Source organism: Rhodobacter maritimus (genome assembly GCF_058747975.1).
Map to the genome: position 1 here is coordinate 3,452,317 of NZ_CM179095.1, position 52,861 is coordinate 3,505,177.

Annotated in this window: 62 protein-coding genes (2 of these 62 running past the window's edge); 27 read left to right on the forward strand and 35 right to left on the reverse strand. The window is 65.8% G+C overall.

The features are described 5' to 3' along the window. On the reverse strand, positions 1-642 hold the 5' portion of the coding sequence (gene cobT / locus AC4PTO_RS17165) for a nicotinate-nucleotide--dimethylbenzimidazole phosphoribosyltransferase (protein ID WP_492730590.1). The gene continues 366 nt to the left of window position 1, outside the view; 642 of the gene's 1,008 nt are visible here — the first part of the coding sequence; it begins with the start codon at positions 640-642; its stop codon lies beyond the left edge, outside the window. Next, positions 639-1,142, reverse strand: a complete 504-nt coding sequence (gene cobU / locus AC4PTO_RS17170; protein WP_492730591.1) for a bifunctional adenosylcobinamide kinase/adenosylcobinamide-phosphate guanylyltransferase — start codon at positions 1,140-1,142, stop codon at positions 639-641. The genes cobT and cobU overlap by 4 nt, the downstream gene beginning before the upstream one ends. 67 nt (positions 1,143-1,209) lie before the next feature. Here cobU and AC4PTO_RS17175 point away from each other — a divergent pair, with 67 nt between their 5' ends. Next, positions 1,210-1,788 carry a histidine phosphatase family protein gene (locus tag AC4PTO_RS17175; RefSeq protein ID WP_492730592.1) on the forward strand — a complete coding sequence of 193 codons (579 nt, stop codon included), beginning with the start codon at positions 1,210-1,212 and terminating at the stop codon, positions 1,786-1,788. Next, on the forward strand, positions 1,785-2,717 hold the full coding sequence (gene cbiB, locus AC4PTO_RS17180; RefSeq protein WP_492730593.1) for an adenosylcobinamide-phosphate synthase CbiB: 933 nt from the start codon (positions 1,785-1,787) through the stop codon (positions 2,715-2,717). Before AC4PTO_RS17175 ends, cbiB begins: the two co-directional genes overlap by 4 nt. Positions 2,718-2,795: 78 nt before the next feature. Here the strand turns inward: cbiB and AC4PTO_RS17185 are convergent, their stop codons facing one another. Continuing rightward, complete coding sequence (locus tag AC4PTO_RS17185) at positions 2,796-3,479, reverse strand: GntR family transcriptional regulator (protein ID WP_492730594.1); 684 nt, start codon at positions 3,477-3,479, stop codon at positions 2,796-2,798. Positions 3,480-3,624: 145 nt separating this feature from the next. Between AC4PTO_RS17185 and AC4PTO_RS17190 the strand changes: the two genes are divergently transcribed. Next, the gene (locus tag AC4PTO_RS17190; RefSeq protein ID WP_492730595.1) at positions 3,625-4,305 is read left to right on the forward strand and encodes a GntR family transcriptional regulator; all 681 of its coding nucleotides are present in this window, start codon (positions 3,625-3,627) and stop codon (positions 4,303-4,305) included. Between the two features lie 8 nt (positions 4,306-4,313). On the opposite strand, the gene AC4PTO_RS17195 is transcribed toward AC4PTO_RS17190, so the two are convergent. Genes AC4PTO_RS17195 through dctP form a run of 4 tightly spaced genes read right to left on the reverse strand, consistent with a single transcriptional unit; the run spans position 4,314 to position 8,021 of the window. Next, the gene (locus tag AC4PTO_RS17195) at positions 4,314-5,183 is read right to left on the reverse strand and encodes a shikimate dehydrogenase family protein (protein WP_492730596.1); all 870 of its coding nucleotides are present in this window, start codon (positions 5,181-5,183) and stop codon (positions 4,314-4,316) included. Beyond that, the gene (locus AC4PTO_RS17200; RefSeq protein WP_492730597.1) at positions 5,180-6,475 is read right to left on the reverse strand and encodes a TRAP transporter large permease; all 1,296 of its coding nucleotides are present in this window, start codon (positions 6,473-6,475) and stop codon (positions 5,180-5,182) included. Before AC4PTO_RS17200 ends, AC4PTO_RS17195 begins: the two co-directional genes overlap by 4 nt. Before the next feature lie 24 nt (positions 6,476-6,499). Next, positions 6,500-7,015 carry a TRAP transporter small permease gene (locus AC4PTO_RS17205; protein ID WP_492730599.1) on the reverse strand — a complete coding sequence of 172 codons (516 nt, stop codon included), beginning with the start codon at positions 7,013-7,015 and terminating at the stop codon, positions 6,500-6,502. Between the two features lie 4 nt (positions 7,016-7,019). Continuing rightward, complete coding sequence (dctP, locus tag AC4PTO_RS17210; RefSeq protein ID WP_492730601.1) at positions 7,020-8,021, reverse strand: TRAP transporter substrate-binding protein DctP; 1,002 nt, start codon at positions 8,019-8,021, stop codon at positions 7,020-7,022. 287 nt (positions 8,022-8,308) lie between these two features. On the opposite strand from dctP, the gene aroQ reads away from it, so the two are divergent. From aroQ to AC4PTO_RS17230, 4 genes are all read left to right on the forward strand, one after another. Next, a complete protein-coding gene (aroQ, locus tag AC4PTO_RS17215; protein WP_492730602.1) occupies positions 8,309-8,761 on the forward strand; it encodes a type II 3-dehydroquinate dehydratase in 453 nt (150 codons plus the stop codon). Then, a complete protein-coding gene (locus AC4PTO_RS17220) occupies positions 8,758-9,789 on the forward strand; it encodes a Gfo/Idh/MocA family protein (RefSeq protein WP_492730604.1) in 1,032 nt (343 codons plus the stop codon). Before aroQ ends, AC4PTO_RS17220 begins: the two co-directional genes overlap by 4 nt. Before the next feature lie 88 nt (positions 9,790-9,877). Beyond that, complete coding sequence (locus AC4PTO_RS17225; protein WP_492730606.1) at positions 9,878-10,816, forward strand: AEC family transporter; 939 nt, start codon at positions 9,878-9,880, stop codon at positions 10,814-10,816. Positions 10,817-10,960: 144 nt separating this feature from the next. Next, positions 10,961-12,793 carry a bifunctional sugar phosphate isomerase/epimerase/4-hydroxyphenylpyruvate dioxygenase family protein gene (locus AC4PTO_RS17230; protein WP_492730609.1) on the forward strand — a complete coding sequence of 611 codons (1,833 nt, stop codon included), beginning with the start codon at positions 10,961-10,963 and terminating at the stop codon, positions 12,791-12,793. 7 nt (positions 12,794-12,800) lie between these two features. Here the strand turns inward: AC4PTO_RS17230 and AC4PTO_RS17235 are convergent, their stop codons facing one another. After that, positions 12,801-13,388 carry a TetR/AcrR family transcriptional regulator gene (locus tag AC4PTO_RS17235; RefSeq protein ID WP_492730611.1) on the reverse strand — a complete coding sequence of 196 codons (588 nt, stop codon included), beginning with the start codon at positions 13,386-13,388 and terminating at the stop codon, positions 12,801-12,803. A gap of 275 nt (positions 13,389-13,663) precedes the next feature. On the opposite strand from AC4PTO_RS17235, the gene AC4PTO_RS17240 reads away from it, so the two are divergent. The 4 genes from AC4PTO_RS17240 to AC4PTO_RS17255 all read left to right on the forward strand — a co-directional run bounded on the left by AC4PTO_RS17240 (position 13,664) and on the right by AC4PTO_RS17255 (position 18,560). Further along, entirely contained in the window at positions 13,664-14,722 is a 1,059-nt protein-coding gene (locus AC4PTO_RS17240) for an HlyD family secretion protein (protein WP_492730613.1), read from the forward strand. 66 nt (positions 14,723-14,788) lie between these two features. Beyond that, entirely contained in the window at positions 14,789-16,288 is a 1,500-nt protein-coding gene (locus AC4PTO_RS17245; protein ID WP_492730615.1) for a DHA2 family efflux MFS transporter permease subunit, read from the forward strand. A gap of 137 nt (positions 16,289-16,425) precedes the next feature. Further along, positions 16,426-18,027 carry an MFS transporter gene (locus tag AC4PTO_RS17250; RefSeq protein ID WP_492733679.1) on the forward strand — a complete coding sequence of 534 codons (1,602 nt, stop codon included), beginning with the start codon at positions 16,426-16,428 and terminating at the stop codon, positions 18,025-18,027. Positions 18,028-18,128: 101 nt separating this feature from the next. Further along, entirely contained in the window at positions 18,129-18,560 is a 432-nt protein-coding gene (locus AC4PTO_RS17255; RefSeq protein ID WP_492730617.1) for a PACE efflux transporter, read from the forward strand. Between the two features lie 24 nt (positions 18,561-18,584). Here AC4PTO_RS17255 and AC4PTO_RS17260 read toward each other — a convergent pair whose 3' ends face one another. Beyond that, on the reverse strand, positions 18,585-19,889 hold the full coding sequence (locus AC4PTO_RS17260; RefSeq protein ID WP_492733681.1) for a D-amino acid dehydrogenase: 1,305 nt from the start codon (positions 19,887-19,889) through the stop codon (positions 18,585-18,587). Between the two features lie 271 nt (positions 19,890-20,160). On the opposite strand from AC4PTO_RS17260, the gene AC4PTO_RS17265 reads away from it, so the two are divergent. Continuing rightward, entirely contained in the window at positions 20,161-20,991 is an 831-nt protein-coding gene (locus tag AC4PTO_RS17265) for an HTD2 family dehydratase (RefSeq protein WP_492730619.1), read from the forward strand. A 12-nt stretch (positions 20,992-21,003) separates the two neighbouring features. On the opposite strand, the gene AC4PTO_RS17270 is transcribed toward AC4PTO_RS17265, so the two are convergent. The 3 genes from AC4PTO_RS17270 to AC4PTO_RS17280 are packed head-to-tail and all read right to left on the reverse strand — an operon-like array spanning position 21,004 to position 23,413. Then, positions 21,004-21,654, reverse strand: a complete 651-nt coding sequence (locus AC4PTO_RS17270) for an HAD family hydrolase (RefSeq protein ID WP_492730621.1) — start codon at positions 21,652-21,654, stop codon at positions 21,004-21,006. After that, positions 21,651-22,214 (reverse strand): 16S rRNA (guanine(966)-N(2))-methyltransferase RsmD, encoded by a 564-nt coding sequence (gene rsmD, locus AC4PTO_RS17275; RefSeq protein WP_492730623.1) that lies wholly within the window; start codon positions 22,212-22,214, stop codon positions 21,651-21,653. Before rsmD ends, AC4PTO_RS17270 begins: the two co-directional genes overlap by 4 nt. Next, positions 22,211-23,413, reverse strand: coding sequence for an NAD(P)/FAD-dependent oxidoreductase (locus AC4PTO_RS17280; RefSeq protein ID WP_492730625.1), 1,203 nt, complete (start codon positions 23,411-23,413; stop codon positions 22,211-22,213). Before AC4PTO_RS17280 ends, rsmD begins: the two co-directional genes overlap by 4 nt. An 80-nt stretch (positions 23,414-23,493) precedes the next feature. Here AC4PTO_RS17280 and AC4PTO_RS17285 point away from each other — a divergent pair, with 80 nt between their 5' ends. Further along, positions 23,494-23,982: a peroxiredoxin gene (locus tag AC4PTO_RS17285; RefSeq protein ID WP_492730627.1), complete on the forward strand. Its 489-nt coding sequence runs from the start codon at positions 23,494-23,496 to the stop codon at positions 23,980-23,982. 1 nt (position 23,983) lies between these two features. On the opposite strand, the gene AC4PTO_RS17290 is transcribed toward AC4PTO_RS17285, so the two are convergent. From AC4PTO_RS17290 to fliF, 6 genes are all read right to left on the reverse strand, one after another. Next, positions 23,984-24,565, reverse strand: coding sequence for a glutathione S-transferase family protein (locus AC4PTO_RS17290; protein ID WP_492730629.1), 582 nt, complete (start codon positions 24,563-24,565; stop codon positions 23,984-23,986). A 34-nt stretch (positions 24,566-24,599) separates the two neighbouring features. After that, positions 24,600-24,959 carry a 4a-hydroxytetrahydrobiopterin dehydratase gene (locus AC4PTO_RS17295; protein ID WP_492730631.1) on the reverse strand — a complete coding sequence of 120 codons (360 nt, stop codon included), beginning with the start codon at positions 24,957-24,959 and terminating at the stop codon, positions 24,600-24,602. 87 nt (positions 24,960-25,046) lie between these two features. Beyond that, the gene (fliP, locus tag AC4PTO_RS17300) at positions 25,047-25,763 is read right to left on the reverse strand and encodes a flagellar type III secretion system pore protein FliP (protein ID WP_492730634.1); all 717 of its coding nucleotides are present in this window, start codon (positions 25,761-25,763) and stop codon (positions 25,047-25,049) included. Then, positions 25,763-26,041: a FliM/FliN family flagellar motor switch protein gene (locus tag AC4PTO_RS17305; RefSeq protein ID WP_492730635.1), complete on the reverse strand. Its 279-nt coding sequence runs from the start codon at positions 26,039-26,041 to the stop codon at positions 25,763-25,765. Before AC4PTO_RS17305 ends, fliP begins: the two co-directional genes overlap by 1 nt. Then, positions 26,031-26,630 carry a FliH/SctL family protein gene (locus AC4PTO_RS17310; protein WP_492730637.1) on the reverse strand — a complete coding sequence of 200 codons (600 nt, stop codon included), beginning with the start codon at positions 26,628-26,630 and terminating at the stop codon, positions 26,031-26,033. The genes AC4PTO_RS17305 and AC4PTO_RS17310 overlap by 11 nt, the downstream gene beginning before the upstream one ends. Further along, positions 26,627-28,240, reverse strand: coding sequence for a flagellar basal-body MS-ring/collar protein FliF (gene fliF / locus AC4PTO_RS17315; protein ID WP_492730639.1), 1,614 nt, complete (start codon positions 28,238-28,240; stop codon positions 26,627-26,629). The genes AC4PTO_RS17310 and fliF overlap by 4 nt, the downstream gene beginning before the upstream one ends. Before the next feature lie 119 nt (positions 28,241-28,359). Between fliF and AC4PTO_RS17320 the strand changes: the two genes are divergently transcribed. The 10 genes from AC4PTO_RS17320 to AC4PTO_RS17365 all read left to right on the forward strand — a co-directional run bounded on the left by AC4PTO_RS17320 (position 28,360) and on the right by AC4PTO_RS17365 (position 37,990). Then, positions 28,360-28,842 (forward strand): flagellar basal body-associated FliL family protein, encoded by a 483-nt coding sequence (locus AC4PTO_RS17320; protein WP_492730641.1) that lies wholly within the window; start codon positions 28,360-28,362, stop codon positions 28,840-28,842. 10 nt (positions 28,843-28,852) lie between these two features. Beyond that, a complete protein-coding gene (locus tag AC4PTO_RS17325) occupies positions 28,853-29,212 on the forward strand; it encodes a hypothetical protein (RefSeq protein ID WP_492730643.1) in 360 nt (119 codons plus the stop codon). Continuing rightward, a complete protein-coding gene (locus tag AC4PTO_RS17330) occupies positions 29,209-29,805 on the forward strand; it encodes a MotE family protein (protein WP_492730645.1) in 597 nt (198 codons plus the stop codon). The genes AC4PTO_RS17325 and AC4PTO_RS17330 overlap by 4 nt, the downstream gene beginning before the upstream one ends. Positions 29,806-29,859: 54 nt before the next feature. After that, positions 29,860-30,729 (forward strand): flagellar motor stator protein MotA, encoded by an 870-nt coding sequence (motA, locus tag AC4PTO_RS17335; RefSeq protein ID WP_492730647.1) that lies wholly within the window; start codon positions 29,860-29,862, stop codon positions 30,727-30,729. Then, a complete protein-coding gene (locus tag AC4PTO_RS17340; RefSeq protein WP_492730648.1) occupies positions 30,726-32,870 on the forward strand; it encodes a hypothetical protein in 2,145 nt (714 codons plus the stop codon). The genes motA and AC4PTO_RS17340 overlap by 4 nt, the downstream gene beginning before the upstream one ends. 71 nt (positions 32,871-32,941) lie before the next feature. Then, positions 32,942-33,706 carry a lytic transglycosylase domain-containing protein gene (locus AC4PTO_RS17345; protein WP_492730650.1) on the forward strand — a complete coding sequence of 255 codons (765 nt, stop codon included), beginning with the start codon at positions 32,942-32,944 and terminating at the stop codon, positions 33,704-33,706. Positions 33,707-33,721: 15 nt separating this feature from the next. Further along, positions 33,722-35,794 (forward strand): flagellar biosynthesis protein FlhA, encoded by a 2,073-nt coding sequence (gene flhA, locus AC4PTO_RS17350; RefSeq protein ID WP_492733683.1) that lies wholly within the window; start codon positions 33,722-33,724, stop codon positions 35,792-35,794. Then, positions 35,791-36,561 (forward strand): flagellar biosynthetic protein FliR, encoded by a 771-nt coding sequence (locus AC4PTO_RS17355; RefSeq protein ID WP_492730652.1) that lies wholly within the window; start codon positions 35,791-35,793, stop codon positions 36,559-36,561. The genes flhA and AC4PTO_RS17355 overlap by 4 nt, the downstream gene beginning before the upstream one ends. Then, entirely contained in the window at positions 36,558-37,646 is a 1,089-nt protein-coding gene (gene flhB / locus AC4PTO_RS17360) for a flagellar type III secretion system protein FlhB (protein ID WP_492730654.1), read from the forward strand. Before AC4PTO_RS17355 ends, flhB begins: the two co-directional genes overlap by 4 nt. Next, complete coding sequence (locus AC4PTO_RS17365) at positions 37,646-37,990, forward strand: hypothetical protein (protein WP_492730656.1); 345 nt, start codon at positions 37,646-37,648, stop codon at positions 37,988-37,990. Before flhB ends, AC4PTO_RS17365 begins: the two co-directional genes overlap by 1 nt. Positions 37,991-38,017: 27 nt before the next feature. On the opposite strand, the gene AC4PTO_RS17370 is transcribed toward AC4PTO_RS17365, so the two are convergent. The 9 genes from AC4PTO_RS17370 to AC4PTO_RS17410 are packed head-to-tail and all read right to left on the reverse strand — an operon-like array spanning position 38,018 to position 42,549. Next, complete coding sequence (locus AC4PTO_RS17370; protein ID WP_492730658.1) at positions 38,018-38,500, reverse strand: flagellar basal body-associated FliL family protein; 483 nt, start codon at positions 38,498-38,500, stop codon at positions 38,018-38,020. Between the two features lie 8 nt (positions 38,501-38,508). Next, complete coding sequence (gene flgH / locus AC4PTO_RS17375; RefSeq protein WP_492730660.1) at positions 38,509-39,234, reverse strand: flagellar basal body L-ring protein FlgH; 726 nt, start codon at positions 39,232-39,234, stop codon at positions 38,509-38,511. 16 nt (positions 39,235-39,250) lie between these two features. Continuing rightward, positions 39,251-39,679, reverse strand: a complete 429-nt coding sequence (gene flgA, locus AC4PTO_RS17380) for a flagellar basal body P-ring formation chaperone FlgA (RefSeq protein ID WP_492730662.1) — start codon at positions 39,677-39,679, stop codon at positions 39,251-39,253. Then, on the reverse strand, positions 39,679-40,464 hold the full coding sequence (gene flgG / locus AC4PTO_RS17385; protein ID WP_492730664.1) for a flagellar basal-body rod protein FlgG: 786 nt from the start codon (positions 40,462-40,464) through the stop codon (positions 39,679-39,681). The genes flgA and flgG overlap by 1 nt, the downstream gene beginning before the upstream one ends. Before the next feature lie 11 nt (positions 40,465-40,475). Next, complete coding sequence (locus AC4PTO_RS17390) at positions 40,476-41,192, reverse strand: flagellar hook-basal body complex protein (RefSeq protein ID WP_492730666.1); 717 nt, start codon at positions 41,190-41,192, stop codon at positions 40,476-40,478. A 1-nt stretch (position 41,193) separates the two neighbouring features. Then, entirely contained in the window at positions 41,194-41,460 is a 267-nt protein-coding gene (locus AC4PTO_RS17395; RefSeq protein ID WP_492730667.1) for a flagellar biosynthetic protein FliQ, read from the reverse strand. Between the two features lie 3 nt (positions 41,461-41,463). Then, positions 41,464-41,757 (reverse strand): flagellar hook-basal body complex protein FliE, encoded by a 294-nt coding sequence (gene fliE / locus AC4PTO_RS17400; protein WP_492730669.1) that lies wholly within the window; start codon positions 41,755-41,757, stop codon positions 41,464-41,466. A gap of 16 nt (positions 41,758-41,773) precedes the next feature. Next, positions 41,774-42,166 (reverse strand): flagellar basal body rod protein FlgC, encoded by a 393-nt coding sequence (flgC, locus tag AC4PTO_RS17405; RefSeq protein ID WP_492730671.1) that lies wholly within the window; start codon positions 42,164-42,166, stop codon positions 41,774-41,776. Between the two features lie 2 nt (positions 42,167-42,168). Continuing rightward, the gene (locus tag AC4PTO_RS17410; RefSeq protein ID WP_492730673.1) at positions 42,169-42,549 is read right to left on the reverse strand and encodes a FlgB family protein; all 381 of its coding nucleotides are present in this window, start codon (positions 42,547-42,549) and stop codon (positions 42,169-42,171) included. Between the two features lie 79 nt (positions 42,550-42,628). Between AC4PTO_RS17410 and AC4PTO_RS17415 the strand changes: the two genes are divergently transcribed. Beyond that, a complete protein-coding gene (locus AC4PTO_RS17415; protein ID WP_492730675.1) occupies positions 42,629-43,981 on the forward strand; it encodes a FliI/YscN family ATPase in 1,353 nt (450 codons plus the stop codon). Here the strand turns inward: AC4PTO_RS17415 and AC4PTO_RS17420 are convergent. From AC4PTO_RS17420 to AC4PTO_RS17445, 6 genes are all read right to left on the reverse strand, one after another. Next, a complete protein-coding gene (locus tag AC4PTO_RS17420) occupies positions 43,967-44,785 on the reverse strand; it encodes a DUF1217 domain-containing protein (protein WP_492730677.1) in 819 nt (272 codons plus the stop codon). The genes AC4PTO_RS17415 and AC4PTO_RS17420 overlap by 15 nt on opposite strands. Then, positions 44,782-45,186: a flagellar biosynthesis repressor FlbT gene (gene flbT, locus AC4PTO_RS17425; protein WP_492730679.1), complete on the reverse strand. Its 405-nt coding sequence runs from the start codon at positions 45,184-45,186 to the stop codon at positions 44,782-44,784. The genes AC4PTO_RS17420 and flbT overlap by 4 nt, the downstream gene beginning before the upstream one ends. Next, a complete protein-coding gene (gene flaF, locus AC4PTO_RS17430; RefSeq protein WP_492730681.1) occupies positions 45,183-45,560 on the reverse strand; it encodes a flagellar biosynthesis regulator FlaF in 378 nt (125 codons plus the stop codon). The genes flbT and flaF overlap by 4 nt, the downstream gene beginning before the upstream one ends. 83 nt (positions 45,561-45,643) lie before the next feature. Continuing rightward, positions 45,644-46,843 (reverse strand): flagellin N-terminal helical domain-containing protein, encoded by a 1,200-nt coding sequence (locus AC4PTO_RS17435; RefSeq protein ID WP_492730683.1) that lies wholly within the window; start codon positions 46,841-46,843, stop codon positions 45,644-45,646. A 208-nt stretch (positions 46,844-47,051) separates the two neighbouring features. Beyond that, complete coding sequence (locus AC4PTO_RS17440) at positions 47,052-47,384, reverse strand: hypothetical protein (RefSeq protein ID WP_492730684.1); 333 nt, start codon at positions 47,382-47,384, stop codon at positions 47,052-47,054. After that, positions 47,377-47,658, reverse strand: a complete 282-nt coding sequence (locus AC4PTO_RS17445) for a rod-binding protein (RefSeq protein WP_492730686.1) — start codon at positions 47,656-47,658, stop codon at positions 47,377-47,379. The genes AC4PTO_RS17440 and AC4PTO_RS17445 overlap by 8 nt, the downstream gene beginning before the upstream one ends. Before the next feature lie 107 nt (positions 47,659-47,765). Between AC4PTO_RS17445 and AC4PTO_RS17450 the strand changes: the two genes are divergently transcribed. Both AC4PTO_RS17450 and AC4PTO_RS17455 read left to right on the forward strand, forming a co-directional pair. Continuing rightward, complete coding sequence (locus AC4PTO_RS17450) at positions 47,766-49,043, forward strand: flagellar hook-length control protein FliK (RefSeq protein ID WP_492730688.1); 1,278 nt, start codon at positions 47,766-47,768, stop codon at positions 49,041-49,043. A 9-nt stretch (positions 49,044-49,052) separates the two neighbouring features. After that, on the forward strand, positions 49,053-49,706 hold the full coding sequence (locus AC4PTO_RS17455; RefSeq protein WP_492730690.1) for a flagellar hook capping FlgD N-terminal domain-containing protein: 654 nt from the start codon (positions 49,053-49,055) through the stop codon (positions 49,704-49,706). Here AC4PTO_RS17455 and ubiB read toward each other — a convergent pair. Beyond that, positions 49,703-51,232: a 2-polyprenylphenol 6-hydroxylase gene (ubiB, locus tag AC4PTO_RS17460; protein WP_492730692.1), complete on the reverse strand. Its 1,530-nt coding sequence runs from the start codon at positions 51,230-51,232 to the stop codon at positions 49,703-49,705. The genes AC4PTO_RS17455 and ubiB overlap by 4 nt on opposite strands. 1 nt (position 51,233) lies before the next feature. After that, positions 51,234-51,986: a bifunctional demethylmenaquinone methyltransferase/2-methoxy-6-polyprenyl-1,4-benzoquinol methylase UbiE gene (gene ubiE / locus AC4PTO_RS17465; RefSeq protein WP_492730693.1), complete on the reverse strand. Its 753-nt coding sequence runs from the start codon at positions 51,984-51,986 to the stop codon at positions 51,234-51,236. A 75-nt stretch (positions 51,987-52,061) separates the two neighbouring features. Between ubiE and mutM the strand changes: the two genes are divergently transcribed. Beyond that, on the forward strand, positions 52,062-52,861 hold the 5' portion of the coding sequence (mutM, locus tag AC4PTO_RS17470) for a bifunctional DNA-formamidopyrimidine glycosylase/DNA-(apurinic or apyrimidinic site) lyase (protein ID WP_492730695.1). It continues 46 nt past the right edge of the window; 800 of the gene's 846 nt are visible here — the first part of the coding sequence; it begins with the start codon at positions 52,062-52,064; the stop codon falls past the right edge of the window.

Genomic DNA, 52,861 nt, shown 5'->3' on the forward strand with positions numbered 1-52,861 from the left:
CCCGCCATGGCGCGCAAGCCCCGCCTCGATCGCGGCGATCTTGCGCCGGATGCCCTGGCTGTCCGACCCCGTGCCCGGCCCGACCCAATCGGCCGGTTCCGCCCCGAAAAGCGCAGAGGCGAGGGCCGCCGCGACGGTGGAATTGCCGATCCCCATCTCACCCAGGATCAGCACATCGGCCTGCGGATCGACGGCGCCCGCGCCGCGGTTCATGGCCGAGAGGGTCTCGGCCACGGTCATCGCGGGGCCCTGGGTGAAATCGGCGGTGGGGCGGTCAAGGTCCAGCGCGATGACGCCCAGATCGGCCCCCGCAATGCGGCACAACTGGTTGATCGCGGCCCCGCCATGTTCGAAATTCGCCACCATCTGCGCGGTGACCTCTTGCGGATAGGGGTTCACGCCCTGCGCGCAGATGCCGTGATTGCCCGCGAAAACCAGAGCCTGCGCGCGCGCGATCCGGGGCTGCGCCGTTCCGCGCCATTCGGCCATGAAAAGCGCAAGCTCTTCCAGGCGGCCAAGCGATCCGGGGGGCTTGGTCAGGCTGTTCTGGCGCGCAAGGGCCGCATCGCGTGCGGCGATGTCGGCCCCGGGCAGCGTGCCGGCCATGGCGGGAATGGCAAGGAGGTCCTGAAACATGGTCATTTCACCTTCATGGGCAGGCCGGCAACGGCAAGGGTCACTTCATGGGCGACCGAGGCCACCCATTGGTTCAGCCATCCGGCAGCGTCGCGGAAATCACGCGCGAGGCGGTTTTCGGGCACGATCCCGGCGCCGACCTCATTGGTGACAAGGACGACCGGCGCGGCCTGCCGGGGTAGCGACGTGACAAGATCCCGGCCCGCCGCGCGCCAGTCATGCCCGCCCAGCATCAGGTTCGACAGCCACAGCGTCAGGCAATCCACCAGCCGGGGCTGGCCATCGGTGGCGTCAAGCGCCGCCACAAGGTTGAGCGGTTCGGCATGGGTCGTCCATTCGGCGCCGCGCCGGTCCTGATGCGCCTTGATGCGGGCGGCCATTTCCGGATCGAAGGCCTGCGCGGTGGCGATATAGACCGCACGCGGCCCAAGGGCGAGCGTCCGCGCCTCGGCGATGGCGCTTTTGCCCGATCTGGCCCCGCCGGTGATGAGAATGATCCTGCTCATGGTGCCCCTTGTCCCTTGCGCGTTGACAAAGCAGAAATGGCGCGGGGGCGAAAGGAGAAATGCGACGATGCAACCGGGGGACGCGACCGAGCTTTTGCTGATCCGGCATGCGCCGGCGCTTCATGGCGGGCGGCTGGCGGGGCGGCGCGACGTTGCGGCCGATTGCTCGGACCAGGCGGCGATCGGGGCGCTGCGGGGGGTGCTTGCGGGGGTGGAAAGCCGGGTGACAAGCCCGGCCTTGCGGTGCCGCCAGACTGCGGCTGCGCTTTGGCCGGGTGCCGCGCCGCCTGCCGATCCGCGCCTGTGGGAGCAGGATTTCGGCACATGGGAGGGATGCGCCTTCGACCGGCTTCCCGATCTGGGCGCGCTGAGCCTGGCCGATCTGGCCGTCCATTCCCCCCCGGAGGGTGAGAGTTTTGCCGCCGTTTGTGCCAGAACAGAGCCTGTTTTTCACGAACTTGCCGGCCGGGGCGGCCGCATCGCGGTGGTCGTACATGCCGGGGTGGTGCGGGCGGGGCTGGCCTTCGCGCTCGGCTCGGTTCCGGCGGCGCTGGCCTTTCATGTGGCGCCTCTGTCGCTGACGCGGATCCGGGTCGGCGCGGCGGGGCACTGCACGGTTCTGGATGTGAACAGGATCGCGGGATGAGCTTTGCGGCGATGATGCTTGTGGCGATGCTGTGCGATCTGGCCTTCGGCTGGCCCGGCTGGCTTTTCGCGCGGATCGGGCATCCGGTGACATGGCTGGGCGCGCTGATCGGGGTGCTTGACCGGGGCTGGAACCGCGCGGGGCGGGCGCGGCGGCTGCGGGGTGTCGCGGCGGCTGGGCTGGTCATCGCGCTTGCCGCCGGGGTCGGTGCGCTGGTTCAGGCGGCGCTGCCTCCGGGCTGGGCCGGGGTGGTGATCGGCGGCGTTCTGGCCTGGCCGCTGGTGGCGCTGCGTTCGATGCACGCGCATGTTGCGGCGGTGGCTCGGCCGCTGGTTGCGGGCGATCTGGCGGCTGCGCGGGGGGCGGTGGGCAGGATCGTCGGGCGCGATCCCGCCCGGCTCGATACCGCCGGCGTTGCCCGGGCGGCGCTGGAGAGCCTGGCCGAGAACAGCTCGGACGGGGTGGTGGCGCCGCTGTTCTGGGGGGCCGTGGCCGGGCTGCCCGGGATTGCGGCCTACAAGGCGATCAACACGCTCGATTCGATGATCGGTCATCGCACGCCGCGCCATGAGGCTTTTGGCTGGGCCGCGGCGCGGATCGACGATCTGGCGAACCTGATCCCGGCGCGTTTGACGGGGCTTTTGTTTGTGCTTGTCTCGGGGCAGCCGCGTGCGGCGCTGGGCTGCATGTTACGCGATGCGCGCCACCACCGTTCGCCCAATGCAGGATGGCCCGAGGCGGCCATGGCGGGTGCCTTGCGGGTGCGGCTTTCCGGCCCGCGCGTCTATGGTGACCGCATCGCGCGGGAGCCGTATGTCAATGCCGCCTGCCCCGATCCGGTGCCGGGCGATATCGGGCGGGGTCTTGCGCTTTACGGGCGTGCGATGTTTGCGATGGCGGCGCTTCTGGCGGGGATAGTCTGGATCTAGCGCCCGGTTCCGGGCCTTGCGCTGCGGGATGGTGCGGAAGCCTCCGGCGGGGATATTTCAGCTCTGAAGAAGCGGGGATCAGGGTGTGGCCGGGGGGTGCGCCTGCATGCGGGCGCGCAGTTCTGTTCCGGTGGCTTCGATATGGGCGCGCAAGAGGGCGGTGGCGCGCGCGGCCTCGCGGCTGGTCGCGGCTTCGGCGATGGCGCGGTGTTCCTCGGCGATCTGGCGCGCTGTGCCGTCCTTCGGTGACATGGGCCAGAGCCTGCGATATCGATCCTGCAGGGTGCGCAGCATGGCGCAGATCTGGAGCAGACGGGGTGCCCCGCAGCCCGAGATAAGCGCCATGTGGAAGGCGCTATGGGCTTCTTCCCAGGCGTCGGGCGTCTCCTTCGCGGTGCGTGACAGCCGGTAGAGGGCCCCCATCACCGCGCTTTCCCATTCCAGATCGCCGTTGTTCACGGCCTCGCCTAGCGCGATGGTTTCGAGTTCGCCGCGCAACCGTGTCACCTCGGCCAGATCGGCCAGGGAGACGGGAGAGACCGAGTAGCCGCGCTGATCCTCGAAGTTGACCAGACCTTCGGCGATAAGCCGCGAGACGGCCTCGCGCAACGGGCTGATCGAGATCTGGTAGGTTTCGCGCAAGCGGTCGAGATTGATCTTTTCTGCAGGCGCCAGGTCGCCGCGCAGGATGGCGGCGCGCAGATCGGCACAGATGCGTGAGGACAATGTGGCCTTGCGGGCCGGAGAGGAGGCGTCTTGCATGGAGAACCCGGGAAGCGATGCGGTGAACTTAAATGAGGATGGCAGTTAAAACAACGATTACGGGAAAAATCGTTTATCAGCCGTAATATCTGGCAATGCTTTGCCCGAGGGCTTATATTTCATCCAGCGACGAAAGAGGATAATCGTGAGCCTTTCCCTGGCCCAGACCACATATGACCGGATGCGTGCCGATATCATTTTCGGCAGGCTTGCGCCAGCGGCCCGGTTGCGGCTGGACGATCTGCGGCAGGCCTATGGCGTGTCGGTTCCCACGTTGCGCGAGGTGTTGAACCGGCTGGCGGCGGATGGTTTCGTCGTGGCCGAAGACCAGCGCGGTTTTGCCGTCGCACCGATTTCGGCGGAGAACCTTGAGGAACTTGCTGCGCTGCGCATGCTGATCGAGATGGATGCGCTGGAGCGCTCGATCCGGGCGGGCGATGTCGGCTGGGAAACCCGTGTCGTGGCGGCCCACCACAAGCTGGCCCGTGTCGAGGCGCGGATGATGGCGGGCGATACCGGTGCGCTGGATGAATGGCGCCGCTATGACAGCGAGTTCCACCACACCCTGATCCTGGCTTGCGGTTCGGCCGAGTTGCTGGCCGTTCACAAGCAGGTATTCGACAAATACCTGCGCTACCAGATGCTGTATCTGACCTTCCGCGGCGCGATCTCGGGCGAGGAACATCGCGCGATGATGGATTTCGCCCTTGCGCGCGAGGTGGGCAAGGCCCAGGCGGTGCTTGAACGTCATATCAGCGCAGGCGTGACCCATGCGTTGAAGGCCCATGCCGGGCAGGCTGGCGCGCAAGTGGCGCAGGGTGGCTGAGGCATGCCTCAGGGCCGATGGGTTATGATCCCGCGCACCCAGTCGGGATCGGTGACGGTCAGCCCGGTGAAGATCTGGAACGCGTCGATGCCCTGGTGGAAGTAAAGTTCATAGCCTTCCAGGAAGTCGGCGCCCATCGCCTCGGTCTGGGCACGGAAAACGGTATCCACGGGGGTATAGACGGCATCGAATGACCAGCGTGGCGCCCCCTTCGCATCGGGCGGCAGCGGAGAACCCGGCCGCCCGACCATGCCAAGGGGTGTGCAGTTTACGACGCCGTCGAATCCGCGAATATCGGCCGGATCGGCGCCCGATCGGATTGTGATGCCGGTGGGCGCATGGGCGTGCAATGCCGCCCCCAGACTTTCCACCTTTGCCGGATCGGTGTCGAAAAGCACGATCTCGGATGCGCCAAGATCGGCCAGCCCGAAGGCCACGGCGCGGCCAACCCCCCCTGTGCCGAGGATCAGCACGCGGCCGGGTGCCATGGTCCCGAACCGTTTGCGATAGGCTGCGACAAAGCCGGAATGATCGGTGTTATAGGCCCTTGGCCCCTCGGCCGTGAAACGGACCGTATTGGCCGAGCCCATCGCCGTCACCACGGCGTTCCCGGCGGGCACATGGGCCAGGGCCTCTTCCTTGAACGGGTAGGTGACGTTCACGCCGTCGAACCCTGCCTTGGCGCATTGGCTCAGAAGATCGGCGAAGCTTGCGCCGCGTTCGGCGGGGATGATGAGGTCGTAGGTGACGTTGCGCCCCAGCGAAAGGCCGCAGGTCAGATGCAGAACGGGCGAGCGGGTTGCCGTGATGTTGCCGCCGATGAGGCCAAGGCGGAAGGTTCGCTCGGCTGTCTGGGCGGGTCGGGTTTGCAGGGTCATCCGTTATATCCGAAAAGACGGGGAAGGAAGAGAACCAGGTCCGGGCTTGCCGCAAGCATCACAAGTGCTGCGAGCAACGCGAAAAGGAACGGCAACACGCCGCGTATGATTTCGCGGATGGGAATGCCCGTGACCGCGTTGATGACGAAGATGAGCATGCCATAGGGAGGGGTGATCAGGCCGATCATCGTGTTGACCACGGCCACCACGCCGAAATGGATGAGGTCGATCCCGAGCGCCCGCGCCGAGGGCACGAAAAGCGGAAGGATGACAAGGATGATGGTGCCGCCATCCAGCAGCATTCCCAGAACCAGAAGTGCGATATTGACGCCGATCAGAAACTGGATCGGCGTGATGTCGCGTCCGGCCATCCATTGCGCCATTGCATCGGGGATGCGCTCGGCTGCGACGATGTAGTTGAAGATCAGCGCCGAGCCAATGACGATACCCACCGTCGCCGCCTGGCGCGCGCTGTCCGAGAAGACGCTGGCAAGCGCACGGATCGTGAGCTGCCGGTAGAAGACCATCGCCAGCAGCAGCGCGTAAAGCGCCGCGATCGAGGCCGCCTCGGTCGGGGTGGTGGCGCCGCCATAGATCCCGCCCAGCAGGATGACCGGCATCAGCAGCGCGGGAAAGGCGCGGAAGGTCAACCCGGGCAGTTCGCGCAGCGGGACCGGCTCATCGCGGACGCGCTCGGCCCGGTTGGCCAGAAAGTAGTTCATCACCGCAAGCGCAAGCGCCATGAGCAGGCCGGGCAGGATGCCGGCAAGGAACAGGTAGCCGATCGACTGGTCCGAGATCAGCGCATACATCACCATCGGAATCGAGGGCGGAACGATCGGTCCGATGGTGGCCGAGGCCGCGGTGATCCCCGCGGCATAGCCACGCGCATAGCGCCCTCCCTTTGTCATCATGCCGATGATCATCTTGCCTGGACCCGCGGCATCGGCCACGGCCGAACCCGACATGCCCGCGAAAATGAGCGAGACGGTGATGTTCACATAGCCGAGCCCGCCCCGGAACCGCCCCACAAGCGCGACGCAGAAGGCCAGCAGCCGGTCCGAGATCGAGCCCGCGTTCATGATGTTGGCCGCGATGATGAACAGCGGCACCGCAAGCAGGATATAGCCGTCATAGATCGACTGGATCAGTTGCTCGGCCGCCAGCGACAGATCGGCCCCCGAGACAAGAAGATACGAGATCGCGGCGACCAGCATGGCATAGCCGATCGGGGCGCCCAGTGCCGCGATGCCGAACAGCACCGCAAGGCAGGTCATGAAGGAAAGGCTCATGGTGTTGTCCGCTTAAATAGGGGTCTAATCCGCCAGAATGTCGCGTTCGTCCCGAGACAGATCGCGCCCACGCAACACGTCGATCACGCGCCAGGCGTAGCGTGCCACGATGACGACGGCGAAGACCATATAGATCGAGAAGACATAGCTGAGCGGGATCCTCAGCGTCGCGGATTTCTTGATCTTGTAGAAGCTGACATAATCCCAGCTGTCGGGCATGGCGACCACAAGGGCCGCGACGATTGCCAAGGCCGAAAGCACCGCGAAGACCCGTTTCGCGCCCGGTCCGACATGGCTGTAAAGCAGGTCGAACTTCACATGATCGCGCTCTTGCAGGACGAAGGCGCAGGAAAACAGAACCAGCCAGAGCCAGAGTGTCAGGTTCACCTCGATCGTCCAGCCAAGGGTCATCTGCACGCCGAAGGCGGGGGCGATGTAGCGGGCCCCGATCTGAAGCAGGAACACGATGAAGATGGCGGCAAGCATAGCCGCCGCCATCGCATCCGCACCCGCGCCCAGCAGCCGCGCGATACGGCGCATGGGCTCAGTTCCCAAGCTCGTTGATGCGCTCCAGCATGCCCTCGGGCCAGTCCTTGGCGTAATCCGAGGCCAGATACTCTGCCTGCACATGGTCGCGGAAGGCGGCCACATCGGGTTCGTAGATCTTCAGGCCCTGATCGGTCAGGAAGCTGACCAGCTCTTCTTCCTTCTTGAGCTGCACCTGACGGGCGATTTCGGCGGCCTCTTCGGCGGCCTGCACCACGGTGGCCTGCTGCTCGGGGGTCAGCGAATCGAAGACCGATTTCGAGAAGGCGACATAGTTCAGGTCAACCAGGTGCGAGGTCAGCACGATCTGCTTTGTCACCTCGTAGAACTTGGAATCGACGACGGTCGGCAGCGGGTTGTCCTGCCCGTCGATCGCACCGGTCTGGAGGCCGGTATAAACCTCGCCGAAGGCCATCGGTACGGGGCTTGCGCCAAGGGCCGCCCCAAGGAATTGCCATGCATCCGTGCCCGGCATCCGCAGCTTGACGCCCGCCAGGTCGGCCGGGGTCTTCACTTCCTGGTCGCCGCGCAGGTTCAGCTGGCGTTTGCCCAGATACATCACGGCCAGCAGCTTCACGTTCAGCTCGTCCTCGGCCTTCTGCTTCAGCGGGTCCATCACCGGATCGTTGAAGACCTTGACCTGATGTTCGGCCGACTGGTGCACATACCCCGCCGTCAGGATCGAGAATTCCGGAAAGAAGGTGGCCAGTTCCTGCGCAGAGGTGATCGCCATTTCAAGGTTGCCGCGCGCGATGGCCTCAAGCTCGGTAGCCTGCTTGAACAGCGTGCCGTTGTAATGCGGCTCATACTCGGCGAATTCGGAAACCGCGGGGCCGAAGGTTTCGGCAAGTGCGATGGTGCGCGAGTCGCTTTCGGTCGCAACGGTTGCCATGCGCAGCTTGATCTTGTCCTGTGCGAAAGCGGCTTGTGTGCCAAGCGCAAGTGTCGCGACGGCAGCGGTCGCCGCTAGCAGGCTGCGGCGGGTGATGGACGTGGTCATGGGGCTCCTCCCTCAATCCGGTGGTCGATTCCTCCTCCGAGGATGGCGACAAACTGACGGATTCGCGGACATCTGTCCAGAAAATATCTTACATCTATAAATTTAATGATCCAATTCATTCATAAGAAGTAATTATTGAAATAATCAATTATTCTGTTTCGATCAGTTTTTGATTGGCGTAAACAGTGCAACGTGGCAACGATTCCCGCGATCAGACGGGGCCTTTGTCGCAAAGGCGCGGTTTTCGCCCCGCCCTTCGGGGAATCATGAAGACGACGGAGGATGCAATGACGACCAGCAAGACGATCTACATACTCAACGGCCCCAACCTGAACCTGCTGGGTCAGCGCCAGCCGGAGATCTACGGATACGACACCCTTGCCGATATCGAGCGCAACTGCGCCGCGGTCGCCGCCGAAAGGGGCTTTGAGGTGAAGCTGTTCCAGTCCAACCACGAAGGCGTGGTGATCGACACGATCCACGAGGCCCGCCAGGCTGCCTGCGGCATTGTCATCAACCCCGGCGCGTTTACCCATACCTCGGTGGCGATCTTCGATGCGCTTAACACCTTCGAGGGTCCGGTGATCGAGTGCCACATCTCGAATGTGCACAAGCGCGAGGCGTTCCGCCATCACTCCTATGTCTCGCTGCGGGCCGATGGCGTTCTGGCCGGGCTTGGCGTCGAAGGGTATGAGCTGGCCACGCGCCGTATCTGTTCGCTTTGCGGCCCCGCGAAATGACCGACGTGAGATTTGCCGTTGCCGGTGCGGGCCTGATCGGGCGGCGCCATGTCGAGGCAATCGGAATCGCGCAAGGGGCGGCGGTTTCAGCCATCGTCGATCCGGCGCCGGGCGCGGCCGATTATGCCCAGGGCCTTGGCGTGCCGCATTTTGCCACGCTCGAGGCCTGCCTTGAGGCGCGCGTCTGCGACGGCGTGTTCCTGGCCACGCCGAACCAGATCCATGTGGCGGGCGCGCTGAGCTGCGTCGAGGCGGGCGTGCCGGTGCTTGTGGAAAAGCCGCTCGATGTGGATCTTGCCGCAGCGCGCCGTCTGATCGACCGGGCAGGCGCCGCGGGCGTTCCGGTGCTGACCGGGCACCATCGCCGCCACAACCCGCTGATCGCCGCCGCCAAGGCCGCGATCGCGGCAGGCGAGATCGGCACCCCGGTTTCGGCGCATGCGATGTTCTGGTTGATGAAGCCGGATGACTATTTCGATGTGGCGTGGCGGCGGGCGCCGGGGGCGGGACCGGTATTCCTCAACCTCATTCACGACCTTGATCTGATGCGACACCTGGTCGGCGATGTCACCTCGGTGCAGGCGATCAGCTCGAACGCGCAGCGCGGCAATGCGGTCGAGGAAACCTGCGTGATCGCTTTTGCATTCCGAAACGGAGCGCTTGGCACGGCGAATGTGTCGGACACCATCGTGGCGCCCTGGTCATGGGAGCTGACGACGGGCGAAAACCCCGCCTATCCGATGACCGGAGAGGCCTGCTACCAGATCGGCGGCACGCATGGCGCGATCGACCTGCCCTCGGGGCGGATCTGGTCGAATCCGGGCACGCGTTCCTGGTGGGAGCCGATCCAGGCAAGGATCGCGCCGCGGATCTCGGGCGATCCGCTGGTCCGGCAGGCCGAGCAGTTCGCCCGCGTCATCGCCGATGGAGAGGCGCCGCTGGTGTCCGGGCGCGAGGGGCTTCTAACGCTGGAACTGATCGACGCGGTCAGCCGTGCGGCCCGAACCGGCACCGCCGTTACGCTGTAGGCGTGCCGATGGCCTTGCGGGAAAACTGCTTCGCAGACGCCTATGCCAGGCCCCGCGCGTGTGGCCGGAAAGGGCAGAGCGTGTCCGAATGATCTCGGTCTTTCTTCTGATCCTTCCGATCTATCTGATGATCGGCCTCGGCTATGCGGCGGTGCGGTCAAACTATGTCGCGGCGTCCGAGATTCGCGGCCTTGGCGGTATCGTGCTGAAGCTGTTCATGCCCGCGATGATGTTCCTTGCGATCGCGTCCAGCCCGATCTCGCAGGTGCTTCGGTGGGATTTCATCCTTGCCTATGCAGGCGGATCGCTGACGATTTACGGGCTGGGTTTTGCAACCGCGCGCATGGCGGGCCGTTCGTTCGGGGATGCCGCGATCGAGGCGATGGGCATGGCCTGCTCGAACTCGGCCTATTTCGGGTTGCCGCTGGCGACGCTCGTGGTTGGACCGCAGGTCGCGCTTCAGGCCTTTGCCTTGGCCGTACTTGTCGAAAACCTCCTGATGATCCCGCTCGCCGTCAGCCTGTGCGAGGCCGGCCAGGGCGCGGGAACCGGCGCGATCCGCAAAGTCGCACGGGGCTTGATCAAAAGCCCGCTGTTGATCGCGGCGCTGATCGGGCTTGGATGGTCGATCTCGGGTCTTGCGATGCCGGACCCGGTGCGCGCGGTGCTGGGCATGATGGCCCCCGTGGCTGCGCCCGTCGCGCTTCTGACGATCGGGGGGACGGTAGCCGAGCTGTCGCTGCGCACGTTCGGACCGGGGGTGTTGCGGGTGGTGCCCGGCAAGCTGATCGGTCATCCGCTGGCGGTGTTTGCGGCCTTCGCGTTGGTGGGCACGGTGCCCGATCAGTTGCGCCTTGCCGGGGTGCTGACGGCGGCGGCCCCGATGTTGTCGATCTATGCGCTTTTTGGCCAGCGTTTCGGGCGCGAGGGGATGACCGCGACGGCGCTGATCGTGGCCACCGTCCTGTCTTTCGCCACCATTTCGTTCGGGCTTGTGGTTATCGGTGCAGGCTTTGATGCGGGATGAGCCGGGGCGCAGATCGCGCGACCGGGAAATCAGGTTTGCGCGGCTCCGCACCGCGCGATAGTCTCGATCCGGAGCGGGAGAACCCGCGCCCCGGATCTCGTGAAACCGGAAATCAAGCGGCGGCCGGCCGCAGGGGATACACATATGGTGCGCGCGATTTCGTCGATCTCCTTCTCGGGTCAGCTTGAGGACAAGATCGAGGCCGCCGCCGCCGCCGGTTTCGATGCGATCGAGATCTTCCGCGAGGATATCATAGGCTTCGACGGCCCGCCCGAGGACATCCCGGCCTTCGCGCAACGCGCCGGGATCGGCATCCTGTCGCTGCAAAGCCTGCGCGATTTCGAAGCGCTGAGCGGAGAGGCGCGTGCCGCCGCTTTCCGGCGGGCCGAGCGGTTTCTGGATCTGGCCGTGCGGATCGGCGCGCCGATGCTGATCGTATGCGCCAATACCCGCCCCGACACGCTGGACGATCCCGCCTGTGCCGCGGCGGATCTGGCCGAACTGGCCGGGCTTGCCCGTGCACGGGGTCTGAGGCTGGGATATGAGGCGCTTGCGATTTCGGCCCATGTCAACACGGTCGGCGCGGCATGGGAGGTCGTGCGCCGCGTGGATGCCGACAACCTGGGCCTTGTGATCGGAGCCGTGCATCTTTTCGCGATGGATGCGGGGGCCGAGGTTCTTGCCGGGATCGCGCCGGAACGCATCGCGCTTGTGCATCTGGCCGATGCCCCGACGACGCGGATCGACCGGGCATTGCTGACGCAATCCTTCCGGCTGTTTCCGGGGCAGGGAACACTGCCTGTCGCGGCGCTTTACGCCCGGCTTCGCACGCTTGGCTATGATGGTCCGATGTCGATCGAGATCTTTAACGACCAGATCCGTGCGCTGCCCCCCGGCCAGATCGCAAGCGACGGGATGCGTGCGTTTCACTTTCTGGACGATGCGCGGCAGAACGTGCTTTCACCGCGCTCGGACCTGGTGGCAACGGCGTTTGTGGAATTCACCGCACAGGGCGAGGACGCGGCCGAGCTGGTCGGGCTTTTGCAGGCAATGGGATTTGTCTGCACCCACAAGGCCGGGGCTGCGGCGCTGTGGCGGCAGGGTGATGCCTGCATCGTGGTGAACGACGCCGATCAGGGATTGGCCCATTCGATCTATCTGTTGCAGGGGCTTTCGGTCTCGGGGCTGGGGCTTGTCGTCGATGATCTCGACATCCTTGACCGCCGCATCGGTCTGTTCCACGGCGAGCGGGTCGCCGACAGGTCGGAACCGCCCTATGGCCTGCCGGTGCTGCGCGGGCCGGGGGGATCGGTCTTCTACCTGGCCTCGGGCGGGATAGAAACCGCGCCGGGTTTCTCTGCCTTCGTTCCCACCGGGCAGGTGGCTGGCCGTGGCCTGCTGCGGATCGACCACTGCGCACAGGCACTGCAACCCAATCTGTTCCTTTCGGGCCTCCTATTCTATCGCGCGATCTTCGACATGCGCTCGGCCGAAATCCGTGACGTTCTGGACCCCCATGGCACGGTGCATTCGCGCACCATGGAGAACGACAGCGGTGCGGTGCGCTTCTCGCTCAACGCGAGTTTCGGAGCGGGCACGACGACGCAGCGGTTCCTTGGCAAATCGGGCTTCGCACCCTGGCATCATGTGGCCTTCCTGACCGACGACATCTTCGCCTTTGCCGAAAGGATGTCGCCCGGCGATCTGTTGCAGGTGCCCGCGAATTACTACGAAGACCTCGTGCTGCGCTTCGATATCGGTGCCGATCTAGTGGACCGGATGCGCGCGCTTGGCATCCTCTACGACCGCGATTCAGAAGGCGAGTATTTCCAGATCTACACGCGCAGCCTCAACGGCTTTTTCTTCGAGATCGTGGAGCGGCGCGGCTATGTCGGGATGGGGGCGCCGAACGCCCCCGTACGGATGCTGGCCCAGTTGCGCGAAATCGAGGCCGAGGACGCACTGCACCTGATGTAGATTCCGGTCAGCCCCGGCGATAGGCCGCCAGGAACATGTCGACCGCGCTACGGACATTGGCGGCAAGCAGGGCTGGATCGGGGGGGGCGGGAAGCTTGCCGAACAGGCGCTGACGCCACAGGCCGGCGGTCGACAGCTCGATTAGCTGGGACGCAGCAAGCGCAATATCCGGAATGGCCAGCGTGCCTTCGGCAACCTCGCGTTCCAGCAGTCGCAGAAGCGGTCGTTGCGCGCGTCCGGCACCGCCTTCGTAAAAGCGCACACTCAGTTCGGGCTTGCGTTCCGACAGCGCGACGATGGTACGCTGAGTGCGGATCACTGCATCCGAGCACAGGATCCCGGCCAGATAGGAGGCATAGCGGACAAGCTTCTGTTCGAGGGGCGCGTCATCCTCAAGCCAGTGGTCGGAATCCTTGAAAAGCCTTTCGCGCTCTTGTTCGACGAGGGCTTCGAACAGCGCTTCCTTGTCGGTGAAATAAACATAGAGCGTGCTTTTCGACACGGCTGCGGTACGGCAGATGTCATTCATGCTTGCCGCATCGAAGCCGGTTTCCAGAAAGACCTTCGAGGCGCCGTCAAGAATGCGCGCGCGCATTGCCGGATCGGCCCCGGCAGGATGTCGGCGGGGCGCAGAGACGGCCGCAGTTTCGGATTCGGCGGTATTCATAGTGTGACACTAATCGAACCGCTCGGTTCGATAAAGTCTTGAATTACGTATCCGGGCGCGTTATCTACCCCGGATCGAACCGATTGGTTCGATCAACAGCGACAACCGGAATCAACGCCATGTCACGCCACGAACGCCTTCGGTCAGACGTAACCGCGCGGGCAGCCGACAGCCCGGATCGACCCGCAGCCATAAAGCACTATGTGCCGAAGCTGAGGCGCCTGAAGCTGGCGGGGCTGGGTCTTGCGGGGCTGCTGGCGCTTGGCCTGGGCGGCTGGTCGGGCGCCCAGTGGTGGACAACGGGCCGGTTCATGGAAAAAACAGACGATGCCTATGTTGCCGCGAATATCACGCTGATCAGCAGCCGCGTTCAGGGCTATGTCGCCGAAATTGCCGTGGCCGAAAATGCGTCGGTCAAGGCGGGTGACGTGCTGGTGCGGTTGGATGACGGCGATTACCGTATCGCGCTGCAAACCGCTGAAAGCCGGGTGACGACGGCGGGCGAAAGACTGGCGCGCATCGACGCGCAGTCCGAAGCCGCGCGCGCAGCCGTTGCGCAGGCGCGCGCGATGCAGGATATGGCGCAGGCCCAGTTGCAGCTTGCCCGCACGAATGCCGAGCGGTCCGCCCGGCTGGTCGCAGGCGAGATTGCCGCGCAATCCACGCTCGACGATGCGACCGAAAAGCTTGATACCGCGCGCGCGACACTGGCCAATGCCGATGCCGCGCTTGCCAGTGCCCAGGCACAGGTGGAAGTGCTGAAGGCAGAACGCGCCGAGGCCGAAGGCACGCGCGAAGAGCTGAAACTTGCCCAGGCACAGGCCCACCGGAACCTTGACCTGACGGTGCTACGCGCGCCGGTGGATGGCACGCTGACCAATGTGACGCTGGAGCTTGGCGATCTTGTGGTGCCCGGCGCCCGTCTGGCGGCGCTGGTTCCCAGAGACGGGCTTTATATCGAGGCGAACTTCAAGGAAACCCAGATAGCCGGCATTGTCTCTGGAGCCCCTGTTCACATGAGCTTCGATGCGCTGCCCGATACAGCCTTCGAAGGTCGTGTCGCCTCGCTCGCGCCGGCGACCGGCTCGGTCTTTTCGCTACTGCCGCCCGACAATGCCACGGGCAACTTCACCAAGATCGTGCAGCGCGTGCCCGTCCGGATCGAGATTCCCGCCGACGCGATCGCCACCGGCGCGCTGCGCGCGGGGCTGTCGGCCGTGGTCGAGGTCGACACCCGCGCTGCGGCGCGGCCTGCGGGGTAGCCTGCCGTGGCAAGCCCTGCCCCACCTGCCGCGCCTCAACTGACGTCGCGGCGTGTTGCGGCCTTCATGGTCATGGTCTTCGGCATGTTCATGGCGATTCTGGATATCCAGATCGTCTCGGCATCGTTGCCCGACATTCAGGCGGGTCTCGGCGCCAGCCGGGACGAGATCAGCTGGGTGCAGACCAGCTATCTGATCGCCGAGGTGGTGATGATCCCGCTGTCGGGATTCCTGGCGCGGATGATGTCCACGCGGATCCTGTTCACGCTGTCGGCGGCGGGTTTTACCCTGACGAGCCTTATGTGCGCGCTGTCCGGCAGCATCAACGAGATGATCTTGTGGCGTGGGCTTCAGGGCTTTCTGGGCGGGGGCATGATCCCTTCGGTCTTTGCCGCTGCCTACACGATCTTTCCGCCCTCGAAGCGTAATGTCGTTTCGCCGATCATCGGGTTGATCGCCACGCTGGCCCCGACGGTGGGCCCGACCATCGGCGGCTACCTGAGCCATGCGATGTCCTGGCATTGGTTGTTTCTCGTCAATGTCGGCCCCGGTATCGCGGTCACGGTCGCGGCCTTGCTGCTGATCGATTTCGATCGTCCGAACTGGCGGCTGTTCGACCGTTTCGACTGGTGGGGGCTGCTTGCGCTTGCGTCCTTTCTGGGCGGGCTTGAATTCGTGCTGGAAGAGGGACCGTCGAACGATTGGTTCGACGATCATCTTGTGGCGATCATGACAGCGGTGATGCTGGCGGGCGCGATTGCCACCTTCTGGCGCGCCTTCACGCGGGATGAGCCGATCGTGGATTTCTCGGCCTTTGCCAATACCAATTTCGCGGTCGGCTCGGTGTTCAGTTTCGTGATGGGGATCGGGCTTTATGGGCTGACCTATCTTTACCCGCTCTATCTTTCGTCGATCCGGGGCTATGACAGCCTGATGATCGGGGAGACGGTGTTCGTCTCGGGGTTTGCGATGTTCTGCACCGCGCCGGTGGCCGGGATGCTGGCCTCCAGGATCGACTTGCGCATGATGCTGCTGATCGGCTTTGCCGGATTTGCACTGTCGACATGGATGCTGACCGGCATGACCGCCGAATGGGATTTCCACGAGCTGGTCTGGCCACAGATCATCCGCGGCATGTCGTTGATGCTGTGCATGGTTCCGATCAACAACCTTGCGCTGGGGACCATGACGCCGGACAAGATCAAGGGGGCCTCGGGCCTTTACAACTTGATGCGCAACCTGGGCGGCGCGGTCGGGCTTGCGGTCATCAACACGCTTTTGTCGAACCGGGGTGATCTGCACTATGCGAGGCTGGCCGAAAAGCTGACCTGGGCCAATGACGAGGCGCTGCGTCAGCTGGATGCGATGGCGGCCAATCTGGCCGCGCACGGCCTTGACGCCAAGACCGGCGCGCTTGCGCAAATGGCCATGCGGGTCCAGGGGCAGGCGACGGTGATGGCATTCATCGACGTCTTCCTGCTGATATGCATCCTTTTCGCGGGGCTTGGCGTGACGGCACTTTTGATGAAGACTCCGCCTGCAAGCCGGACGGTCGATGCACATTAGCACGCCCCTAGGCCGGGGCGAAAATACCGCGACAGGCGTCTGGCCACGCGGTTAGGATCGGAAGGCCGGGAAGAGAGGGGGCCGCGGTGCCGCAGACCACATCCACGCTTGCGCTGTTTCACAACCGGACTTTCCGCATGCTTTGGGTTGCGGCGCTTGCGTCTAATTTCGGCGGGCTGGTGCAGGCGGTGGGCGCGGCATGGATGATGACATCGCTGTCCTCGTCGCAAAGCATGGTGGCGCTGGTGCAATCTTCGGTCACGCTGCCGATCATGATCTTCTCGCTTGCCGCAGGGGTCTTTGCAGATAACTTCGACCGGCGCCGGGTGATGCTGGTGGCGCAGGGTTTCATGCTGGTCGTGTCGGTCGCGCTGGCCTTCATGGCCTATGAGGGGATGCTGACGCCCTGGCTGCTGCTGGGCTTCACCTTCCTGATCGGCTGCGGCACGGCGCTGCACAACCCGTCCTGGCAGGCCTCGATGGGCGATATCGTGCCGCGCGACGATCTGCCGGGGGCGGTGTCGCTGAACAGCATGGGCTTCAACATGATGCGCAGCGTCGGGCCCGCCGCGGGCGGCGCCATCGTTGCGGTGGCGGGGGCGGCGGCGGCCTTCGCGGTCAACGCGGTCAGCTATGTGGCGATCATCGCGGCCCTTCTGGCCTGGCGCCCGGCGCTGCCCGCACGGCGCCTGCCGCGCGAGGCTTTCGGCGGCGCCTTTGCCGCGGGCCTGCGCTATGTCGCGCTGTCGCCAAACCTGCTGCGGGTGATCCTGCGGGGCTTTCTGTTCGGCCTTGCCGCGGTTGCCATTCAGGCGCTCTTGCCGATCGTGGTGCGCGACCATCTTGACGGAGAGGCCTTCGTCTATGGCGTGATGCTGGGGTGCTTCGGGCTGGGCGCGGTGTTGGGCGCGCTCTTGAATGCACGGCTGCGCGCGCGATTCCGCAACGAGATCATCACCCGCATGGCGTTTATGGGCTTTGCGCTCAGCACGGCGACGCTGGCCCTTGTGGGCAATGCGGTGATCTCGGGCGCGGCGTTGCTTCTGGCGGGGATCTGCTGGGTGGTCGCCCTGTCGCTGTTCAACGTGACGATGCAGCTTTCGACGCCGCGCTGGGTCGTCGGCCGTGTGCTGGCCCTGTATCAGACGGGTGTCTTCGGCGGCATGGCGGCGGGAAGCTGGCTATGGGGCGCGCTTTCCGAGGGGTTCGGGCCGGATCGCGCGCTTCTTGGCGCCGCGGCGCTTCTGGTGATCGGCGCGCTTGCCGGAACGCGCGCGCCGCTGCCGGATTTCGGGCATCTGAACCTCGACCCGCTCAACAGGTTCAGCGAGCCGCCGCTGCGGCTTGACCTGAGTCAGCGCAGCGGCCCGATCATGATCCTTGTCGATTACGACATCGCGCAACGGGACGTGCCCGAATTCCTGGAGCTGATGAACCAGCGCCGCCGCATCCGCATTCGGGACGGGGCGCGGCAATGGGCCTTGCTGCGCGATCTGGAAGACCCCGACATCTGGACCGAGACCTATCACGTTCCGACCTGGGTCGAGTATATCCGCCACCACGAACGCCGGACCCGTGCCGATGCCGGCGTTGCGGACCGGCTGGCCGCGCTGCACAAGGGCCGGCACCCGCCCCGCGTGCACCGCATGATCGAGCGGCAGACCGTTCCAAGCCATGACGATACGCCAAGGCGTGGCCCGCAGGAAACACCCCCGCCGCCACCTGACACAGAGCTTTGACCGCCCCGCCGCCGGGCGCTATCATGCGTGGCGAAGCGAGGACGACCTCCCCCTGTTCGGGACAGCACGCCGGGACGGCCCGATGATTGCAGGGGACATCCATGCGCAGCACCGCAGACCGCATCCGTCACGCCATCAGCTTCGAGATCATCGGCCTTGTTCTTGTCACCCCGGCGGGGGCTGCGCTGTTCGACATGCCGATGCACGATATCGGCACCGTCGCTATCGTCGGGGCCACGCTCGCCACGGTTTGGAATTACATCTACAATCTGGCCTTCGATCACGCGATGCTGCGCCTTGCCGGGCATGTGCGCAAGTCGGTTGGGCTGCGCGTGCTGCATGCGCTTTTGTTCGAGGCGGGCCTGCTGGCGGGCCTCTTGCCGTTCATCGCGTGGTATCTTGGCGTGACGCTTTGGCAGGCCTTCGTGATGGACCTGTCCTTCGCGCTTTTCTACCTGGTCTATGCCTTCGGCTTCAACTGGGCCTATGACGTGGTCTTTCCCGTTCCGGCCCGTGTTCAGGGCGGCCGCTGAAGGCCGCCCCGTCCCGATCCGGTGTCAGCCGATCGCGGGCCGCATGGCGGGTGCGCGGCGCAGGGCGGGGGCGTTGCGCAGATAGCGCGCATAGCCCAGATCCGCGCTTTCGATATCGGTGGCGGTGCCGCTTACGATATCGGCCAGAACCCGGCCCGAGCCAGCCGCCATCGTCCAGCCAAGCGTGCCGTGCCCGGTATTGAGGAACAGGTTGGCCACAGGCGTCGCCCCGATGACGGGCGTTCCGTCCGGCGTCATCGGACGCAGGCCCGACCAGAACTCGGCCCGACCCTGATCGCCTGCACCGCCGAACAGATCCTCGACCGAATGGGTCAGCGTCCTGCGGCGCTTGTCCTTCAGGCTGTGATCGAAGCCCGCGATCTCGGCCATGCCGCCCACGCGGATGCGGTCGCCCAGGCGGGTGATGGCGATCTTGTGGGTCTCGTCCATGACGGTCGAGACGGGCGCGCGGCCGGCATCCACGATCGGAACGGTGATCGAATAGCCCTTGATCGGATAGACCGGCAGCTTCATCCCCAGCGGCGCCACCAGCGCGGGGGAATAGCTGCCAAGCGCCACGACGAAGGCATCGCCCGCGATCTTGCCCATAGAGGTGTCGACCGAGGCGATCCGGTCCCCGTCACGGTTCAGCCGGTCGATCGAAACGCCATAGTGGAACCGGACGCCAAGTGCCGCGGCCTTTTCGGCAAGGCCCTGCGTGAACTTGAAGCAATCGCCGGTTTCGTCCCGCGGCAAGCGCAGCCCGCCCACGATCTTGTGCCGCGCATCGCGCAGGCCCGGCTCGGTCGCAAGGCAGCCCGCGACATCGAGCACCTCGAAGGGCACGCCGCCGGCGCGCAGCACCTCGATATCCTTCGCCGCCGCATCAAGCTGTTTCTGGGTGCGGAAAAGTTGCAGCGTGCCCTGCTGGCGCTCGTCGAAGCGCAGGCCGGTTTCCGTGCGCAGATCGGTCAGGCAGTCGCGCGAATATTCGGCCAGGCGCACCATGCGCGTCTTGTTGCGCGCATAGGCGCGGGCGGTGCAGTTCCCCAGCATCTGCGCCATCCAGCGCAGCTTGGCCAGATCCGGCCGGGGCTGGACGATCAGCGGCGCATGCTCCATGAACATCCACTTGATCGCCTTGGCGGGAATGCCCGGCGCGGCCCAGGGCGAGGAATAGCCGGGGCTGATCTCGCCCGCATTGGCGTAAGAGGTCTCAAGCGCCGCGGCGGGCTGACGGTCGATCACCGTCACCTCATGCCCGGCCTTTGCAAGATACCAGGCCGATGTCACCCCGATCACGCCCGATCCCAGAACCACCACCTTCATGTCGCGCATCTCCCTGACGAAGGATTTCTCTGCGCAATCATAGGCCCGTCATCGGGCAAGTTCTTCGAGATTGATCCGGCAATATTAATGTATTGCGCAATAATATCCCGAATATGGCGCATATTTGCGAATAATTCTTCACGCGATTTTGGTGTGGCCCGGAAACCTGCGGCGCATGGGGCCGAATCCGGTGCGAATCTTCGTCCGGTTCCGGCAGGCCTGGCGCTGTGCTATGCCCGCCGGGGCAGGGCGGCATGCGGAAGGGGAAGGAATGGGCGCGTTCGACGAATGGATCGGCCGGCAGACCAGCCGGACAGAGCCGATCACCGCGCGCATGCTGCGCGAATATCACGCCACGCTTGCGGGCACCCGCGGGCCGGGGGCGGTGCTGCCGGGGTTTCACTGGTGCCTTGCGCCCGATGTGGTCGAGCCGCAGGATTTCGGCCGCGACGGCCATCCGCGCACCGGGATCTTTCTTCCCGCCCTGCCCTTGCCCCTGCGCATGTGGGCCGGCGGGGCGCTGGAGTTTCATGCGCCGTTCCAGCCCGGTGATATCGTCACGCGCCAAAGCACGATTGCAGAAGTGACCTTCAAGACCGGGCGCAGCGGGCAGCTTGGCTTTGTGACCGTCGCGCATGAATACAGTGTCGCGGGCGCCCCGCGCCTGAGCGAGCGGCAGGATATCGTCTACCGCGCGCCAGCCCCCGCCGGGCAGCCCGCCCCCGCCCCGGCCGAGGACTGGGACGCGCTGCGCCGCTGGTCCATCACCCCGACGCCGACGCTGCTGTTTCGCTATTCGGCGCTGACCTTCAACGGCCACCGCATCCATTACGACCACCCCTATGCCACCGGGGTCGAGGGGTATGACGGGCTGGTCGTGCATGGCCCGCTGCAATCGGTCTGGATGCAGAACCTTGCGGCGACCGTTCTGGGGCATTTGCCCGCGCGCTTCAGCTATCGCGGGCTGGTGCCGCTGATCTGCAACCTGCCGGTCACGATCGAGGCGCGGCAGGCCGGGGGCGGGCTGGACCTGCGGGTCCGCCGCGACGATGACGGCGTGGTGACGATGCAGGCCCGCGCCGAGGATCCGAACCTTGCCTGAGCGCCCGCGCTGTCACAGGCCCAGAAGTCCGGGCACCGCGCGCATCGAGGCGAAAAGCTCGGCCCCTTCGGCGGCAAGTCGGGGATGGGCGCCCTGCGGGGCATAGCCCAGGCAGCGCATCCCCGCCGCGCGCGCGGCCCGCGCGCCGGTGGGGCTGTCTTCGATCACCACGCAATGCGCCGGATCGGCACCAAGCGCGTGCGCGGCATAGAGGTAAAGGCCGGGATCGGGCTTCGGACAGCCAAGCTCCTGCCCCGAGAAAAGCCGCCCCCTCAGCCGGGCGAGGATGCCCGGGTGCTGGCCAAGCGTGGCCTGCATCTTGGCCTGGCGCCCGTTCGAGCCGACGGCATAGCCGATCCCCGCCGCATCCAGCGCATCCAGCAATTCGGGAATGCCGTCGATCAGCGGCGCATTGCCCGCAAGGCGGGCATAAAGCCGGGTGTAATAGGTCTCGACCCAATCTTCGGGCAGGCTTGCACCCATGCCGCGGGCGGTCTGCGCGACGCCCTCGATCGTGCCGCCGATGAACAGGGCCTCCATCTCGTGCGGATCAAGCGGCAGGCCATGCGCGGCAAGCTCTTCGCCCAGAAGGGCGAAGGTTGCGGGCTCGCTGTCGACCAGAACCCCGTCGCAATCGAACAGAACAGCGGCGGGCCGGTTCATTGCGGCATCCTGAGCAGGGTCACGACCGTGTCGCCATATCTGCGCTGGTCGATCTGTTGCAGCGGTGCGGGCGGCGCGGGGGGGGCGCTTTCCTCCCATACCACGGTTGCGCCGGGCGCGATCCACCCCCCTTCGAGGCATGAGGCAAGCGCGGCCTCGCCCAGGGCCTTGCCATAGGGCGGGTCAAGGAAGATCAGCCCGTAGCCGGGGCCGCGATTGGGCCCCATCCGCGTGGCATCGCGGCGCCAGACATCGCTGACCCCCATGGCGCGCATCTTCTCGATGTTCTGGCGCAAAAGCGCGCGCGCCGCCGCGCCGTCATCGACAAAGGCCACCCGTGCCGCGCCGCGCGACAGGGCCTCAAGGCCAAGCGCGCCGGTTCCGGCGAACAGGTCCAGCACGCGCGCGCCGGGCACCGGATTGCCATGCGTGCCGTTGATCAGAAGGTTGAAGATGGATTCGCGCACGCGGTCGGTGGTGGGGCGCAGATGGGCGGCGGCATCGCCCTCGCCCAGCTCGGCCAGTTTCAGGCCGCGCCGCTCGCCTCCGATGATCCTCATTTCAACAGGGCCTTCAGGTCGCTTTGCGGATCGCCGATCCCCTCGGGCGCGGGCGATTTTCCGGCCTCGATCAGGCGCTTGCCGATCATGTAGGCGCGCGCGTCGTTCAGCGCATCCACCGCGATCAGCCTCTCGTCGCGGTAATACCAGAAGGACAGCCCGTCGTCCTGCCGGGTGATGACGCGGGAATAGCCGCTGTTCAGCCCCGCGATCTGCAACTTGGTATCGAACTGGTCCGACCAGAACCACGGCCGGGGGTGATAGTCCTGCCCCGCGCCCAGCATGTTGGCCGCGACCAGCTCGGCCATGTCGATGGCGTTGCCCACGCTTTCCAGCCGGATGCGGCCCTCGGGGCCGGGGAATGAGGCGCAATCCCCCGCCGCCCAGATCGCCGGGTCAGAGCTTTGCCCCATGGCGTTCACCGCGATCCCGTTGTCGATGGCAAGGCCCGCGGCCTCGGCAAGCGCGGTGGCCGGGGCTATGCCGATCCCGACGATCACCACATCGGCCGGAACATGGCGGCCATCGGCCAGGTCGGCGCCGGTGACATGGGTGGTTCCGGTCAGCCGCGCAAGCCCCGTGCCTTCAAGGATCGTCACGCCGTGGCCCTCATGCAGGGCGCGGATCGCGTCGGCCGTCCCGGCGCAGGCCACGCGGCCAAGGATGCGCGGCGCGGCCTCGATCAGCGTGACCGACAGCCCCAGCTTGCGTGCGACGGCCGCCGCCTCAAGCCCGATATAGCCGCCGCCCACCACGACAAGGCGCGCGCCCGGAACCAGCGCGGGGGCCATCGCATCCACATCGGCAAGGGTGCGCACCACATGCACGCCGGGCAGCGCGCCGCCGATCGCTTCGGGCAGGCGGCGCGGCGTGGCGCCGGTGGTCAGGGCAAGCCGCGCATATTCCACGCTCTCGCCCGAGCCGAGCCGGACCCGCCTTGCCGCCCGGTCGATTTCGGTCACCCGCGTGCCGGTGCGCAGCTCGATCCCCTGGGCGGCCCAGAAGTCGTCGGCGCGCAGCGTCAGGCGTTCCAGCGGCATTTCGCCCAGAAGATAGGCCTTGGACAGCGGCGGGCGCTGATAGGGGGGCACGGGCTCTTCGCCAAGGATCGTCAGCTTCCCCGCAAATCCAAGCCCGCGCAGCTTGGCGGCCATGGATGCCGCCGCCTGGCCGCCGCCGATGATGACAATCCCGCTCATATGCCGCTTCCCTCTGGTCGTTTCCGTGCCGAACCCTATATCCTGCCCGCATCGAAGCGCAACGCGACAGGGAGACTGCGATGACGATTTCAACTGGGGCCAGGTTGCCCGAAGCGACACTTTTGACCATGGGCGGGAACGGGCCGGAATCCGTTGCCCTTTCGTCCCGGCTTGATGGCCGCAAGGTGGTGATCTTCGGCCTGCCCGGCGCCTATACCGGCACATGTTCCACCGCGCATGTGCCCAGCTTCATGCGCACCCGTGCGCAATTTGCCGAAAAAGGTGTGGATGAGGTGATCTGCGTCTCCGTCAACGACCCCTTCGTGATGAAGGCCTGGGGCGAGGCGACCGGCGCGACCGCAGCGGGCATCACCATGCTGGGCGATGCCGGTGGCGAATTCACCAAGGCGATCGGCATGGATTTCACCGCCCCTGCCGTGGGGCTTTTTGACCGCTCGGCGCGCTATGCGATGCTGGTCGAGGATGGCGTGGTGAAGGTTCTGCACCGCGAAGAATCCCCCGGCGTCTGCGAGGTCTCGGGCGGAGAGGCGCTTCTGGCCGCGATCTAGCTCAGCCGATGGCGCGCCCGAAGGCCGGGCGCGCCGCAAGCCTGTCGCGGTAAGCCTCGAAGGCGGGGCGCGTCGGCAAGGAGCCGAATTGCAGGCCCCAGGCGATATGTGAACCGACATAGACATCGGCCGCGGTGAACCGACCGCCCGCGATGAAATCATCCCGGCCCAGCTTTTGTTCCAGCGCGCCGATCACGCTATCGAAATCGCCGTAGCCGACCATCTGGCGCCGCTCCGGCGGGGGTTCAATTCCAAGAGCGCGCGCGGTGACGGCGGCTTCGAGGGGGCCGGCGGCGAAGAACATCCAGCGGTAATATTCGGCCCGCTCGTGGGGGCGGGGGGCAAGGCCGGCCTCGGGAAAACGCTCTGCCAGCCAGGCGCAGATCGCGGCGACCTCGGTCACCACGGTGTCGCCCTCGGTCAGGACGGGCACCTTGCCCATGGGGTTGAGCGCAAGGAAATCGGGTGTGCGCATCGGTGCGCCGTAATCCAGCTCGATCATCTCGCATTCAGCCCCGGTCTCCTCGACCATCCATTGTGCGATCCGCCCGCGCGAGCGCTGGTTGGTATAAAGCGTCAGCATCGTGTTTTCCCTTTCGGCAAGGCAGGCATGGCGATCAGCGCGCGTGCAGTTTGCACAGGCATTCGACGGGTTCGGAATGATCCTTCTGCACCGTCGCCGCGCCAGCCAGCTTGTCGATGGCGCGGGCAAGTTCGATGTCCTGCATGCTCAGCCCGTCGCAGTGATGGGTGGTCAGGGTGATGTCGACGACATTGTAGACATTGCTCCATTCCGGGTGATGGCCCATCTTTTCGGCTACCAGAGCGATGCGGGACATGAAGCCCCAAGCCTCGGAAAAACTGCGGAACTTCAGGATCTTGCGGATACCGTCGCGGTCGGGCACGCCGCCCCATCCGGTTTCGCCAAGGGCGGGCAGAAGGCTTTGTCTTTCGTTTTCGTCGAGGCGGCCGGTCATGAAACCCTCCATCAGTGGCAGAACCCCGATCATAGCGCGCCCGCGCCCTTGGGAAAGTCTCGTCGGAGAGATTTCGCCGAAGCCCCGCTACATGTAGCCCCGCACAAGCGCGTTCGAGACAAGCACCCAGCCATCCGCGACGACGAAGAAGGCCAGCTTGAAGGGCAGCGCCACGATGGCCGGCGGCACCATCATCATCCCCATCGACATCAGCACCGCCGAAACCACGAGGTCGATGATGAGGAAGGGCAGAAAGACCAGGAACCCGATCTCGAATGCGCGGGAAATCTCCGACAGCATGAAGGAAGGCACAAGGACGGAAAGCGGCGCCTCTCCGATCCCGCTGCCGGCGGCCCCGGGGCGCAGGTCAAGAAGCGTGGCGAAAGTGTCGGGATCGGTGCGCCCGGCCATGAAAAGCCGGAACGGGGCGATGCCCAGCTCGAAGGCTGCGGGCAGCTCCAGGCGCCCGGCGATCGGCGGTTCGATCCCGTTTCGCCAGCTTTCAAGGAAAACCGGCTCCATGATGAACCAGGTGAGGAAAAGCGCGAGGCTGACGATCAGCATGTTGGGCGGCGACTGTTGCAGGCCAAGCGCCTGGCGTAGGATCGACAGCACCGTGACCAGGAACGGAAAGCAGGTCACCATGATCGCAAGGCCGGGCGCCAGCCCGAGCAGGGTGATCGCGGCGATCAGCAGCATCGAGCGGCCCGCAAGGCTTTCGCCATTGCCAAGCGAAACCGTGATGTCCTGCGCGGCGGCGGGGCCCGCGCACAGCATCAGCGCAAGGAGTATGAGGCGCGCCATCACAGGCCGTTCTGCAGATCGGCGATCTCGGTCAGGCGCACGGCAAGCGGGCCATCGCCGTCCGGGTCAAGCTGGGTCAGCTCTCCGCGTGCGATCAACCTGTCGCCGACATAAAGCTCGACCGGGTCGTCGACCCTGCGGTCGAGCGGCAGCACCGAATCGCGCTTCATGCGCAAGAGGTCGCGCACGAGCGGGCGGGATTTGCCGACCGATACGGTGATTTCGATGGGAACCTGGCTGAAGGGGTTCTGCGGCACGGGGGGTTCGTCAATGCTCATCTTCGGGGGTCTCCTGCCCGGGGCGGAAGTGGTTGCGGATGGCGGCGCGGATCGCCGCGATGACGCCGTCAAGGTCGATCTCGACCCCGGTCTGTCCGAAGCGGAGGCTGGCCCGGGTCTCGGCCATCGCGGGGTCTTCGTCGAATTCGACGGGTAATCCGGTTTCCGCTGCCAGCATCTCGCGGATGCGCGGCATGCTGGCGGGATGGGCCACGATCCTTGGCGGAGCCTCTGTCAGCTTTTCGGCCAGCGGAAGCACCTGTTCCAGGACGATCGGGGCAAGCGTGTCCCGGGCCATTGCGGGCAGCACCCGCGCGGCCATTTCCACGATCAGCGGCTCGACCGAGCGCAGCAGGTGGGTGCGCGCCTCATGAAACGTGAACGAGAGTTTCTGGATGTTGCCGGCAAGTTCGCTGCGCAGCTTTCGTTCGGCATCGTCCAGCGCGGCATTCGCGTCTTCCCATCCGGCGGTATAGCCCTGCTCGAACGCGCCAAGCCGGACCTCCTCAAGCCGCGCGGGCGAAAGCGTGACATCGCTGTCAGGATCGCTGTCCTCGAAGGTTTCAAGCTTCAGAAGATGCCCGCTCATGCGGTTTCCCCTTCATCTTCCATCCAGCTGCGCAGGATCTCGACCGATTCGGACTGACGCTCTTCGATCAGGCGCTTGAGGCGAAGGACGGGGTCGTGGGTCTGGCCGCTTGCGGCCGCCGTCGCATCGAAGGTAACGGGAAGCTGACGGTCGGTGCGGCGAAGCTCGTCGGTCAGGGTGACGGGGGGCTGCGCCACATCCTCCATGTCGATCGCGCCTTCCCGCAACGCGGCGCCGCCAAGATCCCCGCCGCGGCCAAGGCGCGGCAGATCCCGCGCGGGCGGGCGCATCAGCAGCGGCCGCAGCACGAACAGCCCCAGCACAAGCGCGACCGCGCCCAGGATCACCGTCTGGATCAGTTGCATCAGGTTGATATCGGATGCGGCGAACATGCCGGCATGGGCAATCTCTCCCTGCACCGCGGCCTGTTCGAAAGGCATGGAGCGCAGCGTGATGACATCGCCGCGCGCCTCGTCGAAGCCCACGGCCGAGGCCACAAGCTCGCGCAGCGCCGACAGTTCCTCTTCGGGGCGGGCCTGCCACGAGATATTGCCGGCACCGTCGGCCACCTGAAGCCCGTCGACAAGAACCGCGACCGTCAGGCGCTTGATGCCGCCGGGGGTGCGCAACACCTCACGCGTGGTTTCGGAGACCTCGAAATTCGTCCGCTCGCGCGTTTCGGTCACGTTGCTTTGCGATTTTCCGCCATTCGCCGCATCGCCCTCGGGCAGGTTCGAGGCGACGCTGACCGCGCCGGGGCGCATCTCGTCCGACATGTCCGAACGGTCTTCGGTATCGACCGAGATCGCCACGCGCCCCTCGGGATCGAAGCGCCGCTCGGTGATCGCCTCGCGTTCCGACACGGTTTCCAGCGAAACCTCGACCACCGCATTGCCATAGCCTACGCGCGCCTCAAGCAGCCTTTCGACATTGTTCCGGATCTCGACGGCGCGGTCATTGGCCGGCCCGGCCTCTTCCCCGGTGCCGATCAGCGCCCCGTTTCCGTCGATGATGGAAACATCCTCCGGCGACATGCCCGAGACTGCCGAGGCCACAAGAAATTTCAACGCCTTGGCCCGCGGCGCCGCAAGGCTTCCGGCCGCGGTGACCACCGTGACCGAGGCGGTCGGGCGCAGATCCTTGCGGAACGGCTGGCCGGAGGGGGTGGCGATATGCACGCGGGCCGAACGGATGCCGGGGCTGGAAACGATCGTGCGTGCCAGTTCCCCCTCTTTCGCGCGCCAATAGGCGGCGTCGAACCTCTGCGAGGTGGTGCCGAAACCCGTCAGCGAATCAAGCAGCTCATACCCCATGCTGCCGGCGGCGGGCAGCCCCTCGGCCGCAAGGGTCATGCGCAGCTCGTCGCGCCGCGTGCTTTCGACATAGATCGAATCGCCGCGCACCTCATAGGCCGCCCCGCGCTGTTCGAGGGCGGTGACGATCTCGCCCGCGCGGGCGCCTTCGAGGCCGGCATATAGCAATGCAAGATCGCTGCGCGAGGACATCCCCGCAAGCCACAGGATTGCGACGAATACCGAAAGCGCCGCACCGGCCGCAATCAGCCGTTTGCGAGGGTCCAATGCGCTCCATAGCGCCGATACCTGTTGCAAGACACACCTCCTTTTGGGGCTTCTGCCCCCTCGCCACGAGGCAGATTCCCCGATTGCGCTTAACAATCGGTTAGTGGGTGAAGGGCTATAGACACCCAAAGCGAAAACACGGTGCCGAGATGGACGACACACAGGAAAGCAGCCCGGAGGTTGCTGAAAAGAAATCGAAAATTCCGCTTCTGATCGGATTCGTGCTGATGCTTGCCTGCGGGGCGGGTGGCTATCTGGCGGTCATGGCCGGAGTGATTCCCGGCCTGTCCGGCGGCACCTCGCACGAGGTTCACGACACATCCGACACGCTGCCCGACATCGCCTTTGTCGCACTTGATCCGCTGATCGTGTCGCTGCCCGGTGCGGTTCAGCGCCACCTGCGTTTTTCCGCGCAGCTCGAGGTTGCCTCGGCCCATGCCAAGGAGGTCGAGCTGCTTCGCCCGCGGGTGATGGATGTGCTGAACGGTTATCTTCGCGCGGTCGATATCGCCGAGCTGGAAGAGCCGACGGCGCTGTTCCGGCTGCGGGCCCAGATGTTGCGCCGCGTGCAGATGGTCACCGGCGAGGGCCGCGTGCGCGACCTGCTGGTGATCGAGTTTGTCCTGAACTGAAGAGGAAGCCATGGAGTTCATCGCAGATATCCTGCTTGCCGCCGGTGCGCTGGGTGCGGCCGCCTATTGCCTTGTGCTGGCGCGGCGCCTGCGTCAGTTCAATCAGCTTGAAAACGGCATGGGCGGTGCAATCGCCGTGCTGTCGGCGCAGGTCGACGACATGACCAAGGCCCTTCAGCAGGCCCAAGCAACGGCCGCGGCCTCGGCGCGCCAGCTCGATGCGCTGACCGCGCGTGCCGAAAGCGGGGCGCAGAAGCTCGAACTTTTGCTGGCATCGCTGCATGATCTGCCGCCGGGCGATGCCGAGGGGCGCCGCCCGCGGGTTCTGCGCCGGCGTGCAAGGTCTGACATGGCGGAGTATGCGGAATGACCCGGCGGCACGGACCCAAAAAGGCGGTGGCAGGGCATCGGCGTCGGGCGGGGCGGGGCGCGCTTCTGATTCTGGCAACGCTGCTTGGCGTGTCGGGGTTCCTGCGGCTGGTCGAGGCGACGGGCGGCGCATTCGCGCTTGCCTCGGACGCGACAGTGCCCCCCGAAACCGTCAAACCGGCCACGCCCGATGCGATCGCGCTTCTTGAAGCCGTGAAGGAGCGTGAACGCAAGGTGTCCGAGCGTGAAGCGCGGCTGGACGCGCGGATCGAGGCGTTGAAAAGCACCGAGGAACGCGTGGAACGGCAGCTTGCCGCGCTGAGCGCCGCCGAAGAGGACCTTGCGCGCACCGTGGCGATCGCGGATGGCGCGGCCGAGCAGGACGTGGCCCGGCTTGTCGCCTTTTACGAGGCGATGAAGCCGAAGGATGCGGCCCGGCTGTTCAATGAAATGGCGCCGGAATTCGCGGTCGGGTTCCTGGCGCGCATGCGGCCCGATGCGGCAGCCGCGGTCCTCGCGGGGCTTGATCCCAAGGCGGCCTATTCCATCAGCGTGCTGATGGCGGGACGAAATGCCAATGCACCCAGGCAGTAACCTTTTCCGACGCCCGCCGGTGGAGGGCAGGCCAGCAGACCGGAGGCAATCCACATGATCGGTATCGTCGGTATCGTCGTCATCTTCGTGATGGTTTTCGGCGGCTACATTGCTGCCGGTGGAAAGATGGGGATCATCCTCAAGTCGCTTCCCTTCGAGATGATCATGATCTGCGGCGCGGCGGCGGGATCGTTCCTGCTGTCCAACGATATGGCCTCGGTCAAGCACACGATGCGGGACGTGGGCAAGGTGTTCAAGGGGCCGAAGTGGAAGCCCGCGGATTACCGTGACCTGCTGTGCCTTCTGGTCGAGCTTATCCGGCTGGCCCGGCAGAACCCCGTGGCGATCGAGGAGCATATCGAGGCGCCGGACGACTCGTCGATCTTCGGCCGTTATCCCAGGATCGCCGCGGATCACGAGGCGGTCGACATGATCTGTGACACGATGCGGTCCGCCTCCATGAATTACGACGATCCCCACCAGGTCGAGGAGGTTCTCGAGAAGCAGCTCGAGGCGCAGTATCACCACGCGCTGCATTCCAGTCATGCGATGCAATCCGTTGCGGATGCGATGCCTGCGCTTGGCATCGTTGCCGCGGTCCTTGGGGTGATCAAGACCATGGGCTCCATCGACCAACCGCCCGAGATCCTTGGAAAGATGATCGGCGGCGCGCTGGTGGGCACCTTCCTGGGGGTGTTCCTGGCCTATGGCTTCATCGCGCCTTTCGCGGCGCGCATGAAAACGGTGATCGATGAGGACAGCCATTTCTACAAGCTGATCCGCGAGGTTCTGGTGGCCAACCTTTACCAGCACGCAACCAATATCTGCATCGAGGTGGGGCGCCAGAATACCCCGCATCACAACAGGCCCAGCTTCGTCGATCTGGAAGAGGCGCTGAAACTGCTCAAGGCCGAAGCCGCATGATCCGCCTGCTGGTTGCCCTTTTCCTTCTTGCCGCGCCGGTTTCGGCCGAAACCGTCCGTGTCCGCTCGGGCGAGCATGAAACATTCTCGCGGCTGGTCTTCGATCTGCCGAACGGCACGGAGTGGAGCATCGAAACCGCCGCAGACAGCCTCCGCCTGACAGTGGGTGACCCGAGCCTGCGGTTCGATTCCGGCAGGGTGTTCGAGCTGATCCCGAGAACCCGCATCCGGGCGATACGGCAGGACGGCGCGGGCGGCGATGTCGTCATTTCACTGGCGGGCGATGTGCATGCAAAAAGCTTCGCAACCGAAAGCGGCTCGGTCGTGATCGACGTGATTTCCGGCGCCTTGCCAGCGAAGGCCGATGTTCGGGGGGATGGGCCTGCGGTCCTGCCGCCCGTCTTTCCCGCCACGCCGACGGCCGTGCCGGACCTGCAGGCGCATTTGCCCGTATACTGGAAGCGCCGGCTGGAGGCGCCCGACCCGGCGCATCCCGCACCGGCAAAGCCCCGGCCCTTGCCCGCATCCTCCCGTCTGGCCGATGTCCAGCAGGCCGAGCAGGAGTTGCTGCACCAGATCAGCCGGGCGGCCGCGCAGGGCCTTATCCGTCTCGATACACGGCAGATCGGGCTGCCACCCGGCCCGGAGGCGCCGGCCCGGCAGGATGGTGCCCCGCCCGCGCCGGATGCGGCGTCGGATCATCTCGCCATTCAGTCGCGCACGGTGATCGATCGTGACAACGCGGTGGCGGGCGCGGCCCCCGAACTTTCTGCCGATGGCGTGCGGTGCCATTCGGATGCGGAACTCGACATTGCCGGATGGCTGGGTGACGCGCCTGTTGCCGCGCAGATCGGTGCCGCCCGTTCGTCCCTGACGCAAGAGTTCGACCGCCCCGACGATGCCGCGGTTGCAGATCTGGCAAGGCTTTACATCGCCCTGGGCTTCGGGGCCGAGGCGCGGGCTCTTCTGACCTCCATGTCGGTCGATCCGGGGGCAGACAGGGTCTTGCCGGACCTGGCGGAGCTGGTGGAAGGCAGGCCGGTCGGGGCAGGGTCGCGCTTTCACTCCATGGCGGGATGCGACAGCGCGGCGGCGCTCTGGGCTGTGCTGGCGGCCAGGGAGGGTGCACTTTCGGCAGAGGGGATCAACCAACCCGCCGTGACCCGCGCTTTCTCGGCGCTGCCGCCGCATCTGCGGGCCTGGCTGGGGCCCGATCTGACCCGTCGCCTGATCGACGCGGGCGCCACCCGAAGCGCAGAGGATATCCGCGCGGCGATCGCGCGGTTGCCGGATACCGACCCCGCCTCGTTGCGCCTTGTGGAGGCGCAGATCGACCTTGCGCGGGATGACACGGGTGCCGCGGCACGGACCTTGCGCGAACTTTCGACAGGGGAAGGGGAAGAAACGCCGCAGGCGCTTCTTCTTTACGTTGCCGCACAGATCGACCGGGGCGAAAGGGTTGATCCCGAAGCGATCGAGACGCTGGATGCACTGGCCTTCGAACATGCCGCGACCCCGCTTGGTGCCCGGCTGCGCAAGGCCCATGTCCTGGCACTGGCGGGCGCCGAGCGGTTCGACGAGGCGTTCGAGGCCTTGTCCCGCTGGCCGCAGGGCCAGCATGAGGCGCTGCGGCTGGAAACCCGTGAGGGGCTTTTCCAGAACCTTCTGGCACTTGCCGACACGGCCCGGTTCCTGCCCTGGGCTTTTGCGGAAACCGGCCAGCCGGGCCTGAGTGCCGCCACACGGCTTGCTCTGGCGGAACGTCTGGCGGATGAGGGATTCCCCGATGCCGCAAGGGCGCAGCTGGAGGGCGATCCGGGCCAGACAGAGGACGGGCGGTTGTTGCATGCGCGCATGGCGCTGAAGGATGGCAATGCGCCCGCGGCCATCGCCGATCTTGTCGGGCTTGACAATGAGGCGGCGAATGCCCTGCGGGCCGCGGCCTTGCAGCGGATCACCGAGGATGCCCGGCCGCAGAAGCAAGATGATGGGGTTTTACCCGCCGCGCCGCCACCGGACAGGCCTGCCGCAGGGGGTGCGGACCTGGCCACGGCCCGAGACCTGCTTGAACGAAGCGCGGCCGAGCGCGAGGCCATGCAGGCGCTTTTGCAAGAAACCGCAGATCTTCGGGAATCACCTTAGACGCTTACGCTTTCTAAACGCTCCGTCACTAGCGTGGGTCTGGCAAGAATTGCTGGAGGTGGGTGAAACCCATGAAACGCTTTCGTTGGGCCGTCATGCGGCATGTGCTCCTGATGGCCGTGGGGCTTTTTGCGGCCCGTGCCGAGGCCAGCCAGTCCGAGGCAGAGATCTGCTCGCGCGTCGCGGCGACGGTCGCACAGCAGTCGGGCGTGCCGGTTTCGGTTCTCAGGGCGATCACGCTGACGGAAACTGGCCGCAAGCTTGGCGGCGCGTTTCAGCCCTGGCCCTGGACGGTGAACATGGAGGGCAAGGGCCACTGGTTCGACACGCAGGACCAGGCCCGCGCGTTCGTCTTCAAAGAGTTCAAGCGCGGCGCCCGAAGCTTCGATGTGGGCTGCTTCCAGATCAATTACAAATGGCATGGGGAGGCCTTCGCCTCGATCGACGAGATGTTCGATCCGCTGGCAAATGCCCAATATGCGGCCAGGTTCCTCAGGGATCTGCACACCGAAACCGGATCCTGGAGCAAGGCGGCCGGCGCCTACCATTCGCGCACGCCGGAATTCGCCAACCGCTATGCCGCGCGTTTCGACCGCATTCGCGCCACGCTCGCCCCGGAGGAAGGTCCGGATGGCGGCGCGCCCTTGCCCGATCGGGAGATCCCCGAAATCCCCGATATCGTCCTGGCCGCGAATGGCCCCGCACCGCAGGACAGGGCAGAGCGGGTGAACCGCTATCCCCTTCTGATCCGCAAGACGGCGGCGCCGGCCTCGCTTGGGGGGGCGCCGGGGGCAAGCCTCTTTGCCGCCGCGGTCGCAAGAATGGGGCAGGAATAGCCCGTGCGCATCACCATGCTGAAGATCTTCCAGCCCACTATCCTGCTGTCGCTTGCGCTTATGGCGGTGATCGTGATGATGATCCTGCCGGTGCCGGCATGGGTGCTGGACCTGGGGGTCGCACTGTCCTTCGGACTGGCGATCCTGATCTTCACCATCACGCTTTTCATCGAGCGGCCGCTGGATTTTTCGGCCTTTCCCACGGTGCTTCTGGCCTCGCTCATGCTGCGGCTGTCGCTGAACGTGTCCTCGACGAAACTGATCATCGGGCAGGGCCATACCGGAACCGGGGCCGCCGGCGGCGTGATCGAGGGGTTCGCCAATTTCATCATGGGCGGCTCGGTCCTGATCGGGCTTGTGGTGTTCTGCGTCATCCTGATCGTGAATTTCATCGTCATCACGAAAGGCGCCGGCCGCATGGCCGAGGTCGGCGCGCGCTTCGCGCTGGATGCGATGCCGGGAAAGCAGCTGGCCATCGACAGCGACATGAATGCCGGCGCGATCGACCATGCCGAGGCCCGCGCGCGGCGCGAGAAGGAGCAGGCCGAGACGACCTTCTTCGGCTCGCTCGACGGGGCGTCGAAATTCGTCAAGGGCGACGCTGTCGCGGGGCTTCTGATCACCATGCTCAATATCGTGATGGGGTTGATCATCGGCACGCTGGTGCATGGCATGCCGATGGACCGCGCGCTGGAAACCTATGCGATCCTGACGGTGGGCGACGGGCTGGTCAGTCAGATCCCGGCGGTGATCATCTCGATTGCCTCGGCGATCCTGCTGTCACGCGGGGGCGCGCAAGGCGCCGCGGATCTGGAGCTGTTCCGGCAGCTCGGGCGCTATCCCGCGGCCCTTGCCACCGTCGCGGTGCTGATGGCGCTTTTTGCGATCGTGCCCGGCTTGCCGTTCCTGCCGTTCATCGGCAGCGCCCTTGTGCTTGGGGGGATCGCTTTCGGCGGTTACCGGGCGGCCGGGAAACGGCGGCGGCGCGACGCGATGCGCATGCCCGCCCCGTCCGAGCCTGCCCCGCGCAAGTCGTTGGGGGACATCCTCGATGTCGATGAGATCCATGTCGAATTCGCGCCCGACCTTGTTTCCATGGCGCTTGATCCCGCGACCGGCCTCGATGCGCGCATTGCCAACATGCGCAATCATGTTGCGGCCGGTTACGGCGTGATCCTGCCCGAAATCCGCCTGACCGACGATCACACGCTTGGCCCCGGCTGGTATCGCATCCGCATCCAGGGGGTCGAGCAGGCGAAGGACCGGCTGTTCCCGGATCATGTCCTTGCCCTCGTGTCCGATAATTCCGGCAGCGTGCCCGAAGGGCAGGATGTCCGTGAGCCGGTCTACGGCGCCCCCGCGCGCTGGATCCTGTCCGACCGGCAGGAAGAGGCCGCGCTGTCGGGCTCGACCGTCGTCAGCCCGACAGAGGTTCTGGCGACCCACCTGCTTGAGGTGATCCGCAACAATTTCGCGCGGCTGATGACCTTGCGCGCGCTGCGCCGCCTTCTGGATGAGGCTGCAAACCTGTCGGATGCGGCGCGGGGCGAAAGCAACCGCCGCATCCTGGACGATCTTGTTCCCGACAAGGTCAGTCCGGATCTGCTTCTTGCGGTCTTGCGCCTGCTTCTTGAAGAGAGGGTGTCGATCCGCAACCTGCTGCTGATCGTCGAGGCGATCGCCGAGGCCCGGGGCATGCCCTCGCCCGAGGCGATCTGCGAACATGTCCGCCAGAGGCTGGGCTTTCAGCTTGTCGCGGATCTGCGCCGCGATGACGGCACCATCCCGCTGCTTCAGCTTGCGCCCGAATGGGAAGAGGCGTTCAGCACCTATCAGATCGGCGGGGACCGCGGGCAGGGTGACATTGCCCTGCCGCCGGACAAGTTCAACCGGCTGGCGGGCAATGTCGCCGAGAAGGTTGCCTGCGCCGGGGAAGAGGGTGTCTTTCCCGCACTGGTGACCTCGACGTTCCGGCGCCGTTTCCTGCGCACCGTGCTGGCCGCGAAGGGCATAAGCGCCCCGGTTCTCAGCTTTGAGGAAATCGGGACCAACGCGCGCCCCGCCATGGTCGGCGTGGTTCCCGCATGACCGCGACGCTTGCCGAACTGGCCCCGGCCCTGCAAGAGATGCTGTTCCTGGGCTTCGTCGTCTTCCTGCGGGTCGGGGGTGCGATGGCGCTGATGCCCGCTTTCGGAGAGGTGTCGGTTCCGATGCGGGTGCGCCTCGGCCTTGCCCTGGCCTTCACCGCTGCCGTGATGCCCGCCGTTGCCGAAAGCGTCGGGGCCGGGCGTGGCGTGCCGCCCCGCGCGATGCTGACCGAGCCCCTGCTGGGCCTTGCGATCGGCGCGATGCTGCGCTTCTTCGTGCTTGCATTGCAGACCGCCGGCACGATCGCGGCGCAGGCAACATCGCTTTCGCAGCTTTTCGGCGGCTCCGGCGGCGAGCCGCAGCCCGCCATCGGGCATATCCTCGTGGCGGCGGGCCTTGCCTTGGCCGTCATGTCGGGCCTGCCGGTCAAGATCGCGCTGCTGCTGATCGCCTCTTACGATGTGTTGCCGCCGGGGCAGGCACTAGAGGTCGGCCGGATTCTCGCCTGGGGGCTTTCGGGCGTTTCGGCCAGCTTCTCTCTGGCGCTGAGCATCGCCGCGCCATTCGTCATTGCGGGGCTGATCTACAACGTGGCGCTTGGCGCGATCAACCGGGCGATGCCGCAGCTGATGGTCGCCTTCGTCGGCGCCCCGGCGCTGACCCTTGGCGGGCTTGCCTTGCTGAGCATCGCCCTGCCCGCCGGGCTGGCATTCTGGCATGCCACGCTTGACGGATTCCTTGCCGCGCCTTTCGGGGGGCCGGGATGAGCGAGGATCAGGCGGCCGAGAAGGAACACGAGCCGACACAGGGCAAGCTTGACGAGGCGCGGCGCAAGGGCGACATCCCGAAATCGACCGATCTGACGACCGCGGCCGCCTATCTTGGCTTTGCCGTGATGGCCCTTGCCCTTGGCGGCGAGGGGCTTGTCCGCCTTGGTACCGCGCTGTCGGCTTTCCTGGATCGTCCGGATGCTTTTGCGGGTGTCCTTTCAGGCCACGGGGGACGGACGGTTCTTCGGGGGCCGATCCTGCAAGGCCTTGCGCTGCTTGCGCCCTGGTTTGCCCTTCCCATGATTGCCGCATTGCTGGCGCTTGTCGCACAGCGCGCCCTTGTCTTCTCGGGCGACAAGCTGGCCTTCAAGGCAAGCCGCATTGATCCGCTTGCGAATGCGGGCCAGAAATTCGGGCGCACCGGGCTTTTCGAATTTGCCAAGAGTTTCGTGAAACTCGTCCTGATTTCGGTGCTGCTGGCGGTCTTCCTGTCGGGTAAACTGCCGCGGATATTGCAGGCGCAGCGGCTTGAGCCCGCCCTGATCGCGGCCGAGATCGCGCGCATGGTGGCCGAGTTCGTCGTGCTTGTAACGGTTGTCACGCTGGTGATCGGTGGGGTGGACTATGTCTGGCAACGCGCCGAGCATCTGCGCCGCAACCGCATGAGCCGGCAGGAACTGCTTGACGAGATGAAGCAGTCCGAGGGCGACCCCCACATGAAGGCGCAGCGACGGCAGCGCGGTGTCGATATCGCCATGAACCGCATGCTGTCGGATGTGCAGGGAGCCGATGTGATCATCGTCAACCCGACGCATTATGCCGTTGCGCTGAAATGGGATCGGGGAAGCGGGCGCGCCCCGGTCTGCGTGGCCAAGGGCGTGGACGAGGTTGCGGCGACCATCCGCAGGATCGGGATGGAGCATGGCGTGCCGATCCGGTCCGACCCGCCCACCGCGCGCGCCCTTCACGCCACGCTGGAGATCGGCGACGAGATCCGGCCCGAGCATTACAAACCGATTGCGGCCGCGATCCGCTTTGCGGAAGCGATGCGCAAACGCGCGCGTGGCAAGTGGGGGCCGTGATGAAGAAATCAGACCTCGAGACGCTTGCGAAGATCACCGGGATGCAGTCGGACCTGGCCCTGGCGCAGCTTGCCGCAATCTCGGACGAGATGGCGAAGACGCGGGACAGGCAGGCCGCCAATCGCCGCGCGGTCTTGCAGGCCTGGCAAGCGACCAGGGCCGATCCGGCGCTCGGATCCGGTGCGGTGCGTTTCAGCCAATGGGCCGGGCAGGAAGCCGCGGCCTTGCAACGCCAGGCCGACGAACAGGGCCGCCTGCTTGAAACGAGAAAGGCCGAGGCCATTCGTGCCTTCGGCCGCAAGATGGCGCTGGACAGTCTGCGCGCCGCCCTGTCGCGCGGCTGACAGGATGGCCGCGGATCGCGTCCCGGCTCAGGGCGAATCCTGGCGGACGATATCCGCGATCAGGATGTCGGACACCTCGGGCCCAAGCGCCTTGTGCGCGGATTCGAGCAAGGCCCGGCGGAGCGCTTCGAGGTTGCCCGATTGCGTGAAGGCCCCGCGGAACCCTCCGGCATTGGCGTGGTTGAAAAGGACGCTCAGGAAACCGTCGCGCAGTTTCGGCTCCATCTCGTAGACCCGCTCACGATTGCCCTGCGCAATCTCGAGGCTCAGCGACAGGATCACAAGCGCCGAGACCTGCCCATCCTCTATCGTCGGTATGACGAACTGATTGTTAAGCTTGACATATTCGCGCCCGGTATCGGATTCGGCATGGGAGGGCGCGGCATCGTGCGGTTCGGCCTCGGCCATCTCTGCCTCGGGCGGCGGCGGAGGTTCGGCAAAAAACTTGCCCGCTCCGACGCCGGCCAGCAGGCCGATCAATGCCATGACGATCGGAAGCAACTTACGCATGGGCACCCTCAGAACGGCAACAGAACGTCTGCGACCTGCTGGCCGATGCGGGGTTGCTGCACATCCGTGATCTGCCCGCGGCCGCCATAGGCGATCCGCGCGCCGGCGATCTTGTCATAGGTCACCTCGTTCTGGCGGCTGACATCTTCGGGGCGGACGAAGCCGGTCACCACAAGCTCGCGCACCTCGAAATTCACGCGCACCTCCTGGCTGCCCTGAATGCGCAGAACGCCATTGGGCAGGCGATCGAGGATCGTGGCGGCCACGCGCAGGGTCAGCTTTTCCTTGCGCGCAACCGAGCCGTTTCCCTTGTAGGAGGATTGCGAATTCGTCTCATAGGCGTCTGCCATGCTGGCCCCGTCGGGCAGGCGCTGATCCAGGCGCTGCGGAATCCCGAGCATGGCCGGAATGCCCATGGAATCCGAGCCGCTCCGGCTGCGCCCCGTGCTGTTGGAGATTTCGGCCTTGTCGTCGATTTCGATCACGACGGTCAGGATGTCGCCACGAGCCGCCGCGCGGCGATCCCCCAGAAGCGAGCCGCGCCCGCCCGACCAGAGCGACGCCTCGGTCGCGCCGCTTGTCGCTTGGGCGTTTTGCGGCATCGGGGCGCTGGTCATCGCAAAGAACTCGTTCCCGGTTTCCACCGGGGTGAAATCCGGGGCCTTGCCCACCTCTTCCAGGCGCTGGCAGGCGCTGAACGCAAGGGTGCAGGCGGCGATCAAGAGAATACGCATTCGAAATCTTCCTGTGCTAATCCACGAGCGCCGCGCCCGTTGGCGTGACCGTGGCGGTAAGGGTTGCCTTGGAATCGAGGTTCATCACGCGAATCCGCGCACCCGCGGCGCCGCGCTCCAGCGCGCGGGCTTCGGTTTCTATGCTGAGCGCGCCGCGGCGATAGAGCAGCGGCACGATCTGGTTGCGCTCGATCATCGCGGGTGGGCCCAGGTCGGCGGCATGCAGCGGCCGGCCGGCATAGACCGTGACGCGGGTTTCCAGCCCCAAGGCATCGTCGGGGCGCGAAAGCGCTCCGGGCGCGGCGCTGTCCGATACCGTCACATCGGCAGGGCCGATCACCGTATTGGCGCGCAGGGTCCGCGCGGCCAGCAGGGTTTCGCCCCGTGCGGCGGGCGCCGCAAGAACGGCCAGGACACAGCCTGTCAGGGCAAGCCGGAGGATCATCAGCGCACCTGTGTCGTTGCACCAAGCATCTGGTCGGCGGCGGTGATCACCTTGGCGTTCAGTTCGTAGCCGCGCTGCGCCTTGATCAGTTCGGTAATCTCGCGCACCGGATCGACCGAGCTTTCCTCAAGATAGCCCTGCCGCAATGTGCCCAGCCCGTCCTCGCCGGGGGCCGAGACATTGGCCGGACCCGACGCCCCGGTTTCCAGAAACAGGTTCGACCCGATCGCCTCCAGCCCCTTTTCGTTGGTAAAGCTTGCCAGCGTGAACTGGCCCAGCATCTCGGGTTCGACCCGGTCGTTGAAATAGGCATAGACCTCGCCCGCGGCATTGATCGAAAGGGCGCGCGCATCGGCGGGGATGGTGATGTCGGGCACCACGGGATGGCCGTCCGAGGTGACGATCTGGCCGTCCCCCGAACGTTTCAGGCCGCCATCGCGGGTATAGGCGGAAAGGCCCGAAGGCAGCGTGACCTCAAGATAGCCGTGCCCGTCGATGGCAAGATCCAGATCGCCGCCGGTCGCCGAAAGCGACCCCTGCGCCAGGTTGACCGTCACCGCCGAGGGCCGGACGCCAAGGCCAAGCTGCACCCCGGTCGGCACCACGGTGCCGTCATTGGCGGTGATCGCGCCGGGCCGCGTCATCTGCTGATAGTGCAGATCGGCGAATTCCGCGCGGCGGGCGTTGTAGCCCGTGGTGGACATGTTGGCGAGGTTGTTCGAAATGACCTCGACCCGCATCTGTTGCGCGCTCATGCCGGTGGCGGCGATCTGAAGGGCTCGCATATCGGGACTCCTTATCGGGTGAGGGTGGATATCGTGCTGCGGATGCGTTCGTCTTCGCGGTCGAGGAAGGTCTGGCCCATCTCATAGGCGCGCTGCACCTCGATCATGCGCGCGATTTCCGAGATCGCATCGACGTTGGAATCCTCGAGAAACCCCTGAAGCAGGGTCGCATTCCCGACCGGCTCAAGCTCGGTGTCGAAGGCAAGGCGGGTTCCGCTTTCATGCGTCAGGGTGGTGGGATCGGCAGGGCGGAAGACCCCGACCTGCGCGATCGGGCCATCCCCGGACGAAAGCGTCCCATCCTGCGACAGCCGGATGGTGCCCGCGTCGGGCGGCAGCAGGATCGGCGCGCCGCCCGCATCCAGCAGCCGGTAGCCGTCGGTCGTGACCAGCTCGCCCTCTGCCGAGGCGGTGAAATTGCCCGCCCGCGTCAGGCGGTTGCCCTGCGGGGTTTCGATCTGGAAAAACCCCTCGCCCTCGATTGCGAAATCAAGGCTGCCTCCGGTCGCGCTGAGCGGACCCTGCGACTGGTTGATGCTGCGGGCATCGGCATGGGCCATGGACAGCGAAGGCCCCCCGGCACCAATGGCCGCGACATGTTCGGCAAAGATCAGGCCTTCCCGGCGGAACCCGGTTGTCGAGACATTGGCGATGTTGTTGGCAACCACGCGCATCTCGTGCATCAGGCCGGACTGGCGGGTCATCGTGGTATAGAAGGCGTTGTCCATGCTATCCTCCGATCATCAGGGGAATGATGCGGTCTGCGAAGAAGGACCGGAGGGTTTCCGTCATGAAGGACATCGAAACCCAGAAGACGACCAGCATCGCGCCCACCTTGGGCACGAAGGTCAGCGTCATTTCCTGCACCGAGGTCAGGGCCTGAAAAAGGCCGATCGCCACTCCGACGACAAGCGCGACCGCCAGCATCGGCGCGGACATCATCACCGCGATCCAGAGGCCCGCGCGCAATGTGTCGAAGAGAACCGCTTCCTGCATGGCTTACACCGGCATCCGCAGGATTTCCTGATAGGCCTCGACCACCTTGTTGCGCACCGTCACGGCGGTTTCGACGGCAAGCTCGGTCGCCGCGAGGGCCTGCACCAGCGCATGGGGGTCGGCATTCCCGACCATCGCGGCTTTCGCGGTCTGCTCGCTGTGCTGAAGCGTTTCGGCAAAGCTGCCGGCGATCCTGGCCAGACCTGCCTGCGGGTCGGGGGCATGGGTCGGTTTGGGTGCGGCGGCCTGGCGGGCCTGCGTATAGCCCTGGGTTGCAAATGACGTGCGCAAGTCCATTCTGGACCTCCTTATCTTAACGGCGGAGAAGATCGAGCAGGGCCGAGGACATCTGCCGGGCCTGATCGAACATCTTCAGATTCGCCTCGTAACTGCGCTGCGCCTCGCGGGCGTCGGCGATTTCGATGACCAGATCGACATTGGACCCCGCGTAATAGCCGCCCGCATCGGCAAGCGGATGCGACGGATCGTGGATCCGGGGAAGGGGGCTGCGATCAAGCTCGGTCGGGCCGGCCCTTACGGCACCCGTGGCGCGGCCGTGGTCGAACTCTGCCTCGAAGGCGATCGTCTTGCGGTGATATCCGGGGGTATCGGCATTCGCGATGTTTTCCGAAACATGGCGCAGCCGCATGGCCTGGGCGCGCAGCCCCGAGGCCGAAGTTGCCAGGGCATCCGAGAAATCGGCCATCTTCACCCCCGTCCGAGGCTGGCGCGCAGCACGTTCATCGAGGATTTGTAGATCGCAAGCGCCCGGTCGTGCTGCCGCCTAACCTCGACCGCCTTGACCATCTCTGCCTCGAGCGAGACCGAGTTGCCGTTGGGGGAAAGATCCGTGTCCAGGCGGGAGATGCGGGGCGAGGCCCCACCTTCGGCCGTCAGGTGGCCCGCGCGGGTGGCCGCCATGCCGGTTTCCGCACCGCTGCCGTAGATCTGGGAAAAGGGCGATACATCGCGTGCGCGATAACCGGGCGTGTCGGCATTGGCGATATTCTGCGACACGATGTTCTGGCGCAGCGCCGCATGGCGCGCCATCGCCTGCGCCATCGACATGATCTCAAGGTTTTCGAACATCGGGGCTTCTCCTCCGAGCTATCAATCAAGGCTTAAGAGCGAATCATTTAGAAAACCTTTCGAGGGAAAGGAGGCCGGAATGGCGCTTGAAGGTCTGGAACTGCTGCGGTCCGAGATTCAGGGGCTGGCACCCGCGCGGCTGATCGGACAGGTCACCGAAATCGGCGGGGGCGTCGTGCGGGCCTCCGGCCTTTCCGTGCGGGCGGTGATCGGGGACCGGGTGTCCATCCTGCGCAGCGATGGCCCGGAAGTCGGGGCCGAAATCGTGGCGCTTTGCGCGCAGGGCGCCACGCTTCTGCCCGACGGAATGTCATCCGGAATCGCCATCGGGGACCGGATCGCGCTGCAAGGCGCATGCGGTATCGCCCCGCATGACAGCTGGATCGGCCGCGTCATTGATCCGTTCGGGCGGGCGCTGGACGGCCGGCCGCTGCAACGCGGCATGGCCGCGCGCGATTTGCGTGCCGCCCCGCCGGTGGCAACCCGGCGCCGCCGCCTTGGTGCGCGGCTTTCCACCGGGCTTGCCGTCTTCGATACGCTGCTGCCGCTGGTTCAGGGGCAGCGCATCGGGCTGTTCGCGGGTTCGGGCGTGGGGAAATCCTCGCTCTTGGCGAAACTGGCGCAGGGATTGTCGGCCGATGTCGTCGTTCTGGCCCTTGTCGGAGAGCGCGGGCGCGAGCTGCGCGAATTCGTCGAGACGGTTCTGGGGCCCGAAGGGATGGCGCGCTCGGTCGTCATTGCCGCGACCTCGGATCAGTCGCCGCTTGTGCGGCGGCGCTGCGCCTGGACCGGGATTGCGGTGGCCGAGCATTTTCGGGATCAGGGCAAGCAGGTTCTGTTCCTGGCCGACAGCATCACTCGCTTTGCCGAGGCGCATCGTGAAGTGGCCCTTGCCGCGGGCGAACCGCCAAGCCTGCGGGGCTTTCCGCCCTCGACCGCGCACATGATCATGGCGCTGGCCGAGCGCGCGGGCCCCGGCCCCGAAGGCGCGGGGGATATCACGGCGGTGTTTTCGGTCCTGGTGCCCGGTTCCGACATGGAAGAGCCGGTCGCGGATATTCTGCGCGGCGTGCTGGATGGCCATGTCGTGCTGTCGCGCGCCATTGCCGAACGCGGGCGGTTTCCGGCCGTCGACCTGCTGCGTTCGGTTTCGCGCAGCCTTCCACAGGCCGCCAGTGCCGAAGAAAACGCGCTGATCGCCGAGGCGCGGCGGTTGCTTGGGGCCTATGACCGGTCCGAGATAATGATCCGTGCCGGCCTTTACGCCGAGGGCTCGGACCCCGTGCTCGATCAGGCAATCCATGTCTGGCCGGCGCTCGACGCGTTCATGGCGCGTGACCGACAGGCCGGGGTCGCAGAGAGTTTCGCCGATCTTGCCAGGGCGCTGGAGAAACCGCCCGCACGGCAGGCCGCGTCGTCATATGCGAACTGACAAGGTGCGGTTGCCGATGCCTTGCAACAGTTGCAGGGCGATAGTCGCCCTGCTCTGGGTCTGAAGCGTGGCGATCTCGGAGCGAAGCAACATCGGGCGCACGAAGCCCTCGGTTCGCGCAGGGTCCGCGAATATCGCCGGATCGGAGGTGCCGAACGCGGTTTGCGCCTTTTTCTGATAGGCCGCCACCTGCTGGTCGATATCAAGCGCGCCGATGCTGGCGGGCAGCCCAAGCGCCTTCTGAAACGCGAGGCTCAGCGAGGGCGATCCGATGATCGAATACCACTTGGTCGTTTCCTTGCTGTCCTGCGCTGCCAGAAGCGGAAGTTCCCGCTGGGTGGCAAGCGCCAGCCGCATGTCGGCATCGACCTCGCCGACCGAGGCCTCGAACTGCATGGCGCGATAGCGCGACAGGATTTCGTCGGGAAAATCCGACAGGACGGTGCGCGGGGTCGAATAATCCCCGAATCCGAAGGCCTTGGAAAAATCACGATAGCGCTTGTCGGAAAGGCGGTTCGCCAAAGAGCCTTCGTCCAGCGTGCCCTCTTCCAGAACCTTGCGGATGAAGAAGCGGTTGTCGATATCAGCATCGAGGCCGAAGGCCCCAAGCGCAACGCGCAGCAGCCCGCGATCGGAGACCAGATCTTCCGCGGTCCGGATCTGTCCGATCCGGGCGCGGAACTGCGCGTCGTCGCGCTGGATCGGGCCGCTTGCGGCATAGGCCGTCTGTTGTTTCTCCAGCGTGCGCTGCAGAAACTTCCAGCCGGCATAGCCGCCCGTCGGCATGATCGGCGTAAAGCTCATCCCCGGCCCGCGGCCAGAAGCCGTTCTTCGCGCGGCAGAAGGCTGCGCAGCGCCTTGAGGGCCTGATAATGCTGATTGCTGATCACGGAGGCCGTGGCCGCGGTCAGCTGTTTGCGGCTGTCGTAATCGGTCAGAACCTGGCTGAGTTGCTCGATACCGCGCAGCAGTTGCAGGCGCGCTTCCTGCGCATCCGCATCCCCCGACAGCACCAGCTGCGCGATATAGCAGACCCGCCGCACGGGTGAGGTCACCTCTTCGGGGTGGATCGCGTCGCGCAGGCGCAGGATATGGGCGTTCGGCGTCATGATCGCCAGACGGGAACGCTTGTCGCCATTCTCGATAACGGCGCCGTTGATCAGCACGCGTTCCTTCGGCGCAAGTTTCAGGACAAGTCCGGTCATTCCCCACCCCCTTCGCGGCGCAGGCCGCGCATGACGGATGTGTTGATGTCGATCAGCACATCGGCGCTTGCCTTGCCCGACAGCACCTTGCGGCTGTGGGCATTGGTGAATTCCGCCAGGTAGAACAACCGCGCCCGCAAGTCGGCCGGAAGGCTGTTGCCCGGATCGGCCACGTCGACGGCCAGCGTCGTCCAGAGGCGGCGGTTTTCGTAGATGGCGCGGGCCAGGGCCGCAAACCCCTCGGCGCCCATGGCTTGCGCGGCCTTCAGGCCGTGCGTGGTTCTTGCAAAGAGATCGTATTCCGTCCCCCGCAAGGTCCGGGTCGATTGTCCCGGTGCTGCATAGGCCGTTTTGGCCAGAGAAATCGCGTTCACGGAAGATCCTTCCTGTGGCTGGGTTCATCGGATCACGGCTTTGCCGTGTGGATCGGGGGCGCCCGGGGGCGCCCCCGCCCGTGTCAGCGGAACAGCGACAGAATGCTCTGCGGTTGCTGGTTCGCGATCGACAGCGCCTGGATGCCAAGCTGCTGCTGCGTTTGCAGCGCCTGAAGACGCGCAGAGGCCTCTTCCATGTCCGCATCCACCAGCGCGCCGATACCGGCCTTCATCGAATCGGACAGGCTGGAGATGAAATCCGCCTGCGCCTCGATCCGCGACTCGACCGAGCCGAAATCGGCGGCAGCCTGTGTCGCCGTCTGGATCATCGTTTCGATGTTGGTCAGCTGCGCACCCAGGGTTCCGGCATCCGTCACGTCGATCGTCGCCAGAAGCGACAGATCGCCCGCGTCGGCGTTCTTGTATTGTGCCGAAACCGACAGATCCTGCGTTCCGTTGTTGGTGAAGGTCAGGGTTCCGTCGGTGGTGCTGTCGTCATAGGCCAGTTCGAGGCCACTGATATTCATCGCATCGATCGAGTTTTTCAGACCGAAGGCGACGTTTTCGGACGCGTTGCCGGTGTTCACGTCATCCTGCGTCACGGTATAGGCCGCGGTCTTGCCCCCGACGGTGACAGAGATCTTGTCCCCCGCCGCAAGCACCGAACCGTCGATCACCATATCGTCCGAACCCGCGCTGTTCAGCGCGAAGGACTGCGTGTCCCCGTTGGTCGAAACGCCGGTGGCCCCGGTGAAGGCCGCCGCCGCAACATAACCGCCGGCCGAGAAATCGACCCCGGCCACGTTGATCTTGGACGCGGTGACACCGCCCGAGGAATCGCGGTCAAGCGACGACAGGATGCTTGCATTGCCGCTGCCGTTGACAAGGTTCAGCCCGTTGAACTGCGCGGCCCCGACCACCGAAGCGATCTGGTCCTTCAGCGCCTGAACGTCGGTCTGGATCTTGCCCCGGTCGACGTTGTCTTCCTGCGCGGCGACGATCTTGCCTTTCATCTGGGTCAGAAGATCGGTGATCGTCTCCGAGGCCTTCCGCGCGACCGCGACGGTCGATTCCCCGAGCGCAAGGCTGTCCGAGATACCGGAAAAGCCCTTCACGTCCGATTCCATCACCTTCGAGATGGCCCAGACCGCCGCGTTGTCCTTTGCCGAGCCGACAGTCTTGCCGGTCGAGATTTCAGCCTGCGTTTTTGCAAGGCTCGAGTTGATGCCCTTGAGGGTCTGCAGCGCGACCATCGCGCTGGTGTTGGTCAGAATGCTCGACATGATATGTCCTTTCGAGATTGGCGCTTTGCGCCGCGTTGAAAAATCGCCCTTGGGGCGATGATGGGGGCGTTCTGACCCTTGCGGTCCGCTTCACTTCGCGGCCGCGTCACCGATGCGGTGCAGGGGAAGGTTGCGTCGCAAGCGCTAAGAGATTGCTAAGAAGGACGGGGCGGGCGGCACAAAGAAGCTGCAAGTTTAGACGAATGCGTCAGAACCGCCGTTCGACCGTCATGCCGCTTGCGCCGATCCGGCGGGTCTGTCCGTTCGGATCGTAGCTGTTGATCCCGGCGCCTGCCCCGCGGATCTGGGCGATTCGCTGCCGCGCGGACCGGAGGCCGCGGATGGCGGCCTCAAGCAACATCTGGTTCCGGTCAAGCAGATCCTGCACCTGCGCAAGGGCGGCGGGGTCCGCATCGGCAAGCGTCTCGGCCAGGGCCTGTTTGCGCGCGACCAGCGGGCCAAGCGCATCCAGCCTGCCCGCCCGGATCAGCGCCATTTCCTGCCCGCAGATCTGTTTCAGTTGGGCAATGGCGCTATGCATCGCTGGCCCTTTGCAGGGCATTGAAGATCGCCTCTGCCAGCCCGATCCCGCCCTTGCGCGCCATTGCGCCCGCCTGTTCGCGTTGCAGGAACGAGGCGAACTGCTCTTCCCCGATGCCGCCGCCAAAGCTGTCGCGCGCCTTGCCCAGACCGGCATGGCCCAGCATCTCCGACAGGAACTCTGCCTCAAGCATCTCAGCCGTTTCGCGCAGGTCCGGCCGGTTGGGGCGGTCCGGTGTCAGGCCGGCGGCGGGTGCGGTCAGGGAAGGGGTCATGTCGGTTCCAGTTCAAGCGATTTTTTCGAATATCGGGGGCCGCGGGTAAAGATCCGGTAACTTCCGGCTGAGAAAGTTGCGCGAGTATCGCAGAAGGCGGAAAAGCCATGGACAATCTCGCGCCGCTTGACCGGCGGGTCTCCTCATCCCCCCTGTCCGGGGGCGGTTTGCCGCAATCCGGGGCGGGCGGCGCGGCGGATGCGCCCTTGCAGGAAAGCGGCTTTGGGGCCTTTCTGGCGCGCTCGGCGCCCGCGCCGGAAACATGTTCGGGGTCTGGATCCCGGCCGGAGCCAGCGGGCGAAGCGGCCTTCGATTCGGCGCCGCCGCGCGACAGGACCGATTCGGAACGGCAGGAGGATGGCGCACCAGAAGATCTGTCGGGGCTCTGCCCCCCGGCCGTGCCCGTGCTGGGACAGGTCCCCCGGCCTGCGGCTGGGGATCTTGCCGCGCCCGGTGGGGTTTGTGCCGAAACGCATGGCGCGGAGGATGTGTCGAAGGGGCAGTGCGTCACGGGTGAGGCGGGCGAGGCCGCGCCCGTCGGCACGGATGCGGATGGCCATGCGGCGGCGCAGAATGACGTGGACGAACCCGTTCCCGGTGCCCCGGACGATGCGGGCGGGGATGGCGCGCCGGATGGGGTTCCGGCCCCCGGCGAGAGGCCGCGGAGGGATGCCGGCCCTGTGCCGATCCCCGATGGCGCAGGCGCGGCCATTGCGGAGGCCGCGCCGGACCAGCGGCCGCCCGACAGCGCATCGCCCCCGGCAGGCAAGACAGCCCCGACCGGCATCGACGGGCCGGGCCGGGACCCTTTGCTGGCCGAGGCGCGCAAGGCAAACGGGCGCGGGAAATATCCCGGCGCCGAGATTGCCGCGACGGACCCGCAGGCACCCGAGGCTGCGCAAACCGCAAAGGCGGATCTGTTCGTCCTGTCGCCAGCCGGACAAGGCGGGACGCAGCAGGCGGCGGGGCAGGCGGGCACGCCCGCCGCCCTTGCCACCCAGATCAGCCGCCAGATCGCCGAGATGGCCGCCACGCGCCCGGAAAATGCGGTGGCCCTGCTTCTCAGCCCCGAAGAGCTTGGCCGCGTTGCCATGACCTTCAGCCCGAAGGGCGAGGGGATTGCGGTTTCCCTTGTCGTCGACCGGCCCGAAACGCTCGATCTCATGCGGCGGCATATCGACGTGCTCAGCCGCGACCTGCGCGATCTTGGCTTTGCCCATGTCGATATCAGCTTCGGCACCCCGCGCCGGGACCCGCAGGACCATGCCGCCCCGCCCGCCCCGCCACAGGATGAGGGGGCTTCCTTTCCCGGCACACCCGTCCGGATACGCATGCCCCCCATGCCCGCCCCGGTCGTTCCGGCCGGTCTCGATCTGCGATTGTAGGAGAAGACGATGGTTCAATCCGTGACCGCCGCCGGCATTGCCGGCACAAGCAGCGCCGCCGCGCAAGGCAAGGGTGCGGCAATCAGCTCTGACTTTCAGACCTTCCTGAAGATGCTGACCACGCAGATGCAGAACCAGGACCCGCTGAACCCGATCGAAAGCTCGGACTATGCGGTGCAGCTGGCCACGTTTTCGGGGGTGGAGCAGCAGGTCAAGACGAATGACCTCTTGCAATCTCTTGCCGCGCAGATGGGCATGTCGCAGCTGGTCGGCTGGGTGGGGAAAGAGGCGCGCGTCTCTGGCCCGGTCTATTACGATGGCGCGCCGCTGACGCTTGCGCCCGAAGTGGCGGCGGGCGCCGATCGCGCGGTTCTGGTCGTGCAGGATGCCAATGGAAACGAGGTCTTGCGCCACGAGGTTGCGCCGGTATCGGGCCTTCTGGAATTCGGCGGCGCCGCGATCCCGGCCGATGGGTTGGCCGGGGCGCATTATTCCTTCACGCTGGAAAGCCATGCCGGGGGCGCCCGCATCGCCACCGATGGGGTCGAGGCCTATGCCCGCATCGCCGAGGCGCAGAACACCCCCGAGGGCATGCTTCTGGTGCTGCGCGGCGGCGCGGTCATCGCGGCAAGCGACGTGAAGGCGCTGCGCGAGCCGGGCTAGATCAGCGCCCCGATCACGACGCCCGCGGCCAGAACCCCGGCGCCCAGCAGCGCGGCCCAAAGCGGGTTGATGCGCGGTGCGGGGCTGGCGGCCGGGGCCGTGCCGGTCTGATGCTCCAGCGCGGCTTCGACCAGCGCGGGCAGGCGGGGGCCGAACCGTCCCAGAACCTGCGCCGTCCGCACCAGATCGCGCAGCGCCGCGCGTGGCCCGAGGTTTTCGCGGATATAGGTCTCGACCACGGGTCTGGCGACCTCCCACATGTTGATCGCGGGGTTCAGGCTGCGCGCCACGCCCTCGACCACGACCATGGTGCGTTGCAGCAGGATCAGCTCGGTCCGGGTCTGCATGCCGAAACGCTCGGTCACCTCGAAAAGGTAGGACAGCAGCCGCGCCATCGAGATATGGGTGGCGTCCATGCCGAAGATCGGCTCGCCCACGGCGCGCAGGGCAAGGGCGAACTCCTCGACATCGCGGTCGGCAGGCACATAGCCCGCTTCGAAATGCACCTCGGCCACGCGGCGATAATCGCGGCGGATGAACCCCATCAGGATCTCGGCATAGACGCGGCGGGTATATTCGTCGATCTGGCCCATGATGCCGAAATCATAGGCAAGGATATCGCCATTGGGCGCGGCCTTCAGGTTGCCCTGATGCATGTCGGCATGGAAATAGCCGTCCCGCAGCGCATGCGACAGGAACAGCTGCAACACGCGCTCGGACAGGGCGACCGGATCGAGGCCCGCCGCCCGGATGCCCGCGACATCGCCAAGCGGCACCCCCTCGGCCCAGCCAAGCGTCATCACGCGCCGCCCCGACAGGTGCCAGTGCGGGCGCGGAACCGCAAAGCCCGCGTCCCTTTCGGTATTCGCCGCGAATTGCGAGGCCGCCGAGGCCTCGAGCCTCAGGTCCAGCTCTCCCATCACGACGCCCTCGAAATGGGCCACCACATCCGAGGGCCGCAAGCGGCGCGAGGCGGGCGACAGCGTCTCGATCATCGCCGCCGCGAAATGGAACGCATCCAGATCCTTGCGGAAGGCACGCTCGATCCCCGGACGCAAGACCTTGACGGCAACGCGCTCTCCGGTGTCGGCGCGGCGGGCGGAATGGACCTGCGCGATCGAGGCGGCCGCGACCGGCTCGGAGAACTCGAAGAACAGCGTGTCGACGGGCCGGCCGATCTCGGCCTCGACCGAGGCCTTGGCGGTTTCGGTCGGGAAGGGCGGCAGCTTGTCCTGAAGCACGCGCAGCTGGTCGGCCAGCTCGTCGCCCACCACGTCGGGCCGCGTGGAAAGGACCTGCCCGAACTTGATATAGGCGGGGCCAAGTGCGGTGATCGCGCGCGTCACCGGGGGCAGGGCGGGGTCGCCCTTGTAGCCCAGCCACTTGAACGGCCAGCCCATGACGCGGGCGACGAAACGCAGCCGCGGGGGCACCTCCATCGCCTCGAGCGCGACATTCATCGCGCCCGTGCGTTCAAAGGTCGCGCCGGTGCGGATCAGCCGCCAGATGTTGTGCGGTCCGCGCATCTCAGATCTTCCAGCCGGAATGCAGCGCGGCGATACCCATGGTCAGGTTGCGGTAGCTTACCTGCCCGAAACCCGCCGCGCGGATCATGTCGGCGAAGGTTTCCTGGGGCGGGAACTTGCGGATCGATTCCACCAGATACTGATAGCTGTCGCGGTCATTGGCGACGATCTGGCCCATCACCGGGATCACGTTGAAGGAATAGCGGTCATAGAGCCATTGCAGCAGATCGTTGGGGATCTGGCTGAATTCCAGAACCATCAGCCGCCCGCCGGGGCGCAGCACGCGGAACGCCTCGCGCAGGGCGTCCTCGATGCGGGTCACGTTCCGGATGCCGAAGCTGATCGTGTAGACATCGAAGCTGTTATCCGCGAAGGGCAGCGCCATCGCATCGCCCACCACCCAGTCGAGCCGGTCGGCCATATCCTCGGCCTCGGCACGCTTGCGCCCCTCGACCAGCATCGATTCGGTCATGTCGCAGACCGTGGCGGTGCTTTGGGGCGCGCGCTTCAGGAAGCGGAAGGACACGTCGCCCGTGCCGCCCGCCACATCCAGAAGCCTTTGCCCCGGCCGCGGCGCCAGCCAGTCCATCATCGCGTCTTTCCAGACACGGTGGATCCCCATGCTCATGAGGTCGTTCATGATGTCGTATTTCGAGGCCACGCGCGAAAACACGCCATGCACCATGCCGGCCTTTTCGCCCTCGTCCACGGTCTGAAAGCCGAAATGCGTGGTTCTTTTGTGATCCGTGCTCATGAGCCCTTGCCGATCTGCGGTTGTCCCCCTTCTTATAGGGGGCCTTTCGGCCATGACAATGCGACAGGAGTGAAGATGCCGGAACTGCCCGAGGTCGAGACCGTGCGCCGCGGGCTTCTTCCGGCGATGGAGGGGCGCCGGATCGCGCGCGCCGAGATCAACCGCCCCGACCTGCGCTGGCCCCTGCCCGAACGCATGGCCGAACGGCTGGAAGGTGCGCTTGTGCGCCGGTTGCGGCGGCGCTCGAAATATATCCTGGCCGATCTCGACAACGGGGAAAGCCTTCTCATCCATCTGGGGATGTCGGGGCGGATGCTGGTCTCGGGCGTGGCGATCGGCGAATTTCACCTGGATCATCCGTTGCCGCAAAAGCACGATCATGTCGTGCTGCACATGGAGGGCGGCGCGCGCGTTACCTTCAACGATGCGCGCCGCTTCGGGGCGATGGACCTTGTGCGCACCGACCGCGAAGAGGCCTATTGGCTGCTGCGCGACCTTGGGCCGGAACCCTTCGGCAACGATTTTCACGAAGATTATCTGGTGGCGCGGCTGAAGGGGCGCGCAACGCCGATCAAGGCGGCGCTGCTCGATCAGCGGGTGGTGGCGGGGCTGGGCAACATCTATGTCTGCGAGGTGCTTTACCGCGCGGGCATCGACCCGCGCCGTCAGGCCGGACGCATCGCCGCGCGCCGGATCGCGGGGCTGGTGCCGATCATCCGCGACGTTCTGTCCGAGGCGATCGCGGCGGGCGGATCGTCGCTGCGCGATCACCGCCAGGCGGACGGAGAGCTGGGCTATTTCCAGCATGCCTTCCGCGTTTACGACCGCGAGGACGAGGCCTGCGCGCAATGCGGCGCGACGATCCGCCGGATCGT

Coding starts and splice junctions, on each gene's coding strand:
- cobU (WP_492730591.1), bottom strand. CDS start 1,142: ATGAGCAGGATCATTCTCATCACCGGCGGGGCCAGATCGGGCAAAAGC.
- AC4PTO_RS17175 (WP_492730592.1), top strand. CDS start 1,210: ATGCAACCGGGGGACGCGACCGAGCTTTTGCTGATCCGGCATGCGCCG.
- cbiB (WP_492730593.1), top strand. CDS start 1,785: ATGAGCTTTGCGGCGATGATGCTTGTGGCGATGCTGTGCGATCTGGCC.
- AC4PTO_RS17185 (WP_492730594.1), bottom strand. CDS start 3,479: ATGCAAGACGCCTCCTCTCCGGCCCGCAAGGCCACATTGTCCTCACGC.
- AC4PTO_RS17195 (WP_492730596.1), bottom strand. CDS start 5,183: ATGACCCTGCAAACCCGACCCGCCCAGACAGCCGAGCGAACCTTCCGC.
- AC4PTO_RS17200 (WP_492730597.1), bottom strand. CDS start 6,475: ATGAGCCTTTCCTTCATGACCTGCCTTGCGGTGCTGTTCGGCATCGCG.
- AC4PTO_RS17205 (WP_492730599.1), bottom strand. CDS start 7,015: ATGCGCCGTATCGCGCGGCTGCTGGGCGCGGGTGCGGATGCGATGGCG.
- dctP (WP_492730601.1), bottom strand. CDS start 8,021: ATGACCACGTCCATCACCCGCCGCAGCCTGCTAGCGGCGACCGCTGCC.
- aroQ (WP_492730602.1), top strand. CDS start 8,309: ATGACGACCAGCAAGACGATCTACATACTCAACGGCCCCAACCTGAAC.
- AC4PTO_RS17220 (WP_492730604.1), top strand. CDS start 8,758: ATGACCGACGTGAGATTTGCCGTTGCCGGTGCGGGCCTGATCGGGCGG.
- AC4PTO_RS17225 (WP_492730606.1), top strand. CDS start 9,878: ATGATCTCGGTCTTTCTTCTGATCCTTCCGATCTATCTGATGATCGGC.
- AC4PTO_RS17230 (WP_492730609.1), top strand. CDS start 10,961: ATGGTGCGCGCGATTTCGTCGATCTCCTTCTCGGGTCAGCTTGAGGAC.
- AC4PTO_RS17235 (WP_492730611.1), bottom strand. CDS start 13,388: ATGCGCGCGCGCATTCTTGACGGCGCCTCGAAGGTCTTTCTGGAAACC.
- AC4PTO_RS17245 (WP_492730615.1), top strand. CDS start 14,789: ATGGTCATGGTCTTCGGCATGTTCATGGCGATTCTGGATATCCAGATC.
- AC4PTO_RS17250 (WP_492733679.1), top strand. CDS start 16,426: ATGCTTTGGGTTGCGGCGCTTGCGTCTAATTTCGGCGGGCTGGTGCAG.
- AC4PTO_RS17255 (WP_492730617.1), top strand. CDS start 18,129: ATGCGCAGCACCGCAGACCGCATCCGTCACGCCATCAGCTTCGAGATC.
- AC4PTO_RS17260 (WP_492733681.1), bottom strand. CDS start 19,889: ATGAAGGTGGTGGTTCTGGGATCGGGCGTGATCGGGGTGACATCGGCC.
- AC4PTO_RS17265 (WP_492730619.1), top strand. CDS start 20,161: ATGGGCGCGTTCGACGAATGGATCGGCCGGCAGACCAGCCGGACAGAG.
- AC4PTO_RS17270 (WP_492730621.1), bottom strand. CDS start 21,654: ATGAACCGGCCCGCCGCTGTTCTGTTCGATTGCGACGGGGTTCTGGTC.
- rsmD (WP_492730623.1), bottom strand. CDS start 22,214: ATGAGGATCATCGGAGGCGAGCGGCGCGGCCTGAAACTGGCCGAGCTG.
- AC4PTO_RS17280 (WP_492730625.1), bottom strand. CDS start 23,413: ATGAGCGGGATTGTCATCATCGGCGGCGGCCAGGCGGCGGCATCCATG.
- AC4PTO_RS17285 (WP_492730627.1), top strand. CDS start 23,494: ATGACGATTTCAACTGGGGCCAGGTTGCCCGAAGCGACACTTTTGACC.
- AC4PTO_RS17290 (WP_492730629.1), bottom strand. CDS start 24,565: ATGCTGACGCTTTATACCAACCAGCGCTCGCGCGGGCGGATCGCACAA.
- AC4PTO_RS17295 (WP_492730631.1), bottom strand. CDS start 24,959: ATGACCGGCCGCCTCGACGAAAACGAAAGACAAAGCCTTCTGCCCGCC.
- fliP (WP_492730634.1), bottom strand. CDS start 25,763: ATGGCGCGCCTCATACTCCTTGCGCTGATGCTGTGCGCGGGCCCCGCC.
- AC4PTO_RS17305 (WP_492730635.1), bottom strand. CDS start 26,041: ATGAGCATTGACGAACCCCCCGTGCCGCAGAACCCCTTCAGCCAGGTT.
- AC4PTO_RS17310 (WP_492730637.1), bottom strand. CDS start 26,630: ATGAGCGGGCATCTTCTGAAGCTTGAAACCTTCGAGGACAGCGATCCT.
- AC4PTO_RS17320 (WP_492730641.1), top strand. CDS start 28,360: ATGGACGACACACAGGAAAGCAGCCCGGAGGTTGCTGAAAAGAAATCG.
- AC4PTO_RS17325 (WP_492730643.1), top strand. CDS start 28,853: ATGGAGTTCATCGCAGATATCCTGCTTGCCGCCGGTGCGCTGGGTGCG.
- AC4PTO_RS17330 (WP_492730645.1), top strand. CDS start 29,209: ATGACCCGGCGGCACGGACCCAAAAAGGCGGTGGCAGGGCATCGGCGT.
- motA (WP_492730647.1), top strand. CDS start 29,860: ATGATCGGTATCGTCGGTATCGTCGTCATCTTCGTGATGGTTTTCGGC.
- AC4PTO_RS17340 (WP_492730648.1), top strand. CDS start 30,726: ATGATCCGCCTGCTGGTTGCCCTTTTCCTTCTTGCCGCGCCGGTTTCG.
- AC4PTO_RS17345 (WP_492730650.1), top strand. CDS start 32,942: ATGAAACGCTTTCGTTGGGCCGTCATGCGGCATGTGCTCCTGATGGCC.
- flhA (WP_492733683.1), top strand. CDS start 33,722: ATGCTGAAGATCTTCCAGCCCACTATCCTGCTGTCGCTTGCGCTTATG.
- AC4PTO_RS17355 (WP_492730652.1), top strand. CDS start 35,791: ATGACCGCGACGCTTGCCGAACTGGCCCCGGCCCTGCAAGAGATGCTG.
- flhB (WP_492730654.1), top strand. CDS start 36,558: ATGAGCGAGGATCAGGCGGCCGAGAAGGAACACGAGCCGACACAGGGC.
- AC4PTO_RS17365 (WP_492730656.1), top strand. CDS start 37,646: ATGAAGAAATCAGACCTCGAGACGCTTGCGAAGATCACCGGGATGCAG.
- AC4PTO_RS17370 (WP_492730658.1), bottom strand. CDS start 38,500: ATGCGTAAGTTGCTTCCGATCGTCATGGCATTGATCGGCCTGCTGGCC.
- flgH (WP_492730660.1), bottom strand. CDS start 39,234: ATGCGTATTCTCTTGATCGCCGCCTGCACCCTTGCGTTCAGCGCCTGC.
- flgA (WP_492730662.1), bottom strand. CDS start 39,679: ATGATCCTCCGGCTTGCCCTGACAGGCTGTGTCCTGGCCGTTCTTGCG.
- flgG (WP_492730664.1), bottom strand. CDS start 40,464: ATGCGAGCCCTTCAGATCGCCGCCACCGGCATGAGCGCGCAACAGATG.
- AC4PTO_RS17390 (WP_492730666.1), bottom strand. CDS start 41,192: ATGGACAACGCCTTCTATACCACGATGACCCGCCAGTCCGGCCTGATG.
- AC4PTO_RS17395 (WP_492730667.1), bottom strand. CDS start 41,460: ATGCAGGAAGCGGTTCTCTTCGACACATTGCGCGCGGGCCTCTGGATC.
- fliE (WP_492730669.1), bottom strand. CDS start 41,757: ATGGACTTGCGCACGTCATTTGCAACCCAGGGCTATACGCAGGCCCGC.
- flgC (WP_492730671.1), bottom strand. CDS start 42,166: ATGGCCGATTTCTCGGATGCCCTGGCAACTTCGGCCTCGGGGCTGCGC.
- AC4PTO_RS17410 (WP_492730673.1), bottom strand. CDS start 42,549: ATGTTCGAAAACCTTGAGATCATGTCGATGGCGCAGGCGATGGCGCGC.
- AC4PTO_RS17415 (WP_492730675.1), top strand. CDS start 42,629: ATGGCGCTTGAAGGTCTGGAACTGCTGCGGTCCGAGATTCAGGGGCTG.
- AC4PTO_RS17420 (WP_492730677.1), bottom strand. CDS start 44,785: ATGAGCTTTACGCCGATCATGCCGACGGGCGGCTATGCCGGCTGGAAG.
- flbT (WP_492730679.1), bottom strand. CDS start 45,186: ATGACCGGACTTGTCCTGAAACTTGCGCCGAAGGAACGCGTGCTGATC.
- AC4PTO_RS17435 (WP_492730683.1), bottom strand. CDS start 46,843: ATGTCGAGCATTCTGACCAACACCAGCGCGATGGTCGCGCTGCAGACC.
- AC4PTO_RS17440 (WP_492730684.1), bottom strand. CDS start 47,384: ATGCATAGCGCCATTGCCCAACTGAAACAGATCTGCGGGCAGGAAATG.
- AC4PTO_RS17445 (WP_492730686.1), bottom strand. CDS start 47,658: ATGACCCCTTCCCTGACCGCACCCGCCGCCGGCCTGACACCGGACCGC.
- AC4PTO_RS17450 (WP_492730688.1), top strand. CDS start 47,766: ATGGACAATCTCGCGCCGCTTGACCGGCGGGTCTCCTCATCCCCCCTG.
- AC4PTO_RS17455 (WP_492730690.1), top strand. CDS start 49,053: ATGGTTCAATCCGTGACCGCCGCCGGCATTGCCGGCACAAGCAGCGCC.
- ubiB (WP_492730692.1), bottom strand. CDS start 51,232: ATGCGCGGACCGCACAACATCTGGCGGCTGATCCGCACCGGCGCGACC.
- ubiE (WP_492730693.1), bottom strand. CDS start 51,986: ATGAGCACGGATCACAAAAGAACCACGCATTTCGGCTTTCAGACCGTG.